The organism is Gordonia sp. CPCC 206044 (assembly GCF_048537895.1).
Classification (GTDB): Bacteria; Actinomycetota; Actinomycetes; order Mycobacteriales; family Mycobacteriaceae; genus Gordonia.
Map to the genome: position 1 here is coordinate 57,672 of NZ_JBCLVL010000008.1, position 57,671 is coordinate 115,342.

The following is a 57,671-nucleotide window of genomic DNA, read 5'->3' on the forward strand; positions in this document are numbered from 1 at the left end:
AGGTCGAGTCGGTGGGGCTGCGTGTCACCACGGTGCGAGACGTCGACGGCACCCTCTGGTATGTCCGCAACGGCGAGATCGTTCGTGTGGGCAACATGAGCCAGGAGTACGCGGTCGCGCGGGTCGACCTGCCGGTGGCGCTGAGCGCGGATCTCGATCAGGCGCAGGAGGTCGCTCTGGAGGCGGCCAAGGAGGTGGTCGGCCGCAAGCCGGTCTCCGACGATGTCCTGGGTGAGCCCGAGATGCTCGGTGTCCAGGAGGTGTCACCCCACCAGGTGACATTGCGCATGACGGTGAAGACCAAGCCGAACACCCAGTGGTCGACGCAACGTCGCCTGCGTTCGGCGATCCTGCTGGCCTTCGACGAGCACGGCGTGGCACTGCCTCTCCCGCTCGGTCGACTCATCGGGGCCAACGGACAGGGCGAATGACCGAACGTGCCGACTCGGCCGGTCGCGCACCACGACCGTCGTCGATCGTGGTGCGCGCCGGACGGGTCGGCACGACTGTCGTGGTGCGTCCGGGTCAGAGTGAGACGATCGTCGCCGAGGCGGTGCCGGGAGCGCCGTACACCTGGGCGAGCCCCACGCGCGGCTTACCCGGGACCTGACGGTCACCCGCCTCGCCGCGGAGTTGCCGCACCAGCTCGTGCATCTGGCGTAGCCCCGACGCGCCGATCGGCTCGCCGTTGGCGATCAGGCCGCCATCGGTGTTGACGGGCATCGCGCCGGTGATCTCGGTCGCACCGTCGGCGAGAAGCTGCTCCTGCTCGCCGTCCTTGCACAATCCGGTCTCGGCCATGTGGATGATCTCGGCGCCCGCATCGGTGTCCTGGAGTTGTGCGATGTCGACATCTTCGGGACCGATGCCTGCCCGCTCGTAGGCGGCCCGCGCCGCGTACACGGTCGGTGACACGTCCTCCTCGAGCGGCGCAGACGTGGCGTGCACCTCGTAGGCGCCGTAACGACGCGTGCGGATCTCGCTGGCGCGCAGGTAGACCGGCTTGTCGGTGAACTTGTGGGCGATGTCGCCCCGGCACATGATGACCGCCGCGGCACCCTCGTCGGGTGAGCAGAACATGTACTGCGTGAGTGGGTAGTTCACCATCTGCGAATTGAGGATGGTGTCCTCGGGGATGGGGGTACGTCGGAAGGCGTTCGGGTTCTTCTCGCCGTTGCGGAAATTCTTCGCCGCCACCTTCGCGAGTGTGGCGGGGGAGATGTCGTGCTCGTGGATGTACCGGTTGGCCTTCATCCCGAAGAACTTCGTCGTCAGGAACTGGCCGTTCTCCGCATACCACTGGGGGAGGGCGAGTTTCGCGGGGTTGTCGGTGAAGGCGCCACGGGGGTGCTTGTCCATGCCCACGGCGATACCGATGTCGTACGTGCCGAGGCGGATGGTGTCGGCGGTCTGCTGGATGGCGCTCGCCGACGTCGCGCAGGCGTTGAACACATTGGTGAAGGTGATGCCGGTCAGGCCGACCAGGCGGGTGACGGCGTCCGGGTTCGACACCTCGTAGCTGCCGCCGAAACCGAATTGGATGTCTTTCCAGGTGATCCCGGCATCGGTCAGCGCGAGCTGGATCGCCTCGGCGCCCATCTGCATGGCGGTCTTGTCGAACCGGCCGAACGGGTGCAGCCCTACACCGATGATGGCCACGTCGTTTGTCATGAGAGTCCTCTCGGATCAGGCAGGGGCGAAGGCGAAGGTGTAGATCTCGTCGCCGTCGGCGTCGGTGGCAAAGGGGATCATCGTCAGTTCGACCGACTGGCCGAACTCGAGCTTCGCGGGGTCGTTCTCGGTCAGCCGTCCTTCGACCCGGACGACGTCGTCGAGCTGGACCAGACCCATCCCGAACGGCACGAAGTCGTCACCGACCGGACCGACGTAGGGCGCGCCGGGCGGGAAACCCTGCACCGTCCACGCGATCAACGTCCCACTGCGCGGCAAGCGGGTCTCGCCCATGCCTCCGGTTCCGCATTTCGGGCAGTGGTCTTGGGCCGGAAACGTCACGAACTCGCACTCAGCACATCGACTTCCGATGAGCTGCGGGTTCTCCTCCGGCCAGGTGGAGATCTCCGGCGCCAACGCCTTGGGCATGTCACGTCCTCCGCAGTGTGTGATCTAACAATTCTACGTAAGCGTACGTGACGTTTTCGAAAATGGAAACGGCATTCTCGCAGCACGTCGCGGCGGCGAATGCGTCGGGGCGACACCGGGAACACGTCGGGGAGCACGAAGAGTTCGGAGACAAAAGAAAAACCCCGACCATGGGTCGGGGTTCTCATTCGGTGTCCGAGGGGGGACTTGAACCCCCACGCCCGTTAATAGGGCACTAGCACCTCAAGCTAGCGCGTCTGCCATTCCGCCACTCGGACCTCTTGTGTAGCGCGGATAACCATAACCGAGGTTGCCCGTCTATCCCAAATCCCGTAGGAGTGAGGGGTGACTTCCCAGCCAGAGGCGCATCGCGCGGTCGATGAGGTCGTCGACATCGTGAGCCAGTTGATCCGGTTCGACACCTCCAACACAGGCGAACCGGAGACCACCAAGGGCGAGGAGGAGTGCGCCAAGTGGGTGGCGCAACAACTCGAGGAAGTCGGTTACACGACCCAGTACGTCGAGTCCGGTCAGCCCGGCCGGGGCAACGTGTTCGCCCGGTTGGCCGGACCGCCGGATTCCGATCGCGGTGCCCTGCTGGTACATGCGCACCTCGACGTCGTACCCGCGGAACCCGCCGACTGGAGTGTGCATCCGTTCTCGGGCTCCGTCTCCGACGGCTACATCTGGGGCCGCGGTGCCATCGACATGAAGGACATGGCCGGGATGGCACTCGCCCTGGCCCGCCAGCTCAAACGAGAGGGGACGGTCCCTCCCCGGGAGATCGTCTTCGCGTTCCTCGCCGACGAGGAGGCAGGCGGAAAGTGGGGATCGCACTGGTTGGTCGAGAACCGGCCGGACCTCTTCGACGGGATCACCGAGGCGGTGGGCGAGGTGGGTGGCTACTCGCTGACAGTCGATCGGCCAGACGGAAGTCAGCGTCGGCTCTACCTCGTCGAGACCGCCGAGAAGGGGCTGGCCTGGATGCGTCTGACGGCCGACGCCACTGCGGGCCACGGTTCCTTTCTGCATTCCGACAATGCCGTGACCGACGTCGCCGAGGCGGTCGCGCGGATCGGCAGGCATACGTTCCCGCTCGTGATGACCGAGTCGGTCGGCGAGTTCCTGGCTGCCGTCTCCGAGGAGACCGGGCTGGACCTACGGCCCGACGCCCCGGACCTCGACACCACGCTGTTCAAACTCGGCAGCCTCGCACGGATCATCGGTGCCACCCTGCGTGACACCGCGAACCCCACGATGCTCAAGGCCGGTTACAAGGCAAACGTCATCCCACAGAAGGCGGAGGCGGTCATCGACTGTCGCGTGCTGCCGGGCAGGCAGGCGGCCTTCGAGAAGGAGATCGACGAGCTCATCGGCCCCAACGTCACCCGTGAGTGGATCACCCATCTCGATTCCTACGAGACCACCTTCGACGGCGATCTGGTGGATGCGATGAACAACGCCATCCTCGAGTTCGACCCGGAGGGCAAGACGGTGCCGTACATGATGTCGGGCGGCACCGACGCCAAGGCGTTTGCCAGACTGGGGATCCGGTGCTTTGGTTTCGCGCCGCTGCAACTGCCGCCCGAACTCGACTTCGCCGCTCTGTTCCACGGCGTCGACGAGCGAGTGCCGGTGGACGCGGTGTTGTTCGGAACCAACGTGTTCGAGCACTTTCTGTTGCACAGTTGACATGTCCCGCGCTGACGCGAGAAAGGTGATCTGATGTCGTCGTTCAACCCCTATGATCCGCTGCCCAACCTGCCCGGCTTCACCCTGACCTCCGAGAGTGTCACCGACGGTGGATCCCTGCGCCGTGAGCAGGTGAGCGGCCTGATGGGTGCCGGCGGCGAGGACCTCTCGCCCCAGCTGAGCTGGTCCGGATTCCCTTCGGACACCAAGAGTTTCGCGGTCACCGTGTACGACCCCGACGCGCCGACCGCCTCCGGGTTCTGGCACTGGGCTGTCGCCGACATCCCGGTGTCGGTGACGTCGCTGCCCGAAGGTGCCGGGGACGAGTCGGGCAGCGGCCTCCCCGGAGCCGCCCTCACACTGGCCAACGATGCGTCGCTGAAACGCTTCGTCGGCGCCGCACCGCCGCCCGGTCACGGGCCGCACCGGTACTTCGTGGTGGTGCATGCGGTGGACGTGGAATCGCTGGGTCTCCCCGACGGTGCCACCCCGGCATACCTGGGCTTCAACCTGTTCTCGCACTCCATCGCGCGGGCGACCATCGTCGGTACCTACGAGCAGGCGTCCGAGAACGTCTGACCCGCCGGAGGCGTAAACCCAAGCCCCCGTAGCATTCTCCGAGAGTTGTCGGGGTGATGCGGGGGAGGCAGACGGGTGAGTGGGCGAGAGTTCTCGCGTCGGCGGTGGTTGGCCGCGACGCTGGGCGTCGGTGTGACGGCGACGCTGGGCAGGCCTGCGATCGCCGACGCGCGGCCGCCGTCGGTACCGTTGCCGCCGCTGCCGGGCAACCTGCCGCAGCAACCGCAGCCGGCGATCAACAGTCCGCTCAACTTCTCCTCGCCGCCGTTGCCGCGTTACGTCGACGACCTGACCCTGCCGGCCGTCCGGCCCGCCGACGGGCTCGTGGTGGCGCAGGACTCGATGCACCGTTTCCACCGCGACCTCGCGCCGACCCGCGTGTGGGGTTACGGCCCGCACATCCATGGTCCGGTGCTGGAGGCGCAGTCGGATGTGCCGTCGCACATCCGATTCCGGAACTCGCTTGGCCGTCACGTCCTGGCCGACGACGTCGACACGACGATGATGGGGGTGCGCGACGAGGACCGGATACGTCCCCGCATGGTCGTCCACCTGCACGGGGCGCCGACCAGCCCCGAGTACGACGGCCATCCGACCATCGCATGGCGTCCCGGCGGCGTGGCCGAACACCGGTACGACAATCGCCAGGAGGCCGCCACCCTCTGGTATCACGACCATGCGATGGGGATCACGCGGCTCAACGTACAGGCGGGCCTGGCCGGTTTCTACCTGGTGCGCGATCGCTTCGACACCGGTCGAGCCGACAATCCGCTGGGCCTACCGTCGGGAGAGCATGAACTGCCGCTGTTGATCGCCGACCGGACGTTCAACGCCGACGGCACCCTCCAGGCGCGTCAGGTTGTCTTCCTTCCGCAGGGCGGCAACCAGGGTGGCCTGTGGGGTGACGTCGGTCTGGTCAACGGGGTCGCGTGGCCGACACACACCGTCGCCCGCGGCCTGTACCGGCTGCGCCTGTTGAACGGATCCAATTCGCGCACATTCCGTTTGACCTTCTCCAGACCTCTGCCGTTCTGGGTGATCGGCTCTGACCAGGGACTGTTCGATCGGCCCGAACAGATCACCGCCCTCACCCTGGTACCCGGCGAACGCATGGATGTACTCGTCGACTTCGGCGCGCTCGCCGACGGTGAATCGGTCGAGGTGCGCAACGTGGCCCCCAACAGCATCGGCAACACGCTGTTCATGGTGCCGCCATTGACCTCGGTCATGCGTTTCGTCGCCCGCGGTGCGACGGTGCGGACGGGTACCGTGCCGCACCGACTCCGCGGTGGACCGAACCTGCCCGCGACGCTGCCGAAACCGCCCACCCTGCAACGGCACCGGACGATGACGTTGATGTGGACCGCCAATGCGGCGCACTCGCTGCCGTTGCCGGTGCGTGCGATGCTGTTGATCAACAATCTCGCCTTCATGTCCGACGACGTCGACGTGGCACGGGCGGGGACGGTCGAGCGCTGGGACATCGTGAACACGCTGCCGTTCGAGCATCCGATCCACATCCACCTCGCGCGGTTCCGGGTCATCGGGCGACGGGCGCTGAACTCCGGCGCCTACGTCGCGGCGCACCCGCCACCCGTCGACGTCGACCGTCGCTGGGCGCCGTCACCCGCGCCGTACGTCTTCGGTCCGGTGCATCCACCCGAACTCTGGGAGCGCGGATTCAAGGACACCGTGCACTGCCCCGAGGACACGGTGACCAGCCTGTTGGTCGAATGGCCGTCGGCCGACGACCTGGGATTCGACCCGGACGCGGTGATCCGGGTTCCGGCCGGGGCCGAGATGGTGGCCATGTCCGACGGCGGTGCACATCACGTCACCGGCTCGGGATCACGGCAACCGGCGCATCGTGATCATCAGCATCCTCAGGCCGGGACCCGAGGGTATGTGTGGCATTGCCACAACCTCGATCACGAGGACCACGACATGATGCAACGCCTGCGAGTCCGGGCCTGACCTCGCCTCAGGCGCGCGCCGCGCTGCCGACCGCGTCGGCCAGCGAGGCGAATCCGCCTGCCCGGACGCGGGCGGCGATGCCGTCGTGGATCTCCTTGGCCCACAACGGGCCGCCGTAGATGAACGACGTATAGCCCTGCAGGAGGTCGGCTCCCGCGCAGATCCGCTCCCACGCCTGGTCGACGGTCTCGATGCCGCCCACGCTCACCAACGCGACGCGACCACCGACGCGCGCGTACAGCCGTCGTAAGACCGCCAACGAGCGATCGGCCAGCGGCGCGCCCGAGAGCCCGCCGGCGCCCATCGCGGCGACCTCGGCGGCGTCGGTCCGCAACCCGGAACGCTCGATGGTGGTGTTGGTGGCGACGATCCCGGCGAGGCCGAGCTCCACGGCGAGGTCGGCGACCGCGTCGATGTCCTCGTCGGCCAGATCGGGTGCGATCTTCACCAACACCGGCACGTTCACCTCCTCCTGCACCGCGGCGAGAATCGGTCGCAACGAGTCGACGGCCTGCAGATCACGCAAGCCCGGCGTGTTGGGAGAACTGACGTTGACGACCACGAAATCCGCCAACGGTCCGAGAGTCCGTGCGCTGAACCGATAATCGTCGACCGCGGCGTCCACCGGAACCACCTTGGTCTTGCCGATGTTGGCGCCGATCGGCACGCTCACCGGGCCGCGGCGGGGTTCGCCGAGATGTTGTGCCGCGACCACCGCGCCCGGGTTGTTGAAGCCCATCCGGTTGACGAGTGCATGGTCGGCGGGCAGACGGAACAGGCGAGGAGCCGGGTTGCCCGGCTGCGGCTGACCGGTGATGGTGCCGATCTCGGCGTAGCCGAAACCGAGCTGTCCCCACGCATTCACCGCCGAGGCGGTCTTGTCGAACCCGGCGGCCAGGCCCACGGGCGCGGGAAAGTCGACTCCGAACACCCGTTGCCGCAGGAGGGGGTCGTGGGTGGCGAGCAGTGTCGCGGCCAGGTCGCGCAGACCGGGTGTGCGGCCGGTGATGCCGATCGCACGCGCGGCGATACCGTGGATGCGTTCGGGGGAGAGCAGGAACATCGCCCGCAACACCAGCGGATAGATCAGACGATTGATCCGGCTCAGCACGCCGTGGCTCCGTTCTCCGGATATCCGGTGTCGTCGAGTAGGTGCTCGCGGTGTTCGAACGTGCGCGCACGCGGTGGTTTCTTCCTGCGCAACAACACCTTTCGGGTGCCGTCGGTGTAGAGCCGCACTCGGCGTAGTTCCCAGCCGCCGAACTCCGCCTCGATCGACAGGCGCATCGACGCGGTCACCCGGGTGACATCGGGTGGCAGATTGAGCAGCAGACACTCGTGCGTCTCCGAACTCACCTCCCAGCCGACCGGGTGGCGGGATCCGTGACGCGACGAGCTGCGGGCGCGTCGCGGCGAGGCCTCACCGTATCCGGGGCTAGCCGACATGGTCATCCGCCTGCGGGAGCCGGACCGGGTTCGGTCTGCCGGTCGGGCGGGGCGATCTGGAGCCCGCCGCGCGCCGAGAGGACGAACACCGTGCCGGACGCGTCGTCGACGGCGATGTGGTCCGGTTGGGCGACGGTCCCGAAGCGGTGCTTCTCCGTGGGCTCGCCTCCGGACAGGTCATACGCCACCACCTCGTTGTTCGCCGTCGTCGACACCCACGCCAGGTTGCGGGTGTCGTCGTAGTCTACGGCGAACGGGCCGTTCGCCACGGGGTAGCGGAACCGCATCACCAGGGGCGATCCGAAGAACCCGATGAGTTCGCCGTCGCGGGTGTTGGCGACCAGGATCCGGCCGTAGTGGTCGACGACCGAGTTGGTGGCGCCGTTGCCGGCCCGAAGGGCGGCCCCGTGGGATCCGTCCTGCAGGTCGATCGGGGTCACCGAGGACTGCGCGTTGTCGAGGACGACGACCTGCGCGTCGTCGAGGTCGGCCCCGGCAGGGGAGACCGTGATGTCGTCGACCCGGACGAACCCGGTGATGACGCGTCCCGGTTTCAGGTCGCGATCGAGCACGAGTACCCGACCGTCCGCGGTGCCCACCAACACCTGGCCCGCCTCGGTCAGGGCCACCGCGGTCGGATCGTCGGCGGTCTCGGCCGTGGTGACCGATCCGTCCCGGGCGATGCGGGCCACGACGCCGGGGCCGAGGCCGACGAAGGTGCCGTCCCCGGCCCCGGCGATGTGCGTCAGCGCCGGGGTGGTGACACGTGCGGGCTCGGCCGCACGACCGTCGGCCCCGAATCGCAGCACCGCGGTCCCGGCTTGATCGAGGACGGCGACGACCCCGTCGTCGAACGCGAGATCCCGACTGCCTGCAGGCGTCGGGATCACCTGTCCGGCCGGGGCGGCCGCGGGCCCGGCGGGGGCAGGCGATGCCGTGGCGGGTGTCACAGTGGGCACGTCCGGCGTGGACGAATCATCCGACGATCCGCACCCGGCGAAGACCAGGGCGGCGGCGAGCGTGCACGCCCCGATGGCGACTGTTCGAGAGCGGGACACCCCTGTGAACAGGGACGGACGATGCGGATTGTGCTGGGGTGCCATGTCACCATCTTGCGTCACGGTGACCGGCCCCCTCGATCGGGGTCGGGCAGCATGGCGATGCCCGATCCGGGCGCTCTGCCCGGAAACGCCGGGCTCACCGATGCGGTGGGTACCGATGCGAACACGTACCATCAGCCGCCGTGACCGACACCATGACCTGGGCCCAGTCGATCGTGCTCGGCGCCCTGCAGGGAATCACCGAGTTCCTCCCGATTTCTTCGTCTGGCCACCTGCGGATCGCGTCGGAGATCATGTTCGGCGGCGACGCGGGAGCATCGTTCACCGCTGTGACGCAGCTCGGCACAGAGGCCGCCGTCCTCGTGTACTTCGCACGGGACATCGTGCGGATCGTGGCGGCGTGGTTCCGTGGCCTCGCCGATCGGGAACAGCGAGATCTGGACTATCGGATCGGTTGGTACGTGATCTTCGCGACCATCCCGATCGGTGTGCTCGGCTTCCTGTTCAAGGACCAGATCCGGACCACCGGGCGCAATCTCTGGCTGGTCGCGACCGTTCTCATCGTGTTCGCCGGGGTGATCTGGCTGGCCGAACGATACGGCCGCAAAGAGCGTTCGATGGAGCAGTTGACGCTGCGCGACGGGGTGATCATGGGCCTGGCCCAATGTCTGGCGCTGGTACCGGGTGTGTCCCGGTCCGGTGCGACCGCCAGTGCCGGTCTGTTCCTCGGCCTCGAGCGCGAGGCCGCGTTCCGGTTCTCGTTCCTGTTGGCGATCCCCGCGGTCACCGCGTCCGGTCTGTTCAGCCTGCCCGACGCCTTCGATCCGAGCGGCGAGGGAATGGAGGCCACCGGACCCCAACTGCTCGTCGCCACCGCGATCGCCTTCGTCATCGGCTACGCGTCGATCGCCTGGCTGCTCCGTTTCGTCAGCGCACACTCGATGAACTGGTTCGGCGGTTACCGCGTCATCCTCGGCGTCACCCTGATCATCCTGCTGTCCACCGGAGTGATCAACGCCACCTGATCAGCGGTACGCCACGACCGTTCCGCCGCAGGCGAACGCCGGGTGCCACCTCCGCGCACCGCTGACGCCTATGGTTGGAGACATGACCGTGATACTCGTGCGCCACGGACGCTCCACGGCCAACACGTCGGGTGTCCTGGCCGGACGTTCACCGGGCGTCTCGCTCGACGACAAGGGACGTGACCAGGCGGCACAGCTCGTCGACCGCCTCGGCGGGTGTCTCGAGGAGATATCGGTGGTGGCGCGTTCGCCGTTGGACCGCTGTGCCGAGACCGTCGCGCCGCTGCTGCGCGCGCTGCGCGCCGACCGTGAGGTCGACGAACTCGTCGTGGACGATCTGGCCGAGGTGGACTACGGGACCTGGACGAACCGCGCCATCCGAGATCTGCTGTCCGAGCCGCTGTGGAAGACGGTGCAGCAGCACCCGTCGGCCGCGGTGTTCCCCGAGGGCGAAGGACTGGCCGCGGTCCAGGCGCGCGCGGTGGCCGCGATCCGGCGGCTCGACCGCATCCACGGCGGCGAGGACGGCAGCGGGGTCTGGGTGGCGTGTTCGCACGGCGACGTGATCAAGGCCGTGCTCGCCGATGCAATGGGCACGCATCTCGACCAGTTCCAGCGCATAGTGGTGGAACCGGCGTCGATCAGCATCATCCGCTACGGCTCGACCCGTCCGTATGTGCACACCGTCAACAACACCGCCGTGTTGTCGGTGCCCTTGCCGCCCCGCGACAAGGCGACGTCGGAAACAGAGACGTCGGAAACAGAGCAGAGCGCCGGCGATGACGCCGTCGTGGGCGGTGCGACCGGCGTCGACGGACACGATCGTGGCGTGCGGGCTGCGGCGGCACCCCTGGCGCGCGGATAATGGACCACAGAATCAAGGAGGTGTGATGTCTCGCGCGATACACGTGTTCCGTAGCCCGGACCGGTTCGTCGCCGGTACGGTCGGCCAGCCGGGGGACCGGACGTTCTACCTCCAGGCCGTTCACGAGACACGGATCATCAGTGTGCTGTTGGAGAAGCAGCAGGTGGCGATCCTGGCCGATCGGATCGGCGCACTGCTCGAGGAGATACATCGGCGCTTCGGGACCCCGATACCCCCGGATGACGACCGCATCGGCGACCTCAGTCCGTTGGCGATGCCTGTCGATGCCGAATTCCGCGTGGGGACCATGGGTTTGGGCTGGGATGCCGAGTCCGAGGCGGTCGTCGTGGAGTTGCTCGCGATCACCGAGGGCGAGTTCGACGAGAGCGTCGTGCTCGACGACACCGACGAAGGTCCCGACGCGGTGCGGGTGTTCCTGACCACCGAGGCGGCGCGGGAGTTCGCGTCCCGGTCGTCGCGGGTCATCTCGGCGGGCAGACAGCCGTGTCCGCTCTGCCAGGAGCCGCTCGATCCCGACGGTCACCTGTGCGTCCGGACCAACGGGTACAAACGCGGTGCGGAATTGAGCAAGTCGCTCGACTTCGTCGACCCCGATGTGTTCCGCAACCTCTCGATGCAGGACGAGGGTTACCTGGACCCGGATCCGGGCGACACCGACGACGACGATCCGCCCGCGGCGCCGCAGAGTTGACGTGACCATCTCCGAACCGTCCGATCCGCACCCGGCCGCATCCGACGACGCGGACCGACCGCCGACCGACCCGAACGGGGTCGAGCGCGTACTGCGTGAGGGCGAGCTGATCATCGTCGGCCGGATCCCGACGGCCAGCAACACGACGCTGGTCTGTGACGCGGTCCTCGACGACACCGAGGTGCGGTGCGTCTACAAGCCGGTGCGTGGCGAGGTGCCGCTGTGGGACTTCCCCGACGGCACCCTCGCCGGCCGCGAGGTGGCGTCGTATCTGGTGTCCGAGGCGCTCGGGTGGTCGGTGATCCCCACGACGCTGCACCGCGCCGGCCCGCTCGGCCCCGGCATGGTGCAGCGATGGGTCATCACCCCCGACAACGACGACACCCCGGCCCACGTCGGTGGTGCCGAACTTCCCGTCCCTCGGGTGGAGATGGTCGATCTGTGTCCTGCCGACACGGTCCCGACCGGATACCGGGCGATCCTGCGGGCGCTGGACCCGACCGGAGAGCCGGTGGTGCTGGTACACGCCGACGACCCGCGGCTACAACGCATGGCCGTGCTCGACATCGTGCTGAACAACGCCGACCGCAAGGGCGGCCACGTCCTCGAGGGGCTCGACGGAGGCGTCTACGGCGTCGACCACGGCATCTGCCTGCATGCCGACGACAAGTTGCGCACCGTGCTGTGGGGCTGGGCGGGCGAGCCGGTGCCGGCTCACCTGCTCGCAGATCTCGCCGGGTTCGTCGACCATCTGACCGATGACGAACATCCGCTGACCCGCGCGCTCGCCGAACACATCACGACCGTCGAGATCCTGGCGCTCGCCGAGCGAGCCGCCGAACTCGTCGCCCGCGAGACCATGCCGCACCCGCCCGGCCATCACCCGATTCCCTGGCCGCCGTTCTGACATCGAGTCCGGCTCACCGGCGTCACGACGGTCCCAAGGCGCACCAGATGTTCCGCCGTTTGAACCGCGCCATACAGTGGACGCATGCAGTCGTGGCCTGATCCCGCCCTGCCGGACATCCCGGGTTCCGGGCCGGCACTCCGCCTCTTTGACACCTCCGACGCACAGGTGCGACCGGTGAGTCCCGGGGAGACCGCGACGATGTACGTCTGCGGCATCACCCCCTACGACGCGACCCACCTCGGTCACGCCGCCACCTACGTCACCTTCGACATCGTCAATCGTGTGCTGCGCGACCTCGGCCATCAGGTCCACTACGTGCAGAACATCACCGACGTCGACGACCCGCTGTTCGAGCGGGCCGACCGTGACGGGGTGGACTGGCGTGAGCTGGGTTCGGAGCAGATCCAGCTGTTCCGCGACGACATGGCCGCACTCCGGGTGCTGCCGCCACGCGATTACATCGGGGCGATCGAATCGGTCGGCGAGGTGATCGAGGTCGTCGGCAAGCTGCTCGCGTCGGGTGCCGCCTACGTCGTCGACGACGCCGAGTTCCCCGACGTCTACTTCCGCGTTGACGCCACCGAGCAGTTCGGCTACGAATCCGGTTATGACCGGGCCACCATGGAGCGCTTCTTCGCCGAACGCGGCGGCGATCCCGACCGCCCGGGCAAGCACGACCCGCTCGATGCCCTGCTGTGGCGTGCTGCCCGACCCGGCGAACCGTCGTGGGACTCGCCGCAGGGGCCGGGACGGCCAGGTTGGCACATCGAGTGTTCGGCGATCGCCCTCAACAGGCTCGGAGTGGAGTTCGACATCCAGGGCGGCGGCAATGATCTGATCTTCCCGCACCACGAGTTCTCGGCGGCGCACGGTGAGGCTCTCACCGATTCGCAGCGGTTCGCCCGGCACTACGTGCACACCGGGATGGTCGGCCTCGACGGCGAGAAGATGTCCAAGAGCCGCGGCAATCTGGTGTTCGTGTCGGTGCTGCGCCGTGAGGGGGTGGCACCGGCAGCGATTCGCCTTGCCCTGTTGTCGGAGCATTATCGGGCCGATCGCATGTGGACCGATGCCGTCCTCGAGGATGCGTTCACGCGGTTGGACCGGTGGCGGTCAGCCACCCGGGCCGCTGCCGGACCGGACGCCGCCCCGGTGATCGCCCGTCTCCGTCAGCATCTGGCCGACGATCTCGACACCCCGAAAGCACTTGCGGCGGTGGACGCCTGGAGTCGTGACGTGGAATTGGGCCTGGGCGGATCGACCGACGCGCCTGCCGAGATCGCGCGCGCCGTCGATGCGCTGCTGGGAGTCGATCTCGGCTGAACGGGCTCGATGTCCCCGCGACCGTCGGGGAACGGCTCGGTACAGTTCTTCCGTGGCACGCGCGCAGGAGATCAAGCCGGACACCGTCGGCGGGGTGTGGACAGTGGTGACCCGTACATCGACATACCTGCTGGACTTCGACGAGATGACGCTGCTCCGGGCACCCGGGGTCGGTGGCACCGACAGCGAGGAGTGGGCGGTGAGCCGCCTGCGGAGGGACTCCGAGGACATCCCGCTGTTGGGCGTCAAGTCTTGCCGGGTGGGGGAGTCGGCCCAGTTCTGGGTGCGCGCCGCCGACGATCCGGACGTTCGCACCTGGCGGATCACCACACCGGTGGTCTCGATCGAGCGGATCGGCTGAGCCGCCTCAGCTTCCGAACGACCCCGGCCCGCGACGCTTGAGGTAGCGCTCGAACTCGGCGGCCAGTGCATCGCCGTCGATCTTCGCCATCACCTCGTCGGTGTCGATCTCGGCGTCTCCGCGTTCCTCGAGCCCGCGGACGTAATCGGCGATCTCCTCGTCGTCCTCGGTCATCTCGGTCACGGCCCGCTCCCATTCCTCGGCCTGCTCGGGAAGGGTGCCCAACGGCACCTCGATGTCGAGGACTTCTTCCACCCGGTTGAGCAGTGCCACCGTGGCCTTGGGGTTGGGCGGCGTGGACACGTAGTGGGGCACCGCCGCCCAGAACGAGACAGCCGGAAGTCCGGCTTGGACGAACAGATCCTGCAACACGCCGGTGATGCCGGTGGGGCCCTCGTATCGGCTCTCCGTCAGGTTGAACCGGGTCGCCGACTCGCTGCTGTAGGCGGTACCCGTGACCGGGACCGGCCGGGTGTGCGGGGTGTCGGCGAGTAACGCCCCGAGTATCACCGTGGTCTCCACATCCAGAGACTGAGCGAGGTCCACGAGCTCGGCGCAGAACGCCCGCCAGCGCATGTTCGGCTCGATTCCGCGGACGAGTACGATGTCACGGTCCGCACCTTGGGGGCTGCAGTAGGACACGGACGTCGTGGGCCAGTCGATTCGTCGGGTGACCCCGTCGATCTGCTTGACGGTGGGTCGGTTCACCTGGAAGTCGTAATAGTCATCGGAGTCGATGTCGGCCAGGGGGATCGCATCCCAGGTCAGCGCCAGATGCTCGACTGCGCTGCTGGCGGCGTCACCGGCGTCGTTCCACCCCTCGAAAGCGGCCAACAGAATGGGCCTGCGCAGCTGGGGAAGGTTCGACCTCTGCTCAGCGTTCACTGAACCAGCCTACGACCGAACCCCGAGAGAGAGCGAACTACGCTGTCAACCATGCCGACCCCCAACACGGACCCGACTGAATACGACACGACATTCCTCACGGCGATGTCGCGGCGTGTACTCATCGGCGACGGGGCCATGGGGACCATGCTGCAGGCCGCCGACCTCACGCTCGACGACTTCGCCGGACTCGAGGGCTGCAACGAGATCCTCAACGACACCCGACCCGACGTCCTGGCCGAGATCCACCGTGCCTACTTCGAGGCGGGTGCCGATGCGGTCGAGACGAACACCTTCGGCTGCAATCTGTCCAACCTGGGTGATTACGACATCGCTGACCGGATTCGGGAACTTTCGTACAAGGGGACCGGGATCGCCCGGGGAGTCGCCGACGAGATCGGCACCTCCGCGGACGGCACACCGCGTTATGTGCTCGGTTCGATCGGACCGGGCACCAAGCTCCCGAGCCTCGGGCACACCACCTATGCGGCGATTCGCGACGCCTACTACGAGTGCGTGGCAGGCATGCTCGACGGCGGTGCCGACGCCATCCTCGTCGAGACGTCCCAGGATCTGCTCCAGGTGAAGGCCGCGGTGGTGGCGGCGCGGCGGGCGATGAACGATCTCGGCCGCGCCATCCCGATCATCAGTCACGTCACCGTGGAGACCACCGGGACGATGTTGCTCGGTTCCGAGATCGGAGCCGCGTTGGCCGCGATCGAGCCGCTCGGTGTGGACATGATCGGCCTCAACTGCGCCACCGGTCCCGCCGAGATGAGCGAACACCTGCGGTACCTGTCGCGCCACGCCCGAATCCCGGTGTCGGTCATGCCCAATGCGGGGCTGCCGGTGCTCGGCGCGAATGGTGCCGAGTACCCGCTACAACCGGACGAGTTGGCCGGCGCGTTGGGGGACTTCGTGTCCGACTTCGGCCTCGCCTTCGTCGGCGGCTGCTGTGGCACCACGCCCGAACACATCCGGCAGGTCGCCGAGCGCGTCGCCGAGGTCGCACCGGCGACCCGTGCCCCCGAGCACATCTCGGAGACCTCGTCGCTCTACGCCTCGGTGCCGTTCGACCAGGACGCCAGCTTCCTGGTGATCGGTGAGCGCACCAACTCCAACGGCTCCAAGGCATTTCGCGAGGCGATGATCGCCGAGGACTACCAGAAGTGCCTGGACATCGCGAAGGATCAGACCCGCGACGGCGCGCACATGCTCGATCTCAACATCGACTACGTGGGACGTGACGGCGTCGCCGACATGACCGCGCTGGCGAGCCGCTTCGCGACGTCCTCGACCTTGCCGATCATGCTCGACTCCACCGAGCCGGATGTGATCCGCGCCGGACTCGAGGCACTCGGCGGTCGTTGCGCCGTCAACTCGGTCAACTACGAGGACGGCGCCGGACCCGACTCGCGGTTCGCCCGCATCATGCGCCATGTCGTCGAGCACGGTGCCGCCGTCGTCGCGCTCACCATCGACGAGGAGGGGCAGGCCCGCACCGCGGACTGGAAGGTCCAGGTCGCCGAGCGACTCATCGAGGACATCACCGGCAACTGGGGGCTGGCCGAAGAGGACATCATCATCGATGCCCTGACCTTCCCGATCTCGACCGGTCAGGAAGAGGTGCGCCGCGACGGCATCGAGACGATCGAGGCCATCCGCCGACTGCACGAAGCACATCCGGATGTCCATTTCACGCTGGGTATCTCCAACATCTCGTTCGGCCTGAATCCCGCGGCGCGGCAGGTGCTGAACTCGGTCTTCCTGCACGAGTGCGTGCAGGCCGGCCTCGACACCGCGATCGTGCACGCATCCAAGATCTTGCCGATGGCGCGCATCCCCGACGAGCAGCGTGAGGTCGCGCTCGACCTGGTCTACGACCGGCGACGCGAGGGCTATGACCCGCTGCAGAAGCTGATGCAGTTGTTCGAGGGGGTGTCGGCGGCGTCGGCGCGCGAGTCCCGTGCAGCAGAACTCGCGAAGCTCCCGCTGTTCGAGAGGCTCGAGCGGCGCATCGTCGACGGCGAGCGCAACGGGCTCACCGACGACCTCGACGAGGCGATGGCCCAGGTCCCGCCATTGCAGATCATCAACGAGACCCTGCTCGCGGGCATGAAGACCGTCGGCGAGCTGTTCGGGTCCGGTCAGATGCAGCTGCCGTTCGTCCTGCAGTCCGCAGAGGTCATGAAAACCGCTGTCGCACACCTGGAACCGCACATGGAGTCGACGGGCGAAGACGGCAAGGGCCGCATCGTGTTGGCGACTGTCAAGGGCGACGTCCACGACATCGGCAAGAACCTCGTCGACATCATCCTGTCGAACAACGGTTACGAGGTCGTCAATCTCGGAATCAAACAACCGATCTCGACGATCCTGGAAGCGGCGGGCGACAAGCGGGCCGATGTCATCGGGATGTCCGGACTGCTGGTCAAGTCGACAGTGGTCATGAAGGAGAACCTCGAGGAGATCAACACCCGGGGTCTCGCCGAGTACCCGGTGCTCCTCGGTGGCGCCGCGTTGACCCGCTCCTACGTCGAGAACGACCTCAGCGACACCTACGAGGGCGACGTCCACTATGCGCGCGACGCCTTCGAAGGTTTGCGTCTGATGGACGAGATCATGGCGACCAAGCGTGGCGAGGGGCCCGATCCCGACAGCCCGGAGGCGTTGGCCGCCAAGGAGAAAGCCGCCGAACGCAAAGCGCGGCACGAACGGTCCAAGCGGATCGCCGAGAAGCGCAAGGCCGCCGAGACGCCGATCGAGGTACCGGCACGCTCGGACGTCGCCGCCGACAACGAGGTCCCGACACCCCCGTTCTGGGGAACCCGGATCATCAAGGGTGTACCGGTGGCCGATTACCTGCAGTTGCTCGACGAGCGTGCGCTGTTCCTCGGGCAGTGGGGTCTGCGCGGCAGCCGGGGTGACGATGGGCCCTCGTACGAGGATCTCGTCGAGACGGAGGGCAGGCCGCGGCTGCGGTACTGGATCGACCGCCTGTCCACCGAGGGCATCCTGCAGCACGCCGCCGTCGTCTACGGGTACTTCCCGGCGGTCAGCGATGGTGACACCGTGCACGTGCTCGCCGAGGCCCGGCCGGATGCCGAGGTGCTGCACAGCTTCTCGTTCCCGCGTCAGCAGCGCTCTCGATTCCTGTGCATCGCGGACTTCATCCGCTCGCGTGAGGACGCCGACAGGCAGGGCACGGTCGACGTGTTGCCCTTCCAGCTCGTCACCATGGGGCAACCGATCGCCGATTTCGCCAACAAGCTGTTCGCCGAGGACGCGTACCGCGACTATCTCGAGGTGCATGGCATCGGTGTGCAGCTCACCGAAGCGCTCGCCGAGTACTGGCATCAACGGGTGCGCAGCGAGCTGAGTTTCGGCGGCCGGTCCATGGACAGCGAGGACCCGGAGTCGGCGCAGGGCTTCTTCGACCTCGAATACCGCGGTGCCCGTTTCTCGTTCGGTTACGGTGCCTGCCCGGACCTCGACGACCGCGCCAAGATGATGGCGCTGCTCGAGCCGGAACGGATCGGTGTGGTGCTCTCCGAGGAACTGCAGCTGCATCCCGAGCAGTCGACCGACGCGTTCGTGCTGCATCACCCGGAGGCGAAGTACTTCAACACGTGATCGGCACCGATCAGGTGTAGAAAGCGAGCCCAGGACATCATCGGCGGCGATCGGCGATGACCGCCGCGAGCGGCCGAGTACCCGGGTCCTGTCTGCTGTGGGTCTCCCGGATGGTGAACCCGGCTTCGTCGAGTGTTCGCGACATCTCGGACACCGGCCAGAAGTGGGCGGTGGTGACCGCATGCCCGAACGGAGCCATTTCGTCACCGGTGAAGAATCCGAGCAACAGGCTGCCATCCGGCCGCAGCGCCCGGGAGAACTCGACGAGCACACCGGCGAGATGTCGGGGTTCGGTGTGGATGAGCGAGTACCAGGCGAGGACGCCCGCGAGTTGCGAGTCCGCCACCGCCAGGTTCTCGGCCCGGCCGACCGTGAATCGGCAACCCGGGTGGGATGCCCGCGCATGATCGACGAACCGCATCACCGGGTCGGCACCGGCGATGTCCACCCCGCGCTCGTGCAGCCAGGCGGTCCATTGCCCGGGACCGCAGCCGACGTCGAGAACCGGACCGTCGAGGCCTGCGGCCCATCGGCCGACCAGCTCCCGATCGATCGGGGAGGTCGAATCGATCGTGCCGAACAGTTCGATGTAGTCGTCGGCGCGGCGTGCGTAGGCATCTCGGGCCTCGTCGGTCGTCACGTCGTCAGTCAACAGCACGCCGTGCGTTGATCCCGCCGACACGCCATCGCCGATCCCGGCTGCCGAGACCTCCTGCTGGCACAAGACGCTTGGCAGAACACAGTTGTACGAATACAATCATTGTATGCGTACAACCTACTCCGGGTGCGATGCATGACGGCGCCCACCACCACCGAACTGTGGTTCGCGATGAACAGCGTCGTGCGCGATCACCAGACCGAGGCCCGTACCCGCATCGATGAACTGGTCGACATGCCCTTCAGTCGTTTCCGTGCACTGCGACGGATCGCGGTCAAGGCCATGGCACAACGCGACCTCGCCGATCGGCTCGGCGTCGATGCCCCCGCAGTCAGCGGAATCGTCGACGACCTCGTCGAGCGCGGCCTGGTCACCCGAGAACCCCATCCCACCGACCGTCGCTCCAAACTGGTCACCATCACCGAATCGGGTGCGAGAACCGTGGCCGAGGTCGCTGCCGATCCGACGGTGGCCCCACGGATCTTCGACGTACTCGACGACGACCAGCGCACGCAACTGGGCAGACTCCTCGACGTGCTGAGGGAGGCGGACTGATGAATCTCCGACTCAGCACCGGCCCCGTCTCCGACATCTCCGAGCTCGGGCGCCGCCACCGTCTCGTCATCCTGGCGACGTGTTGTCTGAGTCTGTTCATCGTCGGCATCGACACGTCGGGTGTGAACGTCGCACTGCCGTCGATCAGCTCGGATCTCGGTGCGTCGTCGTCTCAACTGCAGTGGGTCATCGACGCCTACACCCTGGTGCTCGCCAGCCTCCTGATGCTGGGCGGCTCCCTCGGAGATCGGTTGGGCCGCAAGAAGATCTTCCAGATCGGTCTGACCGTCTTCGGTGTCGGGTCGATCCTGTGCTCACTGGCCGTGTCCCCGGAGATGCTGATCGCGGCACGCATGCTGCAGGCGGTCGGCGGCGCGATGTTGAACCCGGTGGCGATGTCGATCATCACCAACACCTTCACCGACCCCAAGGAACGTGCCCGGGCCATCGGTATGTGGGGCGCGGCGATCGGTGTCAGCATGGCCCTCGGTCCGCTGGTCGGGGGAGCGCTCGTCGCAGGCGTCGGGTGGGAGGCGATCTTCTGGTTGAACGTGCCCATCTGCGTCGCTGCCATCGTCCTGACCAGGATCTTCGTCCCCGAATCCAAGGCGCCGCATCCGCGGCGACCGGATCCGGCCGGACAACTGCTCATCCTCGTCTTCCTGGCCACCTTGACCTACGGCATCATCGAAGGCCGCACCCTGGGATGGGATTCAGGGATCGTCGTCGGATCGTTCGTCGTCGCGGGCCTCGCACTCGTCGGTCTCGTCGTCGTCGAATCACGCCGCCGCGAACCGCTGCTGGATCTGCGCTTCTTCCGCAGCGCGCCGTTCACCAGTTCGGTGGTCAGCGCGGTCGTCGCCTTCAGCGCCATGGGAGGCTTCCTGTTCCTCAACACCCTCTACCTGCAGCAGGCGCGCGGACTGACACCGTTCGAGGCCGGCCTCATGACCTTGCCGATGGCTGCGGCGAACGCGGTGTTCGCGCCGATCTCCGGACGGTTGGTCGCCGACCGCGGCGCTCGCACACCGATGGTTCTCGCCGGTGTCAGCGTGTTGATCAGCGGCCTGATGTTGATGCAGGTCGGCAACGACACGAGTATGTGGTTCCTCGGAGTCGCATACCTGTTCCTCGGGATCGGGATGGGCTTGGTGAACGCGCCGATCACCAACGCCGCGGTGTCCGGCATGCCTCGGTCGCAGGCCGGTGTGGCGTCGGCGATCGCCTCCACCAGCCGTCAGGTCGGCACATCGCTGGGGGTCGCGGTGTTCGGTGCACTGGCGTTCGCCACCCTCGACGGCCCGGTGGAGTCGGGTCTGGCCACGGCATCTCAGCCGGTGTGGCTGCTGATGGCGATCTGCGGAGCCATCATGGTGGTCGTGGGTTTCGTGGCCACCGGCCGGTGGGCCGCGCACACCGCCGAGAGGACGCGGGAGCGGATCATGGCCGACACCGGCCGACACCGGAGTACCGAGGTGAAGCTCCCAGCGCGCTGACACCGCGTTCCCAGGTTGGCCCGCGACAGTGGAACGATGACCGCTGCCGAACTCGATGTCACACCGCAGGTGGACGATCCGGTGACCACGGATCCACCACCGGGTACCACCCGGGCCCACGACGGCTCACCATGGTGGGCGACCCCGCCACGCTGGTTGCGGTGGACGGTCCTGATCGCCCTCGTCGCCATCGCCATCGGCATCCGGTCGGCCTTCCTGCATGTCGAGACCATGGACTATCAGGCCTTCCTGAGCCGTTGGTACGACACCCTTTCCGGGCAGGGGTTCGCGGCGTTCGCCGAGCGCTTCGCCGATTACAACTACCCGTACCTGTATCTGATCTGGGGCCTCACGGTGTTGCACGTGCCGTCACTGATCGGCATCAAGGCGCTGTCCATCGTCTTCGACGTGGTGTTGGCGTTCTTCGCCTATCGGATCGTCGGGTTGCGCACCCGGCAGTTCTGGTTGCGGGCCCTCGCCTTCGGGATCGTCGTGCTGTTGCCCTCGGTGATCGCCAACAGCGCCTACTGGGGTCAGGCCGACGCGATCTACTCCGCCTTCGCGCTGGGTGGCGTCTACTTCCTGATGCGTGCCCAACGGGAATCGTTGCGGCGGAACTCGATCTGGGCCTGCGTGCTGTTCGGGCTGGCGATCTCGTTCAAACTGCAGGCTGTGTTCGTGTTGCCGGTGCTGGTCTGGTTGCTGGTGTGCCGCAGGCTGCCGTGGTACGCGCTCCTCGCGATCCCGGCGGTGTATCTGCTCCTCGACATCCCCGCAGTGCTCGCCGGCGCGTCGTGGTCCACCGCGTTGTCGGTGTACCTCGACCAGACGGACTCCTACCAGCAGCTCACGCTCGGCGCGGCGAATCTCTATCAGCTGATACCGATCGAGGGGGACGCCACGTGGCTGGCCCATCTCGGCATCGCGGCCGCCGCGGCGGTGATCGCGGTGTTCCTCGGCTGGTCGTGGTGGCGGACCCGCCCCGCTCGCCCCCGATCGGCCGACTCGCTCGCCGACACCGTCGTCACCCCGACCTCGATCCTCGTGGTGGCCACCGCGTCCGCGGTGATCGTGCCGTTCTTGCTGCCGGCGATGCACGACCGCTACTTCTACACCGCCGAGGTGCTGACCGTGGTGTCGGCCTTCTACCTGCCGTTGCGGTTCGTCGTCATCCCGATCCTGGTGCAGGCTGCGGCCATCGGCGTCTACCACGCGTCGTTGACCGGCGACCAAGGGCACGGGCTCGGCGGGCACGGCGCAGGTCCGGGCGCCGGCGTCCAGCAACCCGGTGCCCAGGGATCCGGCGCCCAGGGACCCGGTGCCCAGCGGCCAGGTGGCCCCGGACCCGGCAACCACCCCGGCGGCGCACCCGCAGGTGGCGGCCCGCACGGAGGATCCTCCGGTTATACCTCCGGTCGCGGTGACACAGCCCTCGCGGTCTACGCGTCGATGATCGGAGTGGCCGCAGTCGGCATGGTGGCTGCGCTGGTCGACACGTTCCGACGCGCACGCTCCCGACTCTCCCCGTCGTCGGACTGACCCGCCCACCACGTGACGATCCGGTTCACCACCGGAGCCGGGGTACGCACCCACCGCACATGGTCGACCGAGCCGTCCGGTGGGCACCGATCGGTGGTGTAGGTCCACGTGGTCAAGGACTCCGGATCGATACAGCTCTCGAAATGCTCCGCCGCTGCGGTGGTGACGAGTCGGTCACCGGCCAGCCGAACGGCCAACGTGGGCAACCGAACCGGCTCGCCGGCCGGGAACGGCGTGTGGCCGCGGCGCACCATGCGGGCCCACTCCCGCATCAGGGTGCGTGCGGCGGGCGCACCGAATCCCGGCCGCGGCCAATACCCCAGCGCGCCCGTGACCACCGGAACGGCGGCCGCCATCGCGTACTCGACGACCCCGACGCCTGCATAGTGGCGAAACCAGGGCACCGACGCGGCGATCGCGACGAAACCGTCGGGTAGGTCGGCATCGGCTCGTCGGGCGGCCGCGACGAACAGTTGCGCGCCGAGACTGTGCCCCACCACCACGATGGGTCGGTGGGGATCGGCAGCCCGCAGACGTGCGAGCTCCGCGAGCAGATCGTCGGCCTCGTCGGCGTAGGACCAGTCCCGGGCGCGCGAGGGCGCCGTGTCGTCCGGGTCGATTCCTCGACGCGGAAGGATCACCGCCGTCCAGCCGACCGCGGCGAAGGCGTCGACGAGACGGTGGTAGTACCGCGACGGCACGGCCATCGCGGGGGAGATGAGGGCCAGTGGTGTACTCATGCGCCCAGCGTGCGCCGTCGATGGTCGCGGGTCCATTACCTGCGAGGTAGTCGATTCCATGTACATGCCGCCATACGATGACGACATGACGGCAGCGGTGGGAACGATGTTGCGGCAATGGCGCTCGCATCGTTCGATCAGCCAGCTCGACCTCGCCTATGACGTCGGAGTCTCACCGCGTCATCTGAGTTTTGTCGAGACCGGCAAGTCGAGACCGAGTCCCGCGCTCCTCGAGGCCCTGTCACGACGGCTCGACATTCCCCTGCGCGAACGCAACGCGCTGTTGCTCGCCGCCGGGCACGCTCCCCGCTATACGGAGAAATCGCTCGACGCGGCCGCGATGGAACGGATCACGGCCTCGGTGCAGCGAATCCTGGACGCCCACAACCCCTATCCGGGTCTTGCCCTGGACCGCATGTGGAATGTGGTGCTGGCCAACGAGACCGCGACGTCTCTGGCAGCGATGCTTCCCGAGCATCTCACCGGACCGCCGTTCAACCTGTTCCGCGCCTCGCTGCATCCCGACGGGTTCGCGCGGTACACGGTCGATTTCGACGTCTGGGCCACATATCTCCTCGACACGTTGCGCCGCCTCGTGCGGGTGACCGGTGACCCACGATTGACGGCTCTCGAACAGGAGGTCGGCGCATATCCGACCGTCGCCGCACTCGATCGGCGCGCCGCGCGGGTGTCCGAGGGCGGCGGGGATCCGCAGCTGCTCGTACCGTTCACACTTCGGGCAGGCGAGCAGGAGCTGGCGTTCTTCACCACCCTCACCACCTTCGGGACGCCCCGCGACATCACCTTGGAGGAGATGACCATCGAGCTGTTCTACCCCGCGGACGCGCCAACCGAGCACGCAGTTGCGAGAATGCAGGGGTGACCTCGACGCCGACACCGCCCACGTCCGCGACCGCAACGACCGGGCCGTCCGCAGTCCTCTGGGACATGGACGGCACGCTGCTCGACTCCGAGCCCCTGTGGGACATCGCGATGGCAGACCTGGCCCGCCGCCACGGCATCGTGATGAGCGCCACGCTGCGCGAGTCCACTCTCGGGAATTCGATGACCGACGCCATGGCCAAGGTGTTCGACGCCGCGGGCACACCAGAGGAGGAGCGCGACTACATCGCCGACGCGCGATGGCTGCTCGACAGGGTGGCCGCGTTGTTCGACGACGGGCTCCCGTGGCGACCCGGCGCCCGTGCCGCCCTGGACCTCATCGGCGAGGCGGGGATCCCGATGGTGTTGGTCACCAACACGGTCCGCGAGCTCACCGACGTCGCGCTCGCGACGATCGGTGCCGATCGTTTCGCGGCGACCGTGTGTGGCGACGAGGTCCGGCACGGCAAGCCACACCCGGACCCGTACCTGCGGGGCGCCGAGCTGGTCGGTGTCGGCACGGCAGCGAGCCTGGCCGTCGAGGACTCGCCGACCGGGACCATCGCGGCGACCACCGCCGGGTGCCCCACCCTCGTCATCCCGTCCGCCGCGCCGGTTCCGACAGGTGAAGGCCGCACGTTCCGGGAATCGCTCGTGGGTCTCACGCTCGCCGACGTCGCCGATGCCTGGACCGGCGGCGGGGCGAGCTCGTCGACATGAGATGATGGGAGACCGTGAAGACATTCGAGGAGCTGTTCGCCGAACTGAGCGACAAGGCGCAGAACCGTCCCGCGGGTAGCGGAACCGTCGCCGCCCTCGACTCCGGTGTGCACACCCTGGGTAAGAAGATCATCGAGGAGGCCGGCGAGGTCTGGCTGGCGGCCGAGCACGAATCGGACGAGTCACTCGGTGAAGAGATCTCTCAGCTGCTGTACTGGCTGCAGGTGATGATGATCAAACGTGGGCTCTCGCCGGCCGATGTGTACCGCCATCTGTAGGGGTCGCGACACCCCGTGGCGACCCCGCGCAGACCAGCCCACCACATCGGTAACCAGTAAGGACACACAGAACATGCTGCGCGTAGCCGTGCCCAACAAAGGGGCGCTCTCCGAATCCGCGGCGGCCATCCTCGCCGAGGCGGGATATCGCAAGCGGACCGATTCCAAGGACCTGACGGTCCTCGACAACGCCAACGACGTCGAGTTCTTCTTCCTGCGCCCCAAGGACATCGCGATCTACGTCGGTTCCGGGACGCTCGATCTCGGGATCACCGGGCGTGATCTCGCCCAGGACTCCGGCGCGTCGGTCGACGAGCAGCTCTCGATGGGTTTCGGATCCTCCACCTTCCGGTACGCGGCACCCGCGGACACGACCTGGACGGTCGAGGATCTCGCGGGCAAGCGGATCGCCACCTCCTACCCGAATCTCGTACGCGCCGACCTCGATCGGCGCGGCATCGAACCCGCGCGGATCATCCGTCTCGACGGCGCCGTGGAGATCTCCATCCAGCTCGGTGTCGCCGATGTGATCGCCGATGTCGTCGGATCGGGCCGCACGCTGCGCCAGCACGAGTTGAGTGCCTTCGGCGAGTCGCTGTGTGACTCGCAGGGCGTGCTCATCTCGCGCACCGGCGCCGACCTCGACAAGGCGGCGCGTCAGTTCGTCGCCCGCGTCCAGGGCGTGGTGTTCGGGCAGCAGTACGTGATGATCGACTACGACTGCCCCCGGTCGCTGCTCGACCAGGCCTCCGCGATCACCCCGGGAATCGAGTCACCGACCGTGGCGCCGATGGCCGACCCGGATTGGGTCGCGGTCCGCGCGTTGGTGCCGCGCAAGGTACACCAGAGCCTGATGGACGAGCTGTCGGAATTGGGGGCCAAGGCGATCCTCGCCACCGACATCCGTTCCTGCCGATTCTGAGTCCGGTGGTCTCTCGCGGCGGTGTCACCGTCGCGAGAGCATCACCGTCTGCGCCGAACGTCCGATGAAGCCTGTCGTGTCGTGGAGGTCGGCGAAGGTGGCCCCGAATCCCTGTGGGCCCTGGGTCATGTCGGCGTCGATACCCACCCACGGCCCCTGCGGGATCCGGGTGAGATGCACCGTGGTGTCGGTGTTCATCCACGTCCACTGATCGGTCCGCAACCGTGTGCCGAGTCCGTTGGCGATGTCGATGACCGTGAAGATCGACTCCAGATCGGAGATGTCCTCGCCGCCGACGAGGGGGATCGCCGGTCGAACCCACACCGCCGGGGTGTCACCGGTGCGGCCCTCGACGGTGGCCGATTCGATCGTCCCGATGAAACCGATTGTGCCCCAATCGACCCCGAGTTCATCGCTGTCGGTCACCCCGATCACCGTCTCCAGGTCGGCGGGCACCGGGGTCAGCTGCTCGGGCTCCTCGACGATGTCGGCGGTGTCGGCGGTACGCAGGCGCCATCCCATCGACCGCGCCGCGAGACGGTACGTGCCATCGGGCATGCGGACCTCGAGATCGGTGCCGACGAGGCTGATCTGCTTGCCAGGCCGGAGCACCTGTGCACGAATCCGGTTGACGCCCAAGCCGATCGGGCCGAGGATCTCGGTGGTGACCCGGGTGAACTGTTGGTCCGGACTCGGATCGCAGCGCAGCAGAGAGCGCATCATGAGCCCCGACGGGGGACCTCCGTGCTGCATCGTCGACGCCCAGACACTCTGCGTGCCCTCGGTGGGTTGAAAGTATTCGAAGCCGTCGTCGACGGCGTCCTTCGCGTCCGGTGCGTCGATGGGGACGTAGTAGCAGCTCTCCACGTCGACCACCGTATGCCAACCGTCATAGTCGGGAACCGACGGGTGCCCGCCCGGTGGCGTCAGCCGGCGAAACCGGCGGGCGGACCCGGATAAGGCGGAATCTGTCCGCCGAACTCGGGACAGCGCTCCTGGTGCTCGCAGAATCGACACATCCCGGATCGCCGAGGACGGAAGTCCCCGGACTTGACCGCCGCGCGGATCGCCGACCAGATGGCCTTGAGCGTGCGAGCGAACCGTTCGAGTTCGTCGCGGTCGGGTGTGTAGATCAACTGTTGGCCGTCGGACAGGTACATCAGCTGCAGGCGGGCGGGCACCACACCTCGGGTCCGCAGGATTGCCAGCGCATAGAACTTCATCTGGAACAGCGCCTTGGCCTCGAACGCCACACCCGGGGATCGGCCGGTCTTGTAGTCGACCACGCGGAGTTCGCCGGTCGGGGCGATGTCGATGCGGTCGATGAAACCGCGCAGCAGGACGTCGTCGACGTCGATCTCGACGTGCTCCTCGCATGCTGCCGCGTCGAATGCGGTGGGATTCTCCATCGTGTAGTAGGTGGCGATCAGCTTCTGGGCGTCCGCGATGAACTTGTCGGCGGCGGCCTCGTCGCCGATCACCGCGGCGAGATCCGGATCGCCCTCGCACATCGCCGCCCACGCGCCCTCGACGAGCAGGTCGGCCGATTCGCGAGTACGCAATTCGGCGGGCATCTCGAAGAGATTCTCGAGCGCGGCGTGCACGACCGTACCGCGGGTCTGGGCCTGGGTCGGCACCTCCGGGAACCGGTCGATGGCCCGGTAGCGGTAGAGCAGCGGACACTGTTTGAAGTCCGCAGCGCGGGAGGGGGACAGGGCCAGCGGGCGGCCAACCAGTCCTCGCGCCGAGGGTTCGTCGGCGGCGGCCGGCCCGGCCGCCGCGGGTTGCCCGGGCCCGGCGTCGATCGTCGTACTCACATTTGGCAGGGTATGTCCTGTGCCCGACACGATGGGGCAGCAACACTGACACGATCGGGGATCGACACCCTGACCAGCCGGAAGGACCCCCCGATGCCGACGACCGGCCCCTTCGCCGTGGGCGACCGTGTACAGCTCACCGATGCGAAAGGACGGAAGTTCACCGTCCACCTCGAGGCGGGCAAACTCTTCCACACCCATCGCGGTGCCATCGCGCACGACGACCTCATCGGGTCGCCGGAGGGCAGCGTCGTCTCGGCGACCAGCGGCACCCAGTATCTGGCCCTGCGACCGCTGCTGACCGACTACGTGCTGTCCATGCCGCGTGGCGCGCAGGTCATCTATCCGAAGGATGCTGCGCAGATCGTCGCGGAGGGGGACATCTTCCCGGGGGCCAGGGTCCTCGAAGCCGGTGCCGGTTCCGGTGCGCTGACCTGTTCGCTGCTGCGGGCGGTGGGCGAGCACGGCAGCGTCACCTCCTACGAGGTCCGCGCCGATCACGCCGAGTACGCCGAACGCAATGTGGACACGTTCTTCGGCGGACGGCCCGCGAACTGGGATCTCGTGATCGACGACCTGGCACATCTCGATGGCGCGGCGCTGGGTCCCGACGGTCGCTACGACCGCATCGTGTTGGACATGCTCGCACCCTGGGAGCCGCTCGACGTGGTGAAGACCGCACTGACGCCGGGCGGTGTGCTGATCGTCTATGTGGCCACCGTCACCCAGCTCTCGCGCATCATGGAAGCCCTGCGTGACCAGGAGTGCTGGACCGAGCCGAGGGCCTGGGAATCGCTGGTCCGCGAGTGGAGTGCAGTGGGGCTCGCCGTGCGTCCGGAACACAAAATGCAAGGCCACACAGCCTTTCTGATCACCACCAGACGGCTCGCGGACGGGGTCACCACGTTGCGTCCGCAACGCCGACCGACGCGTGGTTGAGCATCATTCCGGTCGCAGTGCGCGAAATCGCTTTACCTGGACAAAACAACGCGAATACGTTGGAAAGACAGAGATTTAACACGTCGTCAACACCCTGACTTGCGCGGTGCGGGGCGATTTTCGGTCCACACCGGTAGCGTGGTGTTACGGCGCAAACACTCCGCCAGGGACGTGTTTGCCGGGGAGAGGAGTCAGCAATGACCGAATCTGACCGCCAGGGCGCCCACGGCGCCGATCGCCTCGGGTCCTTGGGTGCCCACGACCTCGAATCCGATCGGGATGAGGCCCCGACGATGCCCGACGACGATTTCGTCCCCGCCTACTCGCCCCTGTCTCAATCCGAAGCGTCACGATCCGATGCGCCCCGACAATCCTATGGACGTCCGGGCGACCCCAAGGATCTGCAGGAACGGGTCGACAGCCTGACGGCACGCAACGCGAAACTGCTCGACACGCTCAAGGAAGCGCGCCAACAACTCGTCGCCCTCCGCGAGGAGGTCGACCGGCTGGGTCAGCCGCCGAGCGGCTACGGGGTGCTCCTCGACGTGCATCCCGACAGCACCGTCGACGTGTTCACCTCCGGCCGCAAGATGCGCCTCACCTGCTCGCCGAACATCGACACCGACACGTTGCGCCGAGGCCAGTCCTTGCGCCTGAACGAGGCGCTCACGATCGTGGAGGCCTGCGAATTCGACTCGGTCGGTGAGATCAGCACGCTGCGTGAGATCCTCGGCGACGGCACCCGTGCGCTGGTGGTCGGTCACGCCGACGAAGAGCGCATCGTGTGGCTGGCCGAACCGTTGCTCGGAGAGGTCGACGGCGAGGACGGTAAACGTCGCAAACTCCGTCCGGGTGACTCGCTGCTGATCGACACCAAGGCCGGCTTCGCCTTCGAGCGGGTGCCCAAGGCCGAGGTCGAAGACCTGGTGCTCGAGGAGGTGCCCGACGTCGGGTACGAGGACATCGGTGGTCTCGGCCGCCAGATCGAGCAGATCCGCGACGCAGTGGAATTGCCGTTCCTGCACAAGGATCTGTTCCGCGACTACGCACTACGCCCGCCGAAGGGCGTCCTGCTCTACGGTCCTCCCGGCTGCGGTAAGACACTCATCGCGAAGGCTGTCGCCAACTCGCTCGCCAAGAAGATCGCGCAGGCCCGTGGTGATGATGCGAAGGAGGCGAAGTCCTACTTCCTGAACATCAAGGGTCCCGAGCTACTCAACAAGTTCGTCGGTGAGACCGAGCGGCACATCCGCCTGATCTTCCAGCGGGCGCGTGAGAAGGCGTCCGAGGGCACGCCGGTGATCGTGTTCTTCGACGAGATGGACTCGATCTTCCGCACCCGCGGGTCCGGGGTCTCCTCGGACGTGGAGACCACCGTGGTGCCGCAGTTGCTCAGCGAGATCGACGGTGTCGAGGGGCTCGAGAACGTCATCGTGATCGGCGCCTCCAACCGTGAGGACATGATCGACCCGGCGATCCTGCGTCCGGGACGTCTGGACGTGAAGATCAAGATCGAGCGTCCCGACGCGGAGTCGGCGATCGACATCTTCTCCAAGTACCTCACCGAGCAACTGCCGGTGCACGCCGACGACCTCGACGAGTTCGCAGGGGATCGCACCGCATGCATCAAGGCGATGATCGAGCGCGTCGTCGAGCGCATGTACGCCGAGAGCGACGACAACCGGTTCCTCGAGGTCACCTACGCCAACGGCGACAAGGAGATCATGTACTTCAAGGACTTCAACTCGGGCGCGATGATCCAGAACGTCGTGGACCGGGCGAAGAAGTACGCGATCAAGTCGCAATTGGATTCCGGCACACCTGGTTTGCGCGTGCAGCATCTGTTCGACTCGATCCTCGACGAGTTCGCCGAGAACGAGGATCTGCCGAACACCACCAATCCTGATGACTGGGCGCGGATCTCGGGCAAGAAGGGCGAGCGGATCGTCTACATCCGCACGCTGGTCACGGGCAAGAGCGCGGGCGCGAGCCGTGCGATCGACACCGAGACGAACACGGGGCAGTACCTGTAATCCGACAATGCGTTGAATACCTTGCGAGAACGGGCCGGCACCTGCGGGGTGCCGGCCCGTTCTCGTCGTCGTGTCCGTCGGGGACCGCCGCTCAGGGCATTCCCGGTACCAGGACCGCTTCTGTCGATCCGGGGCCTGCGTCGGCAGCGGTGCCGACCGGGTAGCGGACCAGGCCGAGTTCGGCATCGTCGGACAGCTGCGCGTGACGGGGCAGCACCCGCGCGGTGTACCCGTGTCGGCCCGACCGATCCGGGACGATGGTGGCCGCGAACAACGTGCGGCCCGACGGATCGGCTGTGCCGAGCGGTGCCATCGGCGCGACATCCGGATCGATGATCTCCCCGTCGTCGGCGATCCGACCGACCAGAGCCTGTACCGACACCTGATCGGGCCTGAGCTCGCCGAGTTCCACGTGGGCCGTGAGTGTCAGGCTGACCGGGCTGTCGGCCGAACGTGATTCGGCAGCACCGGTCTCGTCGATGCCCACGATCTGCACCGAGCCCCACGCCCTGTCCAGCAGGTGTCGATAGGCGGCGAGATCGTGAGCCGCGGCATGGTCGTCGGCGACGATCGATGCGTACTGCCGGGCCGCGGGACCGTAGAGGGCGGTCGTGTAGTCGCGCACCATCCGTGCCGCCTGCACCTTGGGTCCGAGCCGACTGACGGTGTGCCGCACCATCTCCACCCAGCGTTCCGGGATGCCCGCGGGGTTTCGGTTGTAGAACAGTGGTATCACCGATTCTTCGAGCAGCGAGTAGAGCGCCTCGGCCTCCAGGTCGTCGCGACGGTGCTCGTCGGTCACTCCTTCGGCAGACGGGATGGCCCAACCGTTCTCACCATCGGCCATCTCGTCCCACCAACCGTCGAGGATGGAGAGATTGAGTCCGCCGTTGAGTGCCGACTTCATCCCCGACGTGCCGCACGCCTCCATCGGCCGGACCGGATTGTTCAGCCACACATCGCATCCGGCGTAGATGTGTCGCGCCATCGAGATGTCGTAGTCGGGGAGGAACACGATACGGTCGCGCATCTCGGGGTCCTCGGTGAAGCGCACCACCTGCTGGATCAGCGCTTTGCCGCCGTCATCGGCGGGATGTGCCTTGCCCGCGATGACCAACTGCACCGGACGCTCGGGATCGGTGAGGATACGACGCATCCGTTCCGGGTCACGCAACATCAGCGTCAGTCGCTTGTAGGTCGCCGCACGACGCGCGAACCCGATGGTCAGTGCGGCCGGGTCGAAGATGTCTGCGGTCCAACCGAGTTCGGCATCAGTGAACCCGCGATCGCGGCCGCTGGCATGGCTGCGGCTGCGCACCTCCTCGACGAGTCCGGCGCGCAGCGATGCCCGGACCTGCCAGATCTGGTCGGTGGACAGATCTGCCGCGGCCCGGGCGGCGGCAGATCCGTCGCCCGGCATCAGGTCTTGCCACAGACGTGCCGTCCAGGTGGGGCCGTGCACACCGTTGGTGACCGCCCCGATCGGCACCTCGTCGGCGTCGAAGCCCGGCCAGAGCGCGGAGAACATCTTGCGGCTGACCTCGCCGTGCAGCTGGGAGACCCCGTTGCTGCGTTGTCCGAGCCGGAAACCCATGTGCGCCATGTTGAACACCCCCGGGTCGGCCTCGTCGCCGAGATCGAGCACGGTCTCGGCCGACAGGCCGGGCAGCAACCGCGACGTCCCGTTCTCGTCGGCGTCGAGGTAGTGACGCACCATGTCCGACGGGAACCGATCGATACCCGCGGGCACCGGGGTGTGGGTGGTGAAGATGTTCGACGCCCGCACCACTGCCTCGGCGCTGTCGAAGTCGAGTCCCTGGTCCGAGCTCACCAATTCGCGGATTCGTTCGACGCCCAGGAAACCCGCGTGTCCCTCGTTCATGTGGAAGACGGTCGGTTCGGGGCGGTCACCGATCCGCACGTACTCCCGAACCGCGCGTACCCCGCCGACACCGAGCAGGATCTCCTGTTTGATGCGGTGGTCCTGGTCGCCGCCGTACAGCCGGTCGGTGACGTTACGCAGCTCCTCGTCGTTGCTCGGCACGTCCGCATCGAGCAGCAACAGCGGGATGCGGCCCACGGTGGCGACCCATACCTGCGCGGTGAGGGTGCGGCCGCCCGGCATCGACACCGTCACCACCACCGGGGCGCCGTCGTCGGTGAGCAACGTGAGCGGCAACGACGTGGGGTCGTTGACGGGGTAGCGCTCCACCTGCCACCCGTCGCGGGAGAGGCTCTGGTGGAAGTAGCCGGAGCGATAGAAGAGGCCGACACCGATCAACGGCAGGCCGAGGTCGGAGGCGGCCTTGAGATGGTCGCCGGCGAGAATGCCGAGTCCGCCCGAGTAGATGGGTAGTACCTCGGAGATGCCGAACTCCATCGAGAAGTATGCAATTGCTTGTGGGGCAACATCTTCGGCAGGTAGCGCGTCGGCATAGTCGCCGAACCAGCGCGGCTCGGAGATGTAGTGCACGAGGTCTTCGTGCACGGCCGCGAGTCGGTCGGTGAACGCCGCATCGGCGGCGAGTTCGGCGATCCGTTCGGGGGAGATGTCGGCGAGCATCTGGAGGGGATCGCCGGTCTGTTCCCAGAGCGCGGGATCGACGGAGGCGAACAGATCCTGGGTCGGCGCGTGCCAGACCCAGCGGAGGTTTCGGGCGAGGGTGACGAGGTGAGAGAGCTCGGTGGGCAACGGCACTCGAACGGTGAACCGGCGGAAGGCTTTCACGGGGTAAACGCTACCCAGCCGGGGCCGACCGTGCGACAGATCCGCGGTGCGCATTACCCTCGTGGCATGCAGCGAATCATCGGTACCGAGGTCGAGTACGGGATCTCCGCGCCCGGCGACCCGACCGCGAATCCGATCATGACATCGACGCAGGCGGTGCTGGCCTACGCAGCCGCCGCCGGGGTGCCGCGTGCCAAGCGCACACGCTGGGACTACGAGGTCGAGTCGCCGCTGCGCGACGCACGCGGATTCGACCTCGGCCGCGGCTCGGGCCCGGCTCCCATCATCGACGCCGACGAGATCGGCGCCGCCAACATGATCCTCACCAATGGTGCGCGGCTCTACGTCGATCACGCCCATCCCGAGTACTCGGCCCCGGAGGTCACCGACCCGCTCGACGCGGTGATCTGGGACAAGGCGGGGGAGCGGGTCATGGAGGCCGCCGCACGACACGTGGCGAGCGTTCCCGGCGCACCGCGCCTGCAGCTGTACAAGAACAACATCGACGGCAAGGGTGCGTCCTACGGCACCCACGAGAACTACCTGATGAACCGCGAGACGCCGTTCACCGCGGTGATCGCGGGCCTGACGACCTTCTTCGCGTCCCGGCAGGTCATCACCGGATCGGGCCGGGTGGGCATCGGTCAGTCGGGCGACGAGGCCGGCTACCAGCTCTCGCAGCGTTCGGACTACATCGAGGTCGAGGTCGGTCTGGAGACGACCCTCAAGCGGGGCATCATCAACACCCGCGACGAGCCGCACGCCGACCCCGAACGCTATCGACGGCTACACGTCATCATCGGCGACGCGAATCTCGCCGAGACCGCCACCTACCTCAAGGTCGGCACCACCGCGCTCGTCCTCGATCTCATCGAGGCCGGGGTCGACTTCTCCGACATCGAACTGGCCCGGCCGGTGCAGGCGGTGCACACGATCAGCCACGACCCGACGTTGGCGGCGACCGTTGCCCTCACCGACGGCCGGGAACTGACCGCACTGGCGTTGCAGCGCGAGTATCTCGAACGGTGCATGAAGTTCCACGAGGCCGAACACAGCGACGACACCCGTGCCGCGCATGTTCTGCAGACCTGGGCCGACGTGCTCGACAAACTCGAGCGCGATCCGATGGAATGCGCCGACATCCTGGATTGGCCGGCCAAGCTGCGCATCCTGGAAGGTTTCCGCCAGCGTGAGGGACTGGGCTGGTCGGCGCCGCGGCTGCACCTGATCGATCTGCAGTACTCCGACGTGCGCCTCGACAAAGGCCTGTACAACCGTCTGGTGGCTCGCGGTTCGATGAAGCGTCTGGTCAACGAGGACGATGTGCTGCGCGCGATCAGCGAGCCCCCGCAGAACACGCGTGCCTACTTCCGTGGTGAATGCCTGCGGCGCTTCGGCGCCGACGTCGCCGCCGCCAGCTGGGATTCGGTGATCTTCGATCTCGGTGGGGATTCCCTCGTCCGGATTCCCACCCTCGAACCCCTCCGCGGCAGCCGTGCGCATGTCGGGAAACTGCTGGACTCGGTCGGCTCGGCCGCCGAGCTCGTCGACCAGCTGACGACCACCTGACGCCGCGCGGGTACCGCGGTGCGCGCTTCCACCCATGGGCGCGTGCACACCGGTAGGGTAGGGAATCACACGATTTCCCGGATCCGTGCTCGCTGAGCGGGATCAGCGTCCGACAGGGCGAATCGGTGCCGGGATCGCATCGCGCGGTCCGGGCGAGTCGAAGGAGGCAGCAGATGGCGCAGGAACAGACCAAGCGCGGTGGCGGCGACGACGATGGAGACATCGGTTCGGACGGCAGTGCCGGCCAGGAACGTCGCGAGAAGCTTGCCGAGGACACCGACGACCTGCTCGACGAGATCGACGACGTGCTCGAGGAGAATGCCGAGGACTTCGTGCGTGCGTACGTGCAGAAGGGTGGCCAGTGAGCGATCGGTTCGGTTCACTGCCCTTTCCCCAGTCCGTTCGTCCCGTCCCGTCGCCCACCTCGTCCTTCGGCGCGGACATCTCCTCGTTCACCGAGTTCCTCCGGGCCCATGCACCCGAACAGCTCCCGCAGCACCGTGCTGATCGGATGACGATGAGTGGCGCCGGTTCGGTCGAGGAGATCCCCCACGGGACCACCATCGTGGCGGTCTCCTACCCGGGTGGTGTGGTGCTCGCAGGTGATCGCCGGGCCACCGCAGGCAATCTCATCGCGACGCGCGACGTGCAGAAGGTCTACATGACCGACGAGTACTCGGCGTGCGGTATCGCGGGCACCGCGGGTATCGCGATCGAGATGGTCCGCTTGTTCGCGGTGGAACTCGAGCACTACGAGAAGATCGAGGGCGTACCACTGACCCTCGACGGCAAGGTGAGCCGATTGGCGGCCATGGTGCGGGGCAACCTCGGGGCCGCGATGCAGGGACTGGCGGCGGTTCCGCTGTTGGTGGGCTACGACGTCGACCACGACGACCCGAACGAGCGTGGCCGGATCTTCTCGTTCGACGTCGCAGGCGACCGTCACGAGGAGTTCGGCGGCTACCAGGCCATCGGCTCGGGTTCGGTGTTCGCGAAGTCGTCGTTGAAGAAGCTCTACCGCAACGACCTCGACACCGCCTCGGCGCTGTCCATCGCCATCGAGTCGCTCTACGACGCGGCCGACGACGATTCGGCCACCGGCGGTCCCGATCTCATTCGCAAGATCTTCCCGACCGCCGTGGTGGTGACCGCCGACGGCGGGCGTGAGGTGGAGCCCGCCGAGATCGAGACGGCGGCACGCGCGATCCTGGAACGCCGGGCCTCCGAGCACGAAGGGGATCCGCGATGACCTTCCCGTATTACGCCAGCGCAGAGCAGATCATGCGCGATCGTTCCGAGTTGGCGCGCAAGGGCATCGCCCGTGGGCGCAGCGTGATCGCGCTGACCTACGCCGACGGTGTGCTGTTCGTCGCGGAGAACCCGTCGAACACCCTGCGCAAGATCAGCGAGATCTACGACCGGATCGGGTTTGCCGCGGTCGGCAAGTACAACGAGTTCGAGAGCCTCCGCAAGGCCGGTATCCAGCTCGCCGACATGCGCGGGTACAGCTACGACCGCGCCGACGTGGCCGGCCTGTCGCTGGCCAATGCGTACGCCAACACGCTGGGTGCGGTGTTCACCGAGCAGGCCAAGCCGTACGAGGTCGAACTGTGCGTGGCCGAAGTACCCAAGTACGGCAAGCCGGGGACCCCGCAGCTGTATCGCATCAGCTACGACGGCTCGATCTCCGACGAACCCCGATTCCTGGTGATGGGCGGTGCCACCGAGGCGATCACCACCGCCCTGCGGGACACCTACGAGCCCGACCTCGATCTGTCCGCGGCACTGTCCGTCGCGGTCACGGCACTCACCACACCCACCGAGGGAACGAACGGTTCGGGGTCGTCGTCTGCTCCGGCACGACGCAATCTGACCGCCTCGGACCTGGAGGTGGCGATCCTCGACCGCAACCGTCAGCGGCGTGCGTTCAAGCGGCTGAACAACACGGCACTCGCCGACCTGTTGCCTGCCGGCCCGGAGGACGCCGAGAAGTCCGGCGACGGCGGCGAATCCCCCTCCGGCGACAACGGATCCTGACCCGGACGATCCGGTGATACGACCTCCCGTCGCGTCGCCGGGTCTGGCGGGTCCCGCGCGGGTAGGGTTGACGGTGTGCAGCGTCGAATCATGGGTATCGAGACCGAGTTCGGTGTCACGTGTACCTTCCACGGTCATCGCAGACTGAGCCCGGACGAGGTCGCCCGCTACCTGTTCCGCCGGGTGGTGTCGTGGGGCAGGTCGTCGAATGTCTTCCTGCAGAACGGCGCGCGTCTGTACCTCGACGTCGGCTCGCATCCGGAGTACGCGACGGCCGAATGCGACAGCCTCGTGCAACTCATCAACCACGACCGTGCCGGTGAGCTGGTCCTCGAAGACCTCCTGATCGACGCCGAACAGCGCCTCGCCGACGAGGGGATCGGCGGCGACATCTACCTGTTCAAGAACAACACGGACTCGGCGGGCAACTCCTACGGCTGCCACGAGAACTACCTGGTCGTGCGTGCCGGCGAGTTCTCCCGCATCTCCGACGTGCTGCTGCCGTTCCTGGTGACCCGTCAGCTGATCTGCGGAGCAGGCAAGGTGCTGCAGACGCCGAAGGCGGCAACCTTCTGCCTTTCCCAACGGGCAGAGCACATCTGGGAAGGCGTGTCGTCGGCGACGACGCGTTCTCGCCCGATCATCAACACCCGCGACGAACCGCACGCCGACGCCGAGAAGTACCGCAGACTGCACGTCATCGTCGGCGACTCCAACATGTCCGAGATGACCACCATGCTCAAGGTGGGGTCGGCGGCCCTCGTCCTGGAGATGATCGAGGCAGGTGTCGCGTTCCGCGATTTCGCCCTCGACAACCCGATCCGGGCCATCCGCGAGGTCAGTCACGACCCGACAGGGCGCCGACCGGTCCGATTGGCGGGCGGACGTCAGGCCAGCGCCCTCGACATCCAGCGCGAGTACCACGCGCGCGCCGTCGAACACATGACGAACCGTCGCCCGGATCCCGAGATGGATCGGGTCGTCGACCTCTGGGGCCGGATGCTCGATGCCGTCGAGGGTGACGACTTCGCCAAGGTGGACACCGAGATCGACTGGGTGATCAAGCGCAAGCTGTTCCAGCGCTATCAGGATCGCTACTCGATGGAGTTGTCCGACCCCAAGATCGCGCAACTCGACCTGGCATTCCACGACATCAAGCGTGGCCGCGGGGTATTCGATCTGCTGACCCGCAAGGGCCTCGTGGCCCGTGCCACCACCGACGAGGACATCGCCACGGCGGTCAACGAGCCGCCGCAGACGACCCGGGCCAAGCTGCGCGGCGATTTCATCTCGGCCGCACAGAAGGCGGGCCGCGATTTCACCGTCGACTGGGTGCATCTCAAGTTGAACGATCAGGCGCAGCGCACTGTCCTGTGCAAGGACCCGTTCCGCAGTGTGGACGAGCGCGTCGATCGGCTCATCGCGTCGATGTGATGCGTAAGCTGTCCCGGTGGCAACCGAGAAAGCCGAACGCCTGCTCAATCTGGTGATCTGCCTACTGTCGACCCGGCAGTTCGTCACCGCGGACTACATCCGGGCCAACGTCGCGGGCTACCACGACGACGGACAGTCCGACGAGGCCTTCAACCGGATGTTCGAGCGTGACAAGAACGAATTGCGTGACCTCGGCGTCCCGCTGGTCACGGGCCGGTCCCCGATGTCGGGTGGCGGCGACGGATACCGGATCAACCGCGACTCCTACGAACTGCCCGACATCGCCCTGGACCGTTCGGAGGCCGCCGCGGTGGCGATGGCGGCGGCCCTGTGGGACGCACCCGAGATCACCAACGTCGCGCAGACCGCGGTGCTCAAGTTGCAGGCCGCAGGGGTCGATGTCCGCGCCGACGACGAGATCGGGTTCTCCGCAGCCCTGTCGCCGCGGTCGGTCGGTTCCGAGACCGCCCTGGCCGCGTTGCTGGCCGCGATCGGCGCATCCCAACCGGTGACCTTCACCCACCGCCCGGGCACGGCGTCATCGGCATCGACCCGCACGTTGGAGCCGTGGGGAGTGGTCACCCGTCGGGGACGCTGGTATGTGGTCGGGCACGATCGCGATCGGAGCGCGACCCGCACCTTCCGGCTCTCGCGAGTCACCGATGTCACCCCGATCGGCGAGCCCGGCGAGGTCGTCGTACCCGACGGGACCGATGTGCAGGGCATCGTGTCGGCTGCGGTCGAATCCGCCGTCGGACCCGACCGCGGGGTGGCCCGGGTGTGGGTGGCCACCGACCGTGCCGCAGGCCTGCGTCGACTGGCTGCGCGTGCCGAACCCGGAGACCTCGACGGCGAACCCGGCGACATCCTGGAGATCGACATCCGTTCGCTGTCCACCCTGGCGCGGATGGTGCTCGGTGCGGGCCCCGACGCCGTGGTCCTCTCGCCACCACAACTGCGTGACACGGTTGTCGCGGCGCTCGACGTGTTGACCGGGGTGGATGCGTGATGGCCAAGGCGACACCATCGCGGCTGAACCGACTGCTGGCCCTGGTCCCGTACTTCGCGGCACGCAGCGGCATCTCCATCGACCGGGCCGCCCAGGATCTGGGGGTGAGTCCCAAACAACTGACCAAAGACCTCGAGTTGCTCTTCGTCTGCGGTCTGCCCGGCTACTTCCCGCATGATCTGATCGACCTCCAGTTCGAGCAAGGCTATGTCGAGGTCGGCTTCACCGCAGGCATGGACCGCCCGCTGCGCCTGACCACCACGGAGGCCAGCACGATGTTGGTCGCCCTGCGCGCGCTCGCCGACATGCCCGGCGCGGTCGACAGGCCGGCGGTACTGCGGGCGATCGCGAAGATCGAGGCCGCGGTCGGCACGTCGGTGTCGGCGGTGACCGGCGCCGATTCCGACGACGACGATCATCCCGTCTACACCACGATCCGCGAGGCGACCAGGCTCGGGAGGGCACTGCGGATCCGGTATTACTCGGCGACCCGCGACAGCATCAGCGAACGCGTCGTCGACCCGATCCGGTTGCAGGTGATGGACAACAACACCTACCTCGAGGCGTGGTGCCGGTCGGCCGACGGCACCCGACTGTTCCGGTTCGACCGGGTGGAGAGCGCCATCGCGCTCGACGAGCCCGCCGCGCCACCGGTCGATGTCGCGCTCCGGACGCAGCCCGTCGTGTTGTCGGAGAACCCCGACCTGCCGTCGGTCGAGCTCGCCATCGACCCGTCCGAGTTGTGGATCCTCGACTACTACACGATCGAGGCAACCGAGCCTCTGGAGGACCGTCCCGATCCGACGGCACCGGTGCATGCCCGCCTCGTGTACGGGTCGTCGGACTGGTTGCTGCGGTTCCTGCTCGGCTTCGGTGGCCGGGTCCGCGCAGTGTCCGACCCAGACCTCGCCGAGCAGGTGTCGGCGACGGCGACGTCGGCGCGTGCACGTTACCGGTGAGCACTGCTGTTGACTCGGGTAGCATTGGCACCATCGCGAATCGGAGGTAGAAAAATGGGCGCCATCCAGCCGTGGCACATCATCGTCGTGCTGCTGGTATTCCTCATCTTGTTCGGATCGAAGAAGCTCCCCGACGCCGCCCGCGGACTCGGCAGGTCGATGCGCATCTTCAAGAGCGAGGTCAAGGAGATGCAGAGCGAGGGCAAGGAGTCCGAGGACACCGCTGCCCCGACCCGACGTGAGTTGCCGTCCGGGGAGGTCACCCCGCCTGCACCGTCGACGACTCACGACGAGAAGAAATCGGCGTAGGCACTCGTCGGGGGAGTTGAGGGCCGGGACTGTCGAGAGTGCGTATTCCCTTTGACCCGAGGTACCGCAAGCGCAAGGTGAATCCCGACGGCACGATGTCGTTGGTCGAGCATCTCTACGAACTGCGGACCCGGGTGGTCATCTCGATGATCGCTGTCGTGATCACCACGATCATCGGTTTCGTCTGGTACTCGCACGGCTTCCTCGGGATCGAATCGCTCGGCGAACTGCTTCGCGAACCGTACTGTTCACTGCCCGCGTCGTCGCGGGCCACGCTCACCCCGGACGATTCCTGTCGGCTGTTGGCCACCGGACCGTTCGACCAGTTCATGTTGCGGCTCAAGGTCGCATTGACGGCGGGTGTCGTGCTGGCCTGTCCGGTGTGGCTCTACCAGTTGTGGGAGTTCATCACCCCCGGTCTGCTGGAGAAGGAGCGCAAGTACGCGGTCAGCTTCGTCTCGGCCGCCGCGATCCTGTTCGTGGCCGGTGCCGTGCTGGCCTACCTGGTGGTCGCCAAGGCCTTCCACTTCCTGTTGACCGTCGGCAGCGACGTCCAGGTCACGGCGCTGGCCGGCGACCAGTACTTCAACTTCATGCTCCATCTGCTGGTGATCTTCGGCGTGAGTTTCGAGATGCCGCTGTTGATCATCGCGCTGAACATGATCGGGGTGCTGCACTACGAGCGTCTGCGGCGGTGGCGTCGTGGCCTGCTGTTCACCATGTTCGTGTTCGCCGCGGTGGTCACGCCCGGATCGGATCCGTTCACGATGCTCGCCCTGGCCGGTGCGCTGTGTGTGTTGCTCGAGATCGCCATCCAGGTGACCCGGATCCACGACAAGCGCCGAGCCCGCCGAGCCCCGGACTGGATGTCGGTGTCCGACGACGAGGCGAGTCCGCTGACCGGCACCTCACCGACACCGACCGGCTCGACGATCCCGCAGCCCTCTCCGGTGTCGCGGAGCGGGCCGGTGCGCAGTTCCGCCCGTGACAGTGACACGTTCGACGACGTCCTGTGACCCGGCTCGACGAGTTCACCCAGCGACTCACCTTCCAGCTCGACGGCTTTCAGCGTGAGGCGTGCGTGGCGCTGGAGGCCGGACACGGTGTGCTGGTGTGTGCCCCGACCGGTGCGGGCAAGACGATCGTCGGTGAGTTCGCGGTTCACCTCGCCCTCGCCAACGGCACCAAGTGCTTCTACACGACACCGATCAAGGCGCTGAGCAACCAGAAGTACGCCGACCTCGTCGCCGTCCACGGCGCGGAGTCGGTGGGCTTGCTGACCGGTGACAACTCGATCAACGCCGACGCCCCGATCGTCGTGATGACCACCGAGGTCGTGCGCAACATGATCTATGCGGGCTCGCGTGCCCTCGACGGGTTGTCGCATGTGGTGATGGACGAGGTGCATTTCCTTGCGGACCGGTTCCGGGGTGCGGTCTGGGAAGAGGTGATCCTGCATCTCGAACCGTCGGTGCGGGTGGTCAGCCTGTCCGCGACCGTCAGCAACGCCGAGGAGTTCGGCGACTGGATCCAAACGGTGCGGGGCGACACCACCGTCATCGTCGACGAACATCGTCCGGTACCGCTGACCCAGCACATGCTCGTGGGCACCCGGATGTTCGATCTCTTCGATCACCGCACCGAGGGCCCCGACCATCGGCGACCGCAGGTCAATCCCGAACTCAAACGCCATATCCGCCACCGGATCCTGATGGCCGACGACCGTGACGAACGGAGGGGCCGCGGTGGCCGGGGACGTGGACCCGGGCCACGGGCACGCCGCACCGGGATTCGTCAGCCGTCGCGGCCGGATCTGGTCGCGCGGCTCGACCGTGAAGGACTGCTGCCGGCGATCGGCTTCATCTTCTCCCGTGCCGGATGCGATGCGGCGTTGACCCAGTGCCGACGTTCCGGTCTGCATCTGCTCACCCCGGAGGAAGCACAGCAGGTCGACGACATCGTCGATCGGCACCTGCACGACCTGTCACCCGCCGACGAGGACATCCTCGGCGTCGCCGACTGGCGCGCCGGGCTGCGTCGCGGATTCGCCGCACACCACGCGGGGCTGCTTCCGACGTTCCGGCACGCCGTCGAAGAGCTCTTCGTGCGCGGATTGGTCAAGGTCGTGTTCGCCACCGAGACACTGGCTCTCGGGATCAACATGCCCGCACGCACCGTGGTGCTCGAACGCCTCGTCAAATACAACGGTGAGGCACACGTCGATCTGACACCGGGCGAGTACACACAGCTGACCGGCCGTGCGGGTCGGCGGGGCATCGACATCGAAGGCCACGCGGTGGTGGTGTGGACCCCGGAGCTGGTACCCGAACAGGTTGCCGGTCTCGCGGGCGCACGTACCTTCCCGCTGCGCAGTTCGTTCCATCCCGAATACAACATGGCGGTCAACCTGATCGGCCGCCTCGGCCTCGACGGGTCGCGGGAACTGCTGAACCGCTCGTTCGCGCAGTTCCAGGCGGACCGCTCGGTCGTCGGGCAGGCCCGCAAGGTCGACGAGTCCCGGCGACGCCTGCGCAAACTCGACGTCGAGCTGATCGGTGCGGCCGAGAATCGGGGCATCGACCCCGGCGTGCTGCTGACCGACGACGCACCGGCAGACGATCCGTACGCGGGTTTCCTCGGGTACATCCAGCTGCGCGAGGACATCCGGCGACGCGAACGCGATCTGAAATTCGAACGTCGAGCGGCAAACACGAAGTCGACGGTCGCCGACCTGACCAACCTCAAACGCGGCCACGTGATCGGCCTGCACGGCGGACGACACCGGGGGATCGCGGTGGTCCTGGAGCCGGCCACACAGCCGGCCGACCCGAAGCCGCTGGTACTCGCCGAGGATGCGTGGTGCGGTCGGGTGTCCACCCGCGATTTCGTCAATCCGCCCGAGGTGCTCGGTAATCTCCGGCTGGCCAAGCACATCGACCGACGCACCGGACGTGGACGTCGCGACATCGCGTCGGCCCTGCGGTCGACCGGTATCGAACTGCCGCGCGGACGTACCAAGAAGAATCGCGCCGCGGCCGCCGACGACAAGGACCTCGCGCGGATGCGTGCGGCGCTGCGGGCCCACCCGGCGCATCGACTCGACGGCGGCGACGAACTGTTCCGGCTCGCCGAACGTCGCAACCGTGTGGTCCGCGAGATCGTGTCCGCGGAACGGGAGATCGGGGAGCGTACGTCGACGCTCGGCGTGATGTTCGCGCACATCGTCGGCGTGCTCGGCGACCTCGGCTATCTCGAGGTAGGCGTCGACGACTCCGGCACGCGGCAGGCGTCGGTCACCGCCTCCGGCGAGTTGCTCGGCCGGATCTACAGCGAGAGCGACCTGTTGGTGACCGAGTGCATCCGTGCGGGGATCTGGGACGACCTCGCGCCACACGAACTGGCCGCGGTGGTGGCTGCGATGGTGTTCGAGGCGCGCCGGGAGAGCTACTCCGGCGCGGATGTCATGCCGGGGAACGCCGCGCTGCGTACCGCGCTGGCACAGACCGTCGAACTCTGGCGCGAACTGACCGCGGTCGAGGCCCGCCACCACGTCGCCCCGACGCGAGAACCCGACACCGGGTTCTCGGTTGCGGTGGCGCTCTGGGCTTCCGGGCGCTCCCTGACCGATTGTCTGGCGGCCGCGGGCGAGCAGGGCCAGCTGTTGTCGCCGGGTGATTTCGTCCGGTGGAATCGTCAGGTCGTGGACCTGCTCGAGCAGATTCGCCTCGGTGTGGGACCGGATTCTCGACTGGCCGATTCCGCCCGCGCGGCCGTGTCGTCGATCCGGCGCGGCGTCGTCGCGGTCGAACTCGGATGAGGCGGCCGCGCATGTCGGTCGGTTGAGTGATACTGGCCAAACCGTGCGGTAACCTTCTCCACGCGGTCGGGAGTACGGGTGGGTCGGTCCGCGGCGACGATGTGCCGCCGGCCCGATCATCTCGCCGACCACCTTGTCCAGGCGAACCTGCATGCATGCGGGTAGAGCGGAGAGATCCATGACCGAGCCGCACGATCCGACGCAGCCGACCGGCCGTCCGCCTCAGTCAGGAGAGACCGGGCCATCGGAGGGCGAGGGAGTGCAGCCGGAGACTGGTTCGCCTGCGCCCGGCGGACAGGAGCCCTTCGGTCAGCAGACCTACGGTGAGCCCAACCAGGGCGACCCCGGACAAGGGCAACAGGCGGCGTGGGGCCAGCAGTCGTACGGTCAGCCGGCCTACGGTCAACAACCGTACGGCGCACCGCAGCCCGAGCAGACACCCGGAGGGCCGGACCCCTATGCGCAACAGCCCTATGGCCAGCAGCCATACCCCCAGCAGCCGTATGGTCAACAGCCCTACGGCCAGCCCCAGTACGGCAATCAGCAGCAGTACGGGGGCCAGCAGTACGGCCAGCAGCCTTATGGTCAACAACAATTCGGCCAGCCGACCCAGGGGCAGCCGACGGCACCCGGTCAGTTCGGAGGCGACCAGTTCGCGTCCATGGCGACTCCGGCCCGCAAGTACGGCAATCGCAACCTCCTGCTGATCGGTGGCGGACTTGCCGTGCTCATCGCCGCGATCCTGCTGGTCACGGCGTTCGTCGTGCCGGGTTGGGCGCCCAAGAAGATCTCCCAGGACGCCGTGCAGGACGGCGTGAAGAAGATCCTGACCGAGGACTACCAGGCTGCCGACGTCACCGAAGTGCAGTGTCCGTCCGGACAGAAGGTCGACGACGGCGCGTCCTTCACCTGCACGGCCACCGTCGGCGGCCAGAAACAGACCGTCACGATCACCTTCGTCGGTGACGACGGCAAATACGAGGTGTCACGCCCCGCCAGCTAGTCGCGGATCACGAACGCGGCCAGTCGAGCGCCTTCGCCAGCCGCGACACCGATCCACCGATGCCGAGTTCGTCGACCAGATCGGCGAGGCCCGCCGGATCAGCGGGTGCCGCGGGCAGCCGGTCGTCCTCGGAGCTGTCGATGGTCTCGGCATCGGTCTTGACCAACACCACGGTCCGGGCCGCCCTCAGGTACTCCGACGACCCGAGCAGCGCCTTGCGGGCACGTGTGGGCACCGACGATGCGGTGTCGGCGGCGGCCGCCTCGAGTGCATCGAGACTTCCGTATTCGCTGATCAGCTTGGCGGCCGTCTTCTCACCGATCCCGGGGACACCGGGCAACCCGTCGGACGGATCACCGCGCAGCATCGCCATCTCCGCGTAGGCGACACCGGCGCGCTGCACCGGGACCGCGTACTTCTCGGCCAATTCGACGGGCCCCATCATCTCGGCCTTCGACAGTCCGCGGCCCACATAGAGCACCCGCACCGGAACCGGATCGTCGGCGACCACCTGCAACAGATCGCGGTCGCCACTGACCACCACGACAGGGTCGACGGCCTCTTCGTAGGCGAGGGTCCCGATGACGTCGTCGGCTTCACAGCCGAGCGCACCGGATGTCGCGATACCGGCGCAGTGCAGCACGTCCATGATCATGTCGACCTGGGGTGTCAGCGTGTCGGGGACCTCCTCGACATCCACTGCGTCGTCCGCGCCGGTGTGCGGCGCCTCCTCGAGAACTCGATGAGCCTTGTATGACGGGATCAGGTCGGTCCGGAAGGTCGGACGCCAATCCAGGTCCAGGCACACCACCAACCGGGTGGGCTGTTCCCGCGTCACCAAGGACGCGATCGTGTCGACGAAACCGCGGACGGCGTTGACCGGCCGACCGTCCGGCGAGGTCATCTTCTCCGGCAGCGCGAAGAAGGATCGGAACCACAGACTCGCCCCGTCGAGCAGCATCAGTGAACCAGCCATGACACCAACTCTGTCATCCTCGGGCGTAGGCTGCGCTCATGGCCTACCGGTTCTCCTCCGATGTCTACCGCAACCGACTCGATCGAGCCCGTGCACTGACCGCCGACGCCGGCCTCGACGCCATCGTGGTCTCCACCGGACCGGATCTGCGTTATCTCACCGGTTCTCGAGCCGACACCTTCGAAAGACTGACGGCCCTGGTGATCCCGGCATCGGCCCCGGCACGTCTCGTCGTCGCACGGCTCGAACTGGCGTCGGTGCGCGACTCGGCGCTCGACGACCTCGACGTCGAGATCTCGGCGTGGGTCGACGGTGAGGATCCCTACGGGCTGGCGTTGACGGGGTTGCCGGCCGACGCGTCGCTCGCGGTCTGCGACACCATGCCCGCCCTGCACGTCGTGCCGTTCGCCGACCACACGGGCAGCACGCCCGTTCTCGCCACCGACGTGCTGCGGGAGTTGCGAATGATCAAGGACGACAGCGAGATCGACTCGCTTCGCCAGGCGGGCGCGGCGATCGACCGTGTCCATGCCCGCATGGGTGAGTGGCTACGCCCGGGACGCACCGAACGCGAGGTCGCCGACGACATCCGCGCGGCGATCCTCGCCGAAGGCCACACCGAGGCCGCGTTCATCATCGTCGGATCCGGACCGCACGGGGCCGACCCGCATCACGAGTTCTCCGATCGGGTCATCGAACGCGACGATGTCGTCGTCATCGACATCGGCGGACCCGTGGAACCGGGTTACAACTCCGACTCCACCCGGACCTACTGCTTCACCGCACCGCCCGCCGACATCGCCGACGCCTACGCCGCCCTGCAGCGGGCGCAGCAGGCCGCCGTGGAGTCGGTGCGCCCGGGCGTCACCGCCGAGTCGGTCGATGCCGCGGCCCGGGATCTGTTGCGGGCAGACGGTCTCGCCGACCGGTTCATCCATCGGACCGGCCACGGCATCGGTCTGTCGGTGCACGAGGAGCCCTACATCGTGGCCGGCAACGACATCACCCTGCGCCCCGGTATGGCGTTCAGCATCGAACCAGGCGTCTACGTGGACGGTCGATGGGGCGCGCGCATCGAGGACATCGTGGTGGTCACCGAGGACGGGTGCGAGCCGCTCAACACACGCCCGCACGACCTTGTCGTGCTCTGAGCGACCGCTACGTCCGATCTGCGGCGAACAGCCGTGACGCACCCATCACGCGGGCGATGGTGATCTCGATGACCACGCGTCGGGGGTTGGGGCGCGGCTCGCGGTAGCGCTGTGCGTACCGTCGTTCGGCCGACCGGACCTCCTCGGTCTCGCGGCGGATCGTCGCGGGCCCCTCGAGGGTGATCCATCGTGGCCCGTCGATGTTGGTGACAGCGGCATACCCGCCGCGCTCGACGTTGCGGACCTTCTGGTTGCCGTCCGAGGTGATCACCCGTGCCACGCCGGCCTCGGCGTCCCACGTGAACCCGACCGCGACGGCATGCGGTGTGCCGTCAGCCCGCAGAGTGGTGAGCGTGCCGAGGTGTCGCTCGGTGAGGAACTCGTCGGCGGCGGCGGACACATCGGCCACGGTGCGGGTCATGGGTCTCACGCTAGCCGCCCGGTGCAATACTGCTAGCCATGGCCCAGCAACCGACAACGGGCAGCATCGTGGTGTTCGGCGGCCGCAGTGAGATCGGCGTGGCGCTCGCCCGACGCCTCGCACCGGGACGCGTCGTCGTCCTCGCCGCCCGCCGCCCCGACGATCTCGACGACGAGACGGCCCAACTGCGGGCCGCCGGTGCCCGAGACGTCCATGCCGTGGCCTTCGACGCCGACGACACGGCAGCTCATCCCGGGCTCATCGCCGACATCGCGTCACGATTCGGACCGATCGAGGCCGCCATCGTCGCCTTCGGCATCCTCGGCGATCAAGCCCGCGCGGAGGACGACGTCGAGCATGCCCTTCACATCGCGCACACCGACTATCTCGCGCAGATCAGTGTGCTGACACCGCTGGCAAAAACCTTGCGCGACCAGCGGTCCGGGACGATCGTGGTGTTCTCCTCGGTCGCCGGTGTCCGGGTGCGCCGCGCCAATTACGTCTACGGCTCCACCAAAGCCGGGCTGGACGGCTTCGCGAGCGGTATGGCCGACGCACTGCACGGCACCGGCGCGCGACTGTTGCTGGTCCGCCCAGGTTTCGTGATCGGCGCGATGACAGCGGATCTGATGGCGAAGGGGACCAAACCCGCACCCTTCTCGGTGACCCCCGACGACGTCGCCGAGGCGGTGGCACGCGCGTACCACCGTGGACACGGCGAGGTGTGGGTGCCACGTGTGCTGCGGCCGCTGTTCGTCGGCATGCGGCTGCTGCCACGTGCGATCTGGCGGCGGTTGCCCCGATGAGCGACACCTTCGTCGTCGTCGGGATCGGGGCCGACGGATGGGCAGGACTCACCGACCGTGCACGCGACGAACTGGCGTCTGCCACCGTCATCTACGGCTCGACCCGTCAACTGGCACTGCTACCGGAGGTCGGCGCCGATCTGCGGGCGTGGACCTCGCCGATGTCGGAGCACCTGCGGGCCGTGCTCGACGACACCCACCCGACCGACGTCCACATCCTCGCCAGCGGTGACCCCATGTTCCACGGGGTCGGTACCACCGTGGTCCGGGCCGTCGGTGCCGAGCGGGTGCGCGTGCTGCCCGCGGTCTCGAGCGCGAGTCTCGCATGCGCCCGTCTCGGCTGGGACCTCACCGACGTCGGTGTGGTCACCACGGTCACCGCCACCGTCGACTCGGTCGTCGACGCGCTCGATGACGGGCGCGACCTGCTGGTGCTCAGCCGTGACGCGTCGACCCCGGCCGCCATCGCGGAGTTGCTGAACGACAACGGTTTCGGTTGGTCGATGATGGCGGTCCTGGAACAGCTCGGCGGCGACCGCGAGCGTGTCGTGCGAGGTGTCGCCCGGGACTGGGATGCCGCACCCGGTGATCCCCTCAACATCGTCGCCGTCAGCTGTGTCGGTCCGCGTCGCGCGCGGACACCCGGTCGTCCCGACGACGAGTACGGCCACGACGGACAGATCACCAAACAACCGATCCGCGCACTCACGGTGTCCGCATTGGCGCCCAGCCGCCGACAGCTGCTGTGGGACATTGGCTCCGGATCGGGCAGCGTGGCCATCGAGTGGTTGCGTGCCGAACCGACCGGCCGGGTCGTGGCCTTCGAGCGGGACGCGTCGCGTGCCCGACAACTCGACGACAACGCCCGACAGCACGGGGTGCACGGTCGCATCACCGTCCTCGGTGCGGCTCCGGAAACGTGCGGGGCCGCACCGGAACCCGATGCGGTGTTCATCGGGGGTGGCCTGGACGACGAGCTGCTCGACGTCGCGTGGGCGGCGCTGCCGTCGGGCGGACGGTTGGTCGCCAACGCGGTGACCGTGGAGAACCAGACCCTGCTGACCGCATGGCATGCGCGTCACGGCGGTGCGCTGCGCCGCTTCGCGGTGGAGACCGTGGCACCGCTGGGCAGCATGACCACGTGGCGCCCGGCGCTGCCCATCGTGCAGTGGGTGGTGGACCGGGCATGACCGTCTACGTCATCGGTGCCGGGCCGGGCGCTGCGGATCTCATCACCCTGCGTGGGGCCGAAGTACTCGGCCGGTGTCAGACCTGTTTGTACGCAGGCTCTCTGGTGCCGGCCGAACTCCTCGACCGTTGTCCGCCGGACGCCACCCTGATCGACACCGCCCGGATGCCACTGGCCGAGATCGTCGCGCACATCGTCGCCGCCGATGCCGCGGGTCACGACGTCGCCCGCCTGCACTCCGGGGATCCGTCCCTCTACTCGGCGATGACCGAGCAACGACGGGAACTGGCCGCCCGCGGGATCCCGGTCGAGATCGTTCCGGGCGTGCCTGCCTTCGCCGCGGCGGCGGCGGCGCTCGGCGGCGAACTGACGGTTCCCGGGGTGGGGCAGAGCCTTCTGATCACCCGGGTGTCCACGTTGTCGACGGACATGCCCGACGGTGAGGATCTCGAACAACTCGGTGCCACCGGGGTGACACTGGCCCTGCATCTCGCGGCGCACCGCACCGAGCAGATCGTCGCGGCGTTGGCCCCGCACTATGGAACCGACTGTCCCACCGCGACGGTTGCCTTCGCCGGGCGCGCCGAACAGCAGATCGTGCGGTGCACGCTGGCGGAGTTGCCGCAGGCGTTGGCCGATGCCGGGATTCGCAAGACTGCCGTCATCTTCGTCGGCAAGGTACTCGACCCGGCAGCACACCCGAGCGTCACCGACAGCTATCTGTACTCCGAGGCGCGCATGACCAAGCTGCGCAAACGGACGTGAGCGCGCCGGACCCGGACGGACCGGTTCTGATCCTCGGCGGCACCGGCGAGGCCCGGGCGTTGGCCGCCCGTCTGGTCGAGGCCGGGGTGCCGACACTCAGCTCGTTGGCCGGCCGGGTGCAGCAGCCGCGCCTTCCGGTGGGTGAGGTGCGGATCGGTGGTTTCGGGGGTGTCGACGGCCTCGCCGACTGGATTGTCGCGCACCGAGTGCGGGCGATCGTCGACGCCACACATCCGTTCGCGGCGACGATCACCCGTAACGCCGCGTCGGCCGCCGAACGGACCGCGAGACCTCTTCTGAGGCTGCGACGTCCGGCGTGGACCCCGGGCCCCGGCGACCGCTGGGACAGGGTGGCCGACATGGCAGACGCTGCGGCCGCGGTGCGGGCCCGCACCGCGGCGAACCCGCGCGTCTTCGTGACCACCGGTCGTCAAGATGTGGGGGTATTCGCCGACATCGACGACGCGTGGTTCCTCATCCGGGTCGTGGACCCGCCGACGGGGGCGTTGCCCGCACATCACCGGGTGTTGCGATCACGCGGCCCACACGATCTCGAATCGGAACGAACGATTCTGCGCGACAACGGCATCGACATCCTGGTCACCAAGAACAGCGGGGGAGACCTCACCCACGCCAAACTCGTCGCGGCCGCCGAGCTGGAGGTTGCGGTGATCATGGTCGACCGGTCCGTCGAACCCGTCGTCGGGGACGCCGTGTCGACGGTCGACGAGGCGCTCGCGTGGCTCGCGGGATCTCAGCCCTCGTGGTGGCGCGGCGTGTAGACGAGGTCGCCGCCCGATCGGGTGACCGCGGTGGTCGCCGACGATCCGACGATCAGCAGTGTCCGCATGTCGACGACTGCCGGATCGAGGGCCCCGACCGTGGTGGTGTGCAACGTCTGGTCCGGTCCACCGACGTCCCGGCCGACCACGAGCACACGATCAGGCGCCACCGTCTCCAGCAGCAGCTCTTTGAGTGCACCCACCTGCCAGGTCCGGCTGCCCGAGCCGGGGTTGTAGATCGCGATCACCAGATCGGCGGCAACGGCGTGACGAATCCGGTCGACGATGACGTCCCACGGTTTGAGGCGATCCGACAGCGAGACCACGGCGAAGTCATGGCCGAGGGGAGCCCCGACCGCCGCCGCCACCGCGTTGGCGGCGGTCACACCCGGCGCCACCCGCACCCGAACGTCATGCCACCGTGGTTCGGCCGCCACCTCGGCCACTGCTGTCGCCATCGCGAACACCCCAGGATCGCCCGACGACACCACCGCGACGCGGGCGCCGCGAGATGCGAGATCCAGGGCGTACTCGGCACGTTCGGCTTCCACACGGTTGTCCGATGCGTGTACTCGCTGCCCGGGTCGGGGTGCGACGCGGGCCAGATACGTCTTGTAACCGACCAGATCCGTGGCTAGTGCCAACTCGGCCTGGACCTCCGGGGTGGTCCAATCGTCGGCCCCCGGACCGAGTCCGATCACCACCACCTCGCCTGCGGCCTGTCGCTCGACACCGGCGGCTCGGGGATTGTTGCGGGCACCGGGTACGACGACCATCGAAAAGTAGGGCACCTCTTCGGGATTCACCTCGGACAGGGGCGCCACCCGCTGCACGTCGGTCGATGCGCGTTCCACGTACCACGCCTCGTCGGCGCGCCCGGCCGACTCGAGGGCGTCCCGTACGCGACCGAAGGTGCGCCCGAGTTTGAGCACCGCGATCGCGTCGGCGGCGCGAAACCGTGCGACGAGTTCGGGGCCGGAGAGGGTTCCCGGAACCACGGTCAGCGTCTCCTCGCCCTCCACCAACGGGATGGCCAGCGCCGCCGACGACGCGTTCACCGACGTCACCCCGGGGATGATCTCCGCGGCGAACTCGGTCGACAGTCGCTTGTGCATGTGCATGTAGGAGCTGAAGAAGAGGGGGTCGCCCTCGGCGAGCAATGCCACGTCGCGGCCGGCCCGCAGATGCTCGGCAAGGCGTGCCGCGCTCTCGGTGTAGAAGTCCTGCAGCGCGCCCGCATAGCCGCCGGGATGATCGGTGGTCTCGGTGGTGACCGGATACATCAGGCGTTCTTCGAGCTGCCCTTCGCGCAGGTAGGGTTCGGCCACCGACCTCGCGATGCTGTTCCCGTGTCGCGCACAGTGATAGGCCACCACGTCGGCCGCCTCGATGATGCGCGCGGCCTTGACGGTCACCAGCTCGCTGTCACCCGGACCCAGCCCGACACCCCACAGTTTTCCCGTCATCGTCTCACTCCTGTGCGCTCGCGAGGGCGTTGATCGCCGCCGCGGTGATCGCCGACCCACCGCGGCGGCCGGTGACGGTGATGAACTCGAGGTCGCGGCGTTCGGCGAGCGCCGCACACGACTCGGCCGCGCCGACGAATCCGACCGGTGCGCCGACGATCGCCGCGGGCCGCGGTGCCCCCTCGTCGATCATGTCCAGGAGCGCGAACAGCGCCGTGGGGGCATTGCCGATCGCCACCACGGCACCCTCCAGCCGCGGTAGCCAGAAGTGCAGTGCGGCAGCCGTTCTGGTGGTGCCGAGCTGTTCGGCCAAGTCGGGGAGCGACGGCTCGGACAGATGACAGACGACGTCGTTGTCGGCGGGCAGGCGCTTGCGTGTCACACCCGAGGCCACCATCGACGCATCGCACAGGATGGGTGCCCCCGCCTGCAGGGCGGCTCGGGCCGATCGCACCACGCCGTCGGTGGCCACGACATCGCGGGTGAGGTCGGTCTGGCCGCAGGCGTGGATCATCCGCACCACCACACCGGCGACGTCGGGAGCAAAGGCGGACAGGTCCGATTCGGCACGGATCGTCGCGAACGACTGCCGATAGATCGCCGCGCCGTCGCGAAGGTAGTCAGTCATGGTGCGGCAAGCCTATCGACACCTCCCGGCGGTACTCGCCGTCGGGCATGGCCTCGACGTGCAGGTGGCGTCCGGCCGGGGAGCCGCAGCCACGCGCGCAGCCGACCCAGTGCTCAAGGTCGTCGACCGGCTCACCACTGCGCACCCGCTCGGCGAGATCGGCACGCACCGGTGCCAACCCTTTCGCACAGCCCGGCGCCCCGACGCAGCACGTCACGCGCGCCCACGGTGACGTGGCGTCGAAGATCAACCCCATCGGTGCCAACACCCGCACGACGGTCTCGGCGACCTCTTCGGTGAGATCGCAGATCAGGATCTCGCGGTCGGGGGTGAGGATGATCGGCGCCTCGATCGCGGCGAGGAACTCCGCCAACCGTGCGGGCAGTCGTCCCAGCTCGACGACGGCCCCCAACAGGATCCGCCCGTCGTCCTGGGTGAACCAACCCACCGTCGGGTCGCTCGCGGGAGCAGGAGCCGGATCGTCGGTCGCGTCCTGCGCAGGCGACAGGGGCACAGGCGACAGGGGTATAGGCGGCAGGGGTATAGGCGACAGGGGGGCGAGCGGTTCGGACACCACGGTGGCCAGCGCGGCACGCTCGGCAGGGGAGAGATCGGTGACGCGCCACGCGTCCGGCGCGATCTCGACGACTGCGCGGGCCACCGACAACAACGCATCGGCGATCGCGTCGACGCCCGTCGCGAGACCCAACGACACCCCGCCGGCCTCGATGACCGCCACGATCGTCTTGTCTGCGCCCACCGAGTCGACACGTGCTCCCGCGTCGGGGCGGCGGGCGATGATGTCGCCACGCCCGTCGTCGACGCCGAACAGGAATCTGCCCGACAGCTCGGCCGTCGCCGGATCGGCCCGCAGCAGGTCGTCGAGCCGATCGGCGATCGGGCGGACGTCGGCCCGTCCACCGATCCGGCCGGTCAGCGGGCTCACCTCGATGTTGCGTGCCTTGTCATGGGTGGTGCTCGGGGCCAGTCCGGCGGCGATGACCGCACGCGCCACCGCGTCGGTGTCGGTGATCCCACGCAGCTGCAGGTTGGCGCGGACGGTCGGTTCCAGGTACCCGTCCGCATGCTCGGCCGCCGCCTGCGCGAGGATCTGCAACTGGTCGGCGCGGATTCGACCACCGGGCAGGCGAATGCGGGCCACTGCGCCGTCGGCGGCGGTGTGCGTGCTGAACACGCCCGGACACCGATCGGCGGCCGGTCGGTGGGAGGACTGGGTCACCACCCCAGGGTAGGCCGCCGCACGGTCGATCAAGCGCGTGCGAGCACCTCGCCGTGCGGGATCATGATCCACCCGTCGGGGTCGGCGACCCAGTCGCGCCATCCCTGGGCGATGTCGTCGAGATCGGACGCCGACGCCAGACCGCGTTCGATCGCCATCTCTCCGACCGCGGAGTGAATCCGCTCGGCCCACATGCCGCCCCACGCCGCGCGCGCCTCCGGCGTCGCGTGGCACCAGACCGACGCCGACGGCGTGACCTCGGTGAAGCCTGCCTCGTGAGCCCAGGCGAGCAACCTGCGGCCGGCATCCGGCTCGGCGTCGTTGCCATGGGCGACCGTCCGGTACAACTCCAGCCAGGCGTCCAAGCGTTCGTCGGCGGGCCACCAGGTGAACGCCGCGTAGTCGGCGTCCCGGACCGCCACCACGCCGCCCGGCCGGGTCACCCTGCGCATCTCTCGCAGGGCGGCGACCGGATCGGACAGGTGTTGCAGCACCTGATGCGCGTGCGTGACGTCGTAGCTGTCGTCCGGATCGGTCAGCCGGTAGGCGTCGTCGACCGCGAACTCGACGTCCACCCCGCGCTGCGCCGCGGTGTCGCGGGCCTGCGCGAGCGGAGCCTCGGTGATCTCGATGCCGCGCACACGTCCGGGCGCGACCATCGCCGCCAGATCCACGGTGATGCTGCCCGGCCCGCAACCCACGTCGAGCAGATCGAGCCCGGGCCGCAGCAGCGGCAGAAGATGCGCAGCCGAGTTCGCCGCCGTGCGCGCGGCGTGGCTGCTCACCACGACCTCGCTGTGACCATGGGTGTAGACATCGTCGGCGGTCACCGGCCACCTCCTCATCGGGTGGCGCCGAAGTCGGCGCTGGACTCGTCCAGAACGCTAGCCAGGTCGCCAACCGGTGGCAACGGGTGCTCGTCGTCGACGACATGTCCGGCGTGGGAGGGCGTCGAGCGCTGGACTAGGCTGAGCGCATCCACGGGCGGCAGAAACCGGTGTGAGACCGGTACGGTCGCGCCACTGTGACGGTGGGCCGAGCGCGGCACACCGAAGTCAGACCTGCACCCGGAGGCCCCGCACACCCGCACGACGACGTAACCGGGCGCGTCATCCCGGCGAGGAGATCCCATGATCCTGCTGCTCTCGACCTCCGACACGGACCTCATCACGGCTGCGGCGAGTGGCGCCCCCTTCACCGGGGCCAATCCGTCGCGCATCCTGGTCGACGAGGTCGCCGACCTCGCACGTGACGCCGACCTGATCGTCGTCCGCATCCTGGGCGGGGTACGGGCCTGGGAGGAGGGCCTGGCCGCCGTCGCCGCAACCGGCACCCCGACCGTGGTGTGCTCGGGCGAGCAGCAGCCCGACCCGGATCTGATGTCGCATTCGTCCGTGCCCGTCGGGGTCGCGGCCGAAGCGCACAACTATCTCGCCGCCGGCGGCGTCGAGAACTTCGTGAACCTGCACAACTTCCTGTCCGACACGGTGCTGCTGACCGGACTCGGCTTCGAGGCGCCCCGGCAGACCCCGGCCTGGGGCGTCCTCGAACGGCCGTCCACGGCGTCGGCGTCGGCACCCACCGTCGGTGTGCTCTACTACCGTGCGCAGCACCTGGCCGGTAACACCCGCTACGTCGAGGCGCTGTGCGACGCCCTCGAGGCGCGTGGCGCCCGCGCCCTGCCGGTGTTCTGCGCCTCGCTGCGCACGGCACCCGACGACCTCATCGATCTGCTCGGCACCATCGACGCCCTGGTGGTGACTGTGCTGGCCGCAGGCGGAACCACCCCGGCCACCGCATCGGCCGGTGGCGACGACGAGGCATGGAACATCGAACGGCTTGCCGCGCTGGACATCCCGATCCTGCAGGGACTGTGTTTGACCGGTTCGCGCGCGGACTGGGCGGCCACCGACGACGGGCTCTCACCGCTGGATGTCGCCACTCAGGTCGCCGTCCCCGAGTTCGACGGCCGCATCATCACCGTCCCGTTCTCCTTCAAGGAGTTCGACGACAACGGCCTGCCCTGGTATCAGCCGGACCTCGAACGCTGTGCACGGGTGGCGGGCATCGCCGTCTCGCACGCACGTCTGCGCCATCTGCCCGCAGCGCAGCGTCGGATCGCGGTGATGCTCTCGGCCTACCCGACCAAGCACGCCCGCATCGGCAACGCCGTCGGACTCGACACCCCGCGCAGTCTTCTGCACCTGTTGGAGGCGATGCGCGCTGCCGGTTACGAC

General features: G+C 67.7%; 54 protein-coding genes, 1 tRNA gene and 1 riboswitch (2 of these 56 cut by a window edge). Of the genes, 37 read left to right on the forward strand and 18 right to left on the reverse strand.

Annotated elements, in window-relative coordinates; translation table 11 throughout:
- On the forward strand, nt 1-431 hold the 3' portion of the coding sequence (locus AAFP35_RS14330) for a mechanosensitive ion channel family protein (protein ID WP_419222304.1). It extends 505 nt beyond the left edge of the window; only the last 431 of its 936 coding nucleotides appear in the window; the start codon falls outside the window, past its left edge; it ends in the stop codon at nt 429-431.
- Nucleotides 432-525: 94 nt separating this feature from the next.
- Here the strand turns inward: AAFP35_RS14330 and AAFP35_RS14335 are convergent, their stop codons facing one another.
- The 3 genes from AAFP35_RS14335 to AAFP35_RS14345 all read right to left on the reverse strand — a co-directional run bounded on the left by AAFP35_RS14335 (nt 526) and on the right by AAFP35_RS14345 (nt 2,378).
- A complete protein-coding gene (locus AAFP35_RS14335; RefSeq protein ID WP_419222305.1) occupies nt 526-1,671 on the reverse strand; it encodes a thiolase family protein in 1,146 nt (381 codons plus the stop codon).
- A gap of 15 nt (nt 1,672-1,686) precedes the next feature.
- The gene (locus tag AAFP35_RS14340) at nt 1,687-2,100 is read right to left on the reverse strand and encodes a Zn-ribbon domain-containing OB-fold protein (protein WP_419222306.1); all 414 of its coding nucleotides are present in this window, start codon (nt 2,098-2,100) and stop codon (nt 1,687-1,689) included.
- Nucleotides 2,101-2,292: 192 nt separating this feature from the next.
- Nucleotides 2,293-2,378: transfer RNA gene (locus tag AAFP35_RS14345), tRNA-Leu, on the reverse strand.
- A 67-nt stretch (nt 2,379-2,445) separates the two neighbouring features.
- Between AAFP35_RS14345 and AAFP35_RS14350 the strand changes: the two genes are divergently transcribed.
- From AAFP35_RS14350 to AAFP35_RS14360, 3 genes are all read left to right on the forward strand, one after another.
- Nucleotides 2,446-3,792 (forward strand): M20/M25/M40 family metallo-hydrolase, encoded by a 1,347-nt coding sequence (locus AAFP35_RS14350; RefSeq protein ID WP_419222307.1) that lies wholly within the window; start codon nt 2,446-2,448, stop codon nt 3,790-3,792.
- 33 nt (nt 3,793-3,825) lie between these two features.
- Entirely contained in the window at nt 3,826-4,371 is a 546-nt protein-coding gene (locus AAFP35_RS14355; protein ID WP_419222308.1) for a YbhB/YbcL family Raf kinase inhibitor-like protein, read from the forward strand.
- Between the two features lie 75 nt (nt 4,372-4,446).
- The gene (locus tag AAFP35_RS14360; RefSeq protein WP_419222309.1) at nt 4,447-6,345 is read left to right on the forward strand and encodes a multicopper oxidase family protein; all 1,899 of its coding nucleotides are present in this window, start codon (nt 4,447-4,449) and stop codon (nt 6,343-6,345) included.
- Between the two features lie 7 nt (nt 6,346-6,352).
- Here the strand turns inward: AAFP35_RS14360 and AAFP35_RS14365 are convergent, their stop codons facing one another.
- Genes AAFP35_RS14365 through AAFP35_RS14375 form a run of 3 tightly spaced genes read right to left on the reverse strand, consistent with a single transcriptional unit; the run spans nt 6,353 to nt 8,894 of the window.
- Entirely contained in the window at nt 6,353-7,456 is a 1,104-nt protein-coding gene (locus AAFP35_RS14365; protein WP_419222310.1) for a quinone-dependent dihydroorotate dehydrogenase, read from the reverse strand.
- On the reverse strand, nt 7,450-7,791 hold the full coding sequence (locus AAFP35_RS14370) for a DUF5703 family protein (protein ID WP_419222311.1): 342 nt from the start codon (nt 7,789-7,791) through the stop codon (nt 7,450-7,452). Before AAFP35_RS14370 ends, AAFP35_RS14365 begins: the two co-directional genes overlap by 7 nt.
- A gap of 2 nt (nt 7,792-7,793) precedes the next feature.
- Nucleotides 7,794-8,894: a YncE family protein gene (locus AAFP35_RS14375; RefSeq protein WP_419222312.1), complete on the reverse strand. Its 1,101-nt coding sequence runs from the start codon at nt 8,892-8,894 to the stop codon at nt 7,794-7,796.
- Nucleotides 8,895-9,034: 140 nt separating this feature from the next.
- Here AAFP35_RS14375 and AAFP35_RS14380 point away from each other — a divergent pair, with 140 nt between their 5' ends.
- From AAFP35_RS14380 to AAFP35_RS14405, 6 genes are all read left to right on the forward strand, one after another.
- Nucleotides 9,035-9,877, forward strand: a complete 843-nt coding sequence (locus AAFP35_RS14380) for an undecaprenyl-diphosphate phosphatase (protein ID WP_419222313.1) — start codon at nt 9,035-9,037, stop codon at nt 9,875-9,877.
- Nucleotides 9,878-9,959: 82 nt separating this feature from the next.
- Nucleotides 9,960-10,742, forward strand: coding sequence for an MSMEG_4193 family putative phosphomutase (locus AAFP35_RS14385; RefSeq protein WP_419222314.1), 783 nt, complete (start codon nt 9,960-9,962; stop codon nt 10,740-10,742).
- 25 nt (nt 10,743-10,767) lie between these two features.
- Nucleotides 10,768-11,454, forward strand: a complete 687-nt coding sequence (locus AAFP35_RS14390) for a DUF3090 domain-containing protein (protein WP_419222315.1) — start codon at nt 10,768-10,770, stop codon at nt 11,452-11,454.
- A gap of 1 nt (nt 11,455) precedes the next feature.
- Nucleotides 11,456-12,361: an SCO1664 family protein gene (locus AAFP35_RS14395; protein WP_419222316.1), complete on the forward strand. Its 906-nt coding sequence runs from the start codon at nt 11,456-11,458 to the stop codon at nt 12,359-12,361.
- A gap of 84 nt (nt 12,362-12,445) precedes the next feature.
- Complete coding sequence (mshC, locus tag AAFP35_RS14400) at nt 12,446-13,687, forward strand: cysteine--1-D-myo-inosityl 2-amino-2-deoxy-alpha-D-glucopyranoside ligase (RefSeq protein ID WP_419222317.1); 1,242 nt, start codon at nt 12,446-12,448, stop codon at nt 13,685-13,687.
- A gap of 52 nt (nt 13,688-13,739) precedes the next feature.
- On the forward strand, nt 13,740-14,048 hold the full coding sequence (locus AAFP35_RS14405) for a hypothetical protein (RefSeq protein WP_419222318.1): 309 nt from the start codon (nt 13,740-13,742) through the stop codon (nt 14,046-14,048).
- A gap of 6 nt (nt 14,049-14,054) precedes the next feature.
- Here the strand turns inward: AAFP35_RS14405 and AAFP35_RS14410 are convergent, their stop codons facing one another.
- Entirely contained in the window at nt 14,055-14,933 is an 879-nt protein-coding gene (locus tag AAFP35_RS14410) for a PAC2 family protein (RefSeq protein WP_419222319.1), read from the reverse strand.
- A 51-nt stretch (nt 14,934-14,984) separates the two neighbouring features.
- On the opposite strand from AAFP35_RS14410, the gene metH reads away from it, so the two are divergent.
- Nucleotides 14,985-18,566: a methionine synthase gene (gene metH, locus AAFP35_RS14415; protein ID WP_419222320.1), complete on the forward strand. Its 3,582-nt coding sequence runs from the start codon at nt 14,985-14,987 to the stop codon at nt 18,564-18,566.
- 37 nt (nt 18,567-18,603) lie between these two features.
- Here metH and AAFP35_RS14420 read toward each other — a convergent pair whose 3' ends face one another.
- Nucleotides 18,604-19,206 (reverse strand): class I SAM-dependent methyltransferase, encoded by a 603-nt coding sequence (locus AAFP35_RS14420; protein ID WP_419222321.1) that lies wholly within the window; start codon nt 19,204-19,206, stop codon nt 18,604-18,606.
- A gap of 153 nt (nt 19,207-19,359) precedes the next feature.
- On the opposite strand from AAFP35_RS14420, the gene AAFP35_RS14425 reads away from it, so the two are divergent.
- From AAFP35_RS14425 to AAFP35_RS14435, 3 genes are read left to right on the forward strand one after another with little or no spacing between them, the layout of a single operon-like run.
- Nucleotides 19,360-19,779, forward strand: a complete 420-nt coding sequence (locus AAFP35_RS14425; protein ID WP_419222322.1) for a MarR family winged helix-turn-helix transcriptional regulator — start codon at nt 19,360-19,362, stop codon at nt 19,777-19,779.
- Nucleotides 19,779-21,275, forward strand: coding sequence for an MFS transporter (locus AAFP35_RS14430; RefSeq protein WP_419222323.1), 1,497 nt, complete (start codon nt 19,779-19,781; stop codon nt 21,273-21,275). Before AAFP35_RS14425 ends, AAFP35_RS14430 begins: the two co-directional genes overlap by 1 nt.
- A 36-nt stretch (nt 21,276-21,311) precedes the next feature.
- Nucleotides 21,312-22,814, forward strand: coding sequence for a hypothetical protein (locus AAFP35_RS14435; protein WP_419222324.1), 1,503 nt, complete (start codon nt 21,312-21,314; stop codon nt 22,812-22,814).
- On the opposite strand, the gene AAFP35_RS14440 is transcribed toward AAFP35_RS14435, so the two are convergent.
- Entirely contained in the window at nt 22,715-23,554 is an 840-nt protein-coding gene (locus tag AAFP35_RS14440) for a serine aminopeptidase domain-containing protein (protein WP_419222325.1), read from the reverse strand. The two genes, AAFP35_RS14435 and AAFP35_RS14440, sit on opposite strands and share 100 nt — an antisense overlap.
- A gap of 85 nt (nt 23,555-23,639) precedes the next feature.
- On the opposite strand from AAFP35_RS14440, the gene AAFP35_RS14445 reads away from it, so the two are divergent.
- The 4 genes from AAFP35_RS14445 to hisG all read left to right on the forward strand — a co-directional run bounded on the left by AAFP35_RS14445 (nt 23,640) and on the right by hisG (nt 26,356).
- The gene (locus AAFP35_RS14445; protein WP_419222326.1) at nt 23,640-24,437 is read left to right on the forward strand and encodes a helix-turn-helix domain-containing protein; all 798 of its coding nucleotides are present in this window, start codon (nt 23,640-23,642) and stop codon (nt 24,435-24,437) included.
- On the forward strand, nt 24,434-25,156 hold the full coding sequence (locus AAFP35_RS14450; RefSeq protein WP_419222327.1) for an HAD family hydrolase: 723 nt from the start codon (nt 24,434-24,436) through the stop codon (nt 25,154-25,156). Before AAFP35_RS14445 ends, AAFP35_RS14450 begins: the two co-directional genes overlap by 4 nt.
- A 14-nt stretch (nt 25,157-25,170) precedes the next feature.
- Complete coding sequence (locus AAFP35_RS14455; protein WP_419222328.1) at nt 25,171-25,434, forward strand: phosphoribosyl-ATP diphosphatase; 264 nt, start codon at nt 25,171-25,173, stop codon at nt 25,432-25,434.
- A gap of 73 nt (nt 25,435-25,507) precedes the next feature.
- Nucleotides 25,508-26,356, forward strand: a complete 849-nt coding sequence (gene hisG / locus AAFP35_RS14460) for an ATP phosphoribosyltransferase (RefSeq protein ID WP_419222329.1) — start codon at nt 25,508-25,510, stop codon at nt 26,354-26,356.
- Nucleotides 26,357-26,380: 24 nt separating this feature from the next.
- On the opposite strand, the gene AAFP35_RS14465 is transcribed toward hisG, so the two are convergent.
- Entirely contained in the window at nt 26,381-27,223 is an 843-nt protein-coding gene (locus AAFP35_RS14465) for a thioesterase family protein (RefSeq protein ID WP_419222330.1), read from the reverse strand.
- Between the two features lie 59 nt (nt 27,224-27,282).
- Nucleotides 27,283-28,173, reverse strand: coding sequence for a RecB family exonuclease (locus tag AAFP35_RS14470; protein ID WP_419222331.1), 891 nt, complete (start codon nt 28,171-28,173; stop codon nt 27,283-27,285).
- Nucleotides 28,174-28,266: 93 nt separating this feature from the next.
- Here AAFP35_RS14470 and AAFP35_RS14475 point away from each other — a divergent pair, with 93 nt between their 5' ends.
- Together AAFP35_RS14475 and arc are read left to right on the forward strand one after the other, a co-directional pair.
- Nucleotides 28,267-29,112 (forward strand): tRNA (adenine-N1)-methyltransferase, encoded by an 846-nt coding sequence (locus AAFP35_RS14475; protein WP_419222332.1) that lies wholly within the window; start codon nt 28,267-28,269, stop codon nt 29,110-29,112.
- Between the two features lie 197 nt (nt 29,113-29,309).
- Nucleotides 29,310-31,145: a proteasome ATPase gene (gene arc, locus AAFP35_RS14480; RefSeq protein ID WP_419222333.1), complete on the forward strand. Its 1,836-nt coding sequence runs from the start codon at nt 29,310-29,312 to the stop codon at nt 31,143-31,145.
- A 91-nt stretch (nt 31,146-31,236) separates the two neighbouring features.
- Here arc and glgP read toward each other — a convergent pair whose 3' ends face one another.
- On the reverse strand, nt 31,237-33,873 hold the full coding sequence (glgP, locus tag AAFP35_RS14485; RefSeq protein WP_419222334.1) for an alpha-glucan family phosphorylase: 2,637 nt from the start codon (nt 33,871-33,873) through the stop codon (nt 31,237-31,239).
- 66 nt (nt 33,874-33,939) lie between these two features.
- Between glgP and dop the strand changes: the two genes are divergently transcribed.
- The 11 genes from dop (at nt 33,940) to AAFP35_RS14540 (ending at nt 46,010) form a co-directional block, all read left to right on the forward strand.
- On the forward strand, nt 33,940-35,442 hold the full coding sequence (gene dop / locus AAFP35_RS14490) for a depupylase/deamidase Dop (protein WP_419222335.1): 1,503 nt from the start codon (nt 33,940-33,942) through the stop codon (nt 35,440-35,442).
- A 173-nt stretch (nt 35,443-35,615) separates the two neighbouring features.
- Nucleotides 35,616-35,807 carry a ubiquitin-like protein Pup gene (locus AAFP35_RS14495; protein ID WP_124707286.1) on the forward strand — a complete coding sequence of 64 codons (192 nt, stop codon included), beginning with the start codon at nt 35,616-35,618 and terminating at the stop codon, nt 35,805-35,807.
- The gene (gene prcB, locus AAFP35_RS14500) at nt 35,804-36,691 is read left to right on the forward strand and encodes a proteasome subunit beta (protein WP_419222336.1); all 888 of its coding nucleotides are present in this window, start codon (nt 35,804-35,806) and stop codon (nt 36,689-36,691) included. Before AAFP35_RS14495 ends, prcB begins: the two co-directional genes overlap by 4 nt.
- Nucleotides 36,688-37,479 (forward strand): proteasome subunit alpha, encoded by a 792-nt coding sequence (gene prcA / locus AAFP35_RS14505; RefSeq protein WP_419222337.1) that lies wholly within the window; start codon nt 36,688-36,690, stop codon nt 37,477-37,479. The genes prcB and prcA overlap by 4 nt, the downstream gene beginning before the upstream one ends.
- 75 nt (nt 37,480-37,554) lie before the next feature.
- A complete protein-coding gene (gene pafA, locus AAFP35_RS14510; RefSeq protein ID WP_419222338.1) occupies nt 37,555-38,913 on the forward strand; it encodes a Pup--protein ligase in 1,359 nt (452 codons plus the stop codon).
- Nucleotides 38,914-38,929: 16 nt separating this feature from the next.
- Entirely contained in the window at nt 38,930-39,922 is a 993-nt protein-coding gene (locus AAFP35_RS14515) for a helix-turn-helix transcriptional regulator (RefSeq protein WP_419222339.1), read from the forward strand.
- The gene (locus AAFP35_RS14520) at nt 39,922-40,881 is read left to right on the forward strand and encodes a helix-turn-helix transcriptional regulator (RefSeq protein WP_419222340.1); all 960 of its coding nucleotides are present in this window, start codon (nt 39,922-39,924) and stop codon (nt 40,879-40,881) included. Before AAFP35_RS14515 ends, AAFP35_RS14520 begins: the two co-directional genes overlap by 1 nt.
- A gap of 54 nt (nt 40,882-40,935) precedes the next feature.
- Nucleotides 40,936-41,190, forward strand: a complete 255-nt coding sequence (gene tatA, locus AAFP35_RS14525) for a Sec-independent protein translocase subunit TatA (protein WP_419222341.1) — start codon at nt 40,936-40,938, stop codon at nt 41,188-41,190.
- 38 nt (nt 41,191-41,228) lie between these two features.
- A complete protein-coding gene (gene tatC, locus AAFP35_RS14530) occupies nt 41,229-42,206 on the forward strand; it encodes a twin-arginine translocase subunit TatC (RefSeq protein ID WP_419222342.1) in 978 nt (325 codons plus the stop codon).
- Nucleotides 42,203-45,007 (forward strand): DEAD/DEAH box helicase, encoded by a 2,805-nt coding sequence (locus AAFP35_RS14535; protein WP_419222343.1) that lies wholly within the window; start codon nt 42,203-42,205, stop codon nt 45,005-45,007. Before tatC ends, AAFP35_RS14535 begins: the two co-directional genes overlap by 4 nt.
- 178 nt (nt 45,008-45,185) lie before the next feature.
- Nucleotides 45,186-46,010 (forward strand): DUF4333 domain-containing protein, encoded by an 825-nt coding sequence (locus tag AAFP35_RS14540; protein WP_419222344.1) that lies wholly within the window; start codon nt 45,186-45,188, stop codon nt 46,008-46,010.
- A 7-nt stretch (nt 46,011-46,017) separates the two neighbouring features.
- Here the strand turns inward: AAFP35_RS14540 and AAFP35_RS14545 are convergent, their stop codons facing one another.
- Nucleotides 46,018-46,971, reverse strand: coding sequence for a 5'-3' exonuclease (locus AAFP35_RS14545; RefSeq protein WP_419222502.1), 954 nt, complete (start codon nt 46,969-46,971; stop codon nt 46,018-46,020).
- A 53-nt stretch (nt 46,972-47,024) separates the two neighbouring features.
- On the opposite strand from AAFP35_RS14545, the gene AAFP35_RS14550 reads away from it, so the two are divergent.
- Complete coding sequence (locus AAFP35_RS14550) at nt 47,025-48,137, forward strand: M24 family metallopeptidase (RefSeq protein WP_419222345.1); 1,113 nt, start codon at nt 47,025-47,027, stop codon at nt 48,135-48,137.
- A gap of 7 nt (nt 48,138-48,144) precedes the next feature.
- Here AAFP35_RS14550 and AAFP35_RS14555 read toward each other — a convergent pair whose 3' ends face one another.
- On the reverse strand, nt 48,145-48,558 hold the full coding sequence (locus tag AAFP35_RS14555) for a pyridoxamine 5'-phosphate oxidase family protein (protein WP_419222346.1): 414 nt from the start codon (nt 48,556-48,558) through the stop codon (nt 48,145-48,147).
- 38 nt (nt 48,559-48,596) lie between these two features.
- Here AAFP35_RS14555 and AAFP35_RS14560 point away from each other — a divergent pair, with 38 nt between their 5' ends.
- From AAFP35_RS14560 to AAFP35_RS14575, 4 genes are read left to right on the forward strand one after another with little or no spacing between them, the layout of a single operon-like run.
- A complete protein-coding gene (locus tag AAFP35_RS14560) occupies nt 48,597-49,364 on the forward strand; it encodes an SDR family NAD(P)-dependent oxidoreductase (RefSeq protein WP_419222347.1) in 768 nt (255 codons plus the stop codon).
- Complete coding sequence (gene cbiE, locus AAFP35_RS14565) at nt 49,361-50,554, forward strand: precorrin-6y C5,15-methyltransferase (decarboxylating) subunit CbiE (protein WP_419222348.1); 1,194 nt, start codon at nt 49,361-49,363, stop codon at nt 50,552-50,554. Before AAFP35_RS14560 ends, cbiE begins: the two co-directional genes overlap by 4 nt.
- Nucleotides 50,551-51,318 (forward strand): precorrin-4 C(11)-methyltransferase, encoded by a 768-nt coding sequence (gene cobM / locus AAFP35_RS14570; protein ID WP_419222349.1) that lies wholly within the window; start codon nt 50,551-50,553, stop codon nt 51,316-51,318. The genes cbiE and cobM overlap by 4 nt, the downstream gene beginning before the upstream one ends.
- Nucleotides 51,315-52,100, forward strand: coding sequence for a cobalt-precorrin-6A reductase (locus tag AAFP35_RS14575; protein WP_419222350.1), 786 nt, complete (start codon nt 51,315-51,317; stop codon nt 52,098-52,100). Before cobM ends, AAFP35_RS14575 begins: the two co-directional genes overlap by 4 nt.
- Here AAFP35_RS14575 and AAFP35_RS14580 read toward each other — a convergent pair.
- From AAFP35_RS14580 to AAFP35_RS14595, 4 genes are read right to left on the reverse strand one after another with little or no spacing between them, the layout of a single operon-like run.
- Nucleotides 52,073-53,566, reverse strand: coding sequence for a precorrin-2 C(20)-methyltransferase (locus AAFP35_RS14580; protein ID WP_419222351.1), 1,494 nt, complete (start codon nt 53,564-53,566; stop codon nt 52,073-52,075). The genes AAFP35_RS14575 and AAFP35_RS14580 overlap by 28 nt on opposite strands.
- A gap of 4 nt (nt 53,567-53,570) precedes the next feature.
- Nucleotides 53,571-54,194 (reverse strand): precorrin-8X methylmutase, encoded by a 624-nt coding sequence (locus tag AAFP35_RS14585; RefSeq protein WP_419222352.1) that lies wholly within the window; start codon nt 54,192-54,194, stop codon nt 53,571-53,573.
- Nucleotides 54,187-55,434, reverse strand: coding sequence for a precorrin-3B synthase (gene cobG / locus AAFP35_RS14590; protein WP_419222353.1), 1,248 nt, complete (start codon nt 55,432-55,434; stop codon nt 54,187-54,189). Before cobG ends, AAFP35_RS14585 begins: the two co-directional genes overlap by 8 nt.
- Nucleotides 55,435-55,463: 29 nt before the next feature.
- Nucleotides 55,464-56,264 (reverse strand): methyltransferase domain-containing protein, encoded by an 801-nt coding sequence (locus tag AAFP35_RS14595; protein ID WP_419222354.1) that lies wholly within the window; start codon nt 56,262-56,264, stop codon nt 55,464-55,466.
- 163 nt (nt 56,265-56,427) lie between these two features.
- A riboswitch (cobalamin riboswitch) is annotated at nt 56,428-56,494 on the forward strand.
- Nucleotides 56,495-56,564: 70 nt separating this feature from the next.
- On the opposite strand from AAFP35_RS14595, the gene cobN reads away from it, so the two are divergent.
- Nucleotides 56,565-57,671: the start of a cobaltochelatase subunit CobN gene (cobN, locus tag AAFP35_RS14600; protein ID WP_419222355.1), read on the forward strand. The gene runs 2,517 nt beyond the window's last position; only the first 1,107 of its 3,624 coding nucleotides appear in the window; the start codon lies at nt 56,565-56,567; its stop codon lies off the right edge, out of view.

Coding starts and splice junctions, on each gene's coding strand:
- AAFP35_RS14550 (WP_419222345.1), top strand. CDS start 47,025: ATGGCCTACCGGTTCTCCTCCGATGTCTACCGCAACCGACTCGATCGA.
- AAFP35_RS14430 (WP_419222323.1), top strand. CDS start 19,779: ATGAATCTCCGACTCAGCACCGGCCCCGTCTCCGACATCTCCGAGCTC.
- AAFP35_RS14385 (WP_419222314.1), top strand. CDS start 9,960: ATGACCGTGATACTCGTGCGCCACGGACGCTCCACGGCCAACACGTCG.
- AAFP35_RS14545 (WP_419222502.1), bottom strand. CDS start 46,971: ATGCTGCTCGACGGGGCGAGTCTGTGGTTCCGATCCTTCTTCGCGCTG.
- AAFP35_RS14560 (WP_419222347.1), top strand. CDS start 48,597: ATGGCCCAGCAACCGACAACGGGCAGCATCGTGGTGTTCGGCGGCCGC.
- AAFP35_RS14425 (WP_419222322.1), top strand. CDS start 19,360: ATGACGGCGCCCACCACCACCGAACTGTGGTTCGCGATGAACAGCGTC.
- AAFP35_RS14520 (WP_419222340.1), top strand. CDS start 39,922: ATGGCCAAGGCGACACCATCGCGGCTGAACCGACTGCTGGCCCTGGTC.
- AAFP35_RS14435 (WP_419222324.1), top strand. CDS start 21,312: ATGACCGCTGCCGAACTCGATGTCACACCGCAGGTGGACGATCCGGTG.
- AAFP35_RS14440 (WP_419222325.1), bottom strand. CDS start 23,554: ATGAGTACACCACTGGCCCTCATCTCCCCCGCGATGGCCGTGCCGTCG.
- AAFP35_RS14335 (WP_419222305.1), bottom strand. CDS start 1,671: ATGACAAACGACGTGGCCATCATCGGTGTAGGGCTGCACCCGTTCGGC.
- AAFP35_RS14390 (WP_419222315.1), top strand. CDS start 10,768: ATGTCTCGCGCGATACACGTGTTCCGTAGCCCGGACCGGTTCGTCGCC.
- AAFP35_RS14445 (WP_419222326.1), top strand. CDS start 23,640: ATGACGGCAGCGGTGGGAACGATGTTGCGGCAATGGCGCTCGCATCGT.
- AAFP35_RS14475 (WP_419222332.1), top strand. CDS start 28,267: ATGCCGACGACCGGCCCCTTCGCCGTGGGCGACCGTGTACAGCTCACC.
- arc (WP_419222333.1), top strand. CDS start 29,310: ATGACCGAATCTGACCGCCAGGGCGCCCACGGCGCCGATCGCCTCGGG.
- AAFP35_RS14585 (WP_419222352.1), bottom strand. CDS start 54,194: ATGACTGACTACCTTCGCGACGGCGCGGCGATCTATCGGCAGTCGTTC.
- AAFP35_RS14540 (WP_419222344.1), top strand. CDS start 45,186: ATGACCGAGCCGCACGATCCGACGCAGCCGACCGGCCGTCCGCCTCAG.
- AAFP35_RS14340 (WP_419222306.1), bottom strand. CDS start 2,100: ATGCCCAAGGCGTTGGCGCCGGAGATCTCCACCTGGCCGGAGGAGAAC.
- tatA (WP_419222341.1), top strand. CDS start 40,936: ATGGGCGCCATCCAGCCGTGGCACATCATCGTCGTGCTGCTGGTATTC.
- cbiE (WP_419222348.1), top strand. CDS start 49,361: ATGAGCGACACCTTCGTCGTCGTCGGGATCGGGGCCGACGGATGGGCA.
- AAFP35_RS14370 (WP_419222311.1), bottom strand. CDS start 7,791: ATGTCGGCTAGCCCCGGATACGGTGAGGCCTCGCCGCGACGCGCCCGC.
- AAFP35_RS14375 (WP_419222312.1), bottom strand. CDS start 8,894: ATGGCACCCCAGCACAATCCGCATCGTCCGTCCCTGTTCACAGGGGTG.
- hisG (WP_419222329.1), top strand. CDS start 25,508: ATGCTGCGCGTAGCCGTGCCCAACAAAGGGGCGCTCTCCGAATCCGCG.
- AAFP35_RS14555 (WP_419222346.1), bottom strand. CDS start 48,558: ATGACCCGCACCGTGGCCGATGTGTCCGCCGCCGCCGACGAGTTCCTC.
- cobM (WP_419222349.1), top strand. CDS start 50,551: ATGACCGTCTACGTCATCGGTGCCGGGCCGGGCGCTGCGGATCTCATC.
- AAFP35_RS14580 (WP_419222351.1), bottom strand. CDS start 53,566: ATGACGGGAAAACTGTGGGGTGTCGGGCTGGGTCCGGGTGACAGCGAG.
- AAFP35_RS14355 (WP_419222308.1), top strand. CDS start 3,826: ATGTCGTCGTTCAACCCCTATGATCCGCTGCCCAACCTGCCCGGCTTC.
- mshC (WP_419222317.1), top strand. CDS start 12,446: ATGCAGTCGTGGCCTGATCCCGCCCTGCCGGACATCCCGGGTTCCGGG.
- metH (WP_419222320.1), top strand. CDS start 14,985: ATGCCGACCCCCAACACGGACCCGACTGAATACGACACGACATTCCTC.
- AAFP35_RS14495 (WP_124707286.1), top strand. CDS start 35,616: ATGGCGCAGGAACAGACCAAGCGCGGTGGCGGCGACGACGATGGAGAC.
- prcA (WP_419222337.1), top strand. CDS start 36,688: ATGACCTTCCCGTATTACGCCAGCGCAGAGCAGATCATGCGCGATCGT.
- dop (WP_419222335.1), top strand. CDS start 33,940: ATGCAGCGAATCATCGGTACCGAGGTCGAGTACGGGATCTCCGCGCCC.